This window comes from Rhodococcus sp. NPDC060176, assembly GCF_042728675.1.
GTDB lineage: Bacteria > Actinomycetota > Actinomycetes > Mycobacteriales > Mycobacteriaceae > Rhodococcus_F.
On sequence record NZ_JBHWYS010000013.1, the window covers coordinates 57,505 to 115,029 of the forward strand.

The following is a 57,525-nucleotide window of genomic DNA, read 5'->3' on the forward strand; positions in this document are numbered from 1 at the left end:
TCTGAAGCGAACAGAGCCGTTAGAGTCCGGAAATCGCAGCAACGGATCAAGCCCTCCGCTGCGTGGCACCTTTGTCCAGACGCGCTAGTCCCGACCCGCTCGGAGGACGTACGTGGCTCCACCCGTAGTGAAACGGCATACCCTCGCAACACTCAGCCGACTACTGGCCTTTGCGTTACTCACGTTCTTCGCATTACTCAGCCTGGCCGGAACGGCCGGGGCCCAGGAACCGACCAACTCCCCTGCACCGACCAACTCCCCTGCACCGCCGACCTCGTCAGGACCGACAAAACCGGTTCCCGACAACGCCGTCCCCGTCAGCGGCAATCTCAACAACGGTGGCACCCGGCTCGAGGGCGTTACGGTGCGCGCGCTCGATTCCTCCGGCACCGAGGTCGCCACCGGCGAGTCGGCATCGAACGGTCGTTGGGAGTTGGCCGTGGCCCCGGGCACCTACACATTCGAGATCGTTGCGGACACCCTCCCCGACGGAGTGAGTGTGCAAGCCACTGTCGAACGCGAGGTGGTGGCCGGCCGCGCGAACACCGTGATCTTCTCGTTCGGAGAGGTTCGCACCGCCTCGAATGTCAGCTTCGGCGAGAAGCTCATCCGCACGACTGTCGACGGCCTGCGGTTCGGTCTCGTGATCGCGATCGCCGGTGTCGGTCTGAGTTTGATCTACGGCACGACCGGTCTGACGAACTTCGCGCACGGCGAGATGGTCACCCTCGGTGCCGTCGCAGCCTGGGTGATCAACACCTCGTTCGGCATTCCGCTGATTCCCGCCACCGTTCTCGCGATCTTCGTCGGTATCGGGATCGGACTGTTGACCAACGGAATCGTCTGGAAGCCCCTACGTAAACGCAAGACCGGGTTGATCGCACAACTGGTGGTCTCCATCGGTCTCGCGATTTCCCTGCGTTACCTGATCCTCATCTTCTTCTCCGATCGAGCAGAACCCTTCGACGACTACCAGGGGCAGGTCGAGAAGAACTGGGGCCCCATCGCTTTGACCGACGCCAACGCCGTAGTCATGATCGTCAGTCTGGTAGTCCTGGTCGGCGTCGCACTACTTCTGCAGAGGACTCGCATCGGAAAAGCCATGCGCGCCGTCTCCGACAACCGCGACCTCGCCGCTTCGTCGGGAATCAACGTCGAGCGCGTGATCATGTTCGTCTGGGGTCTCGGCGGCGGATTGGCTGCTCTCGGCGGTGTGCTGTTCGGTATCTCCGAGCTCGGCGGACGCGTCCAGTGGGAGATGGGCTTCAAACTGTTGCTGCTGATGTTCGCCGGAATCACCCTCGGTGGTCTGGGAACGGCGTACGGGGCGCTACTCGGCTGCGTCATCGTCGGACTTCTGGTCCAACTCTCGACGCTCATCATCAACCCCGACCTCAAATACATCGGCGGACTTCTCGTCTTGATCGTGATCCTCGTGGTTCGCCCCCAGGGCATCCTCGGATCCAGACAAAGGATCGGGTGACGAACATGGACATCATGGGAGCTTTCCAGGTTTCCTTCGCCCAGTTGATCGGGCCGTCGGCAATCTTCTACGCACTGTTGGCAATCGGGCTGAACCTGCACTTCGGCTACGCCGGACTGCTCAACTTCGGTCAGATCGGTTTTGCCCTTCTCGGCGGCTACGGCGTCGGAATCATGACCGTGACCTACGACCAGCCGCTCTGGCTCGGCATCCTCGTCGGACTCACCGCGGCCGGTCTTCTCGCGCTCGTGCTCGGTATTCCGACGCTGCGTCTGCGCGCCGACTATCTCGCCATCGTCACCATCGCGGCTTCGGAGATTTTGCGTCTGATCTTCCGCTCGACCGCGTCGGATTCGGTCACCGGTTCCACCAACGGCCTGTTCGGTTTCGCAGATCCGTTCACCGCACTGAGCCCGTTCGACTCGGCCAAGCAGTACTCGTTTCTCGGCGTGAAGTTCTACGGCGACGATCTCTGGTCCATGGTCGTCGGCTGGACCCTGGTCCTGATCTTGTGCGGATTTGTCTACCTGTTGACGCACAGCCCGTGGGGGCGCGTCCTCAAGGCGGTTCGTGAAGACGAGGATGCGGCGCGATCGTTGGGCAAGAACGTCTTCGTGTACAAGATGCAGGCACTGGTTCTCGGCGGCGTGATCGGTGGTCTGGCCGGTGTTTTCAACGCCCTCCAGACCAAGTCCATCAACCCGGACTTCTACTCGACCGCGCAGACGTTCTTTGCATTCGGCGCACTGATTCTGGGCGGGGCGGCAACGGTTTTCGGCCCGGTAGTGGGCGCAATGCTGTTCTGGTTCCTCCTCGCCATTCCCGACGCTTTGTTGCGTCAGGCGATCTCCGGCGAGAATCCGCTGCTCTCGCTGACCGAACAACAGGTCGGAGCCACCAGATACGTGTTGCTCGGATTGATGATCGCTCTTCTGATGGTCTTCAGACCGCAGGGAATACTGGGTAACAAGCGGGAGGTGCAACTCAATGCTTGACGCCGATACCAGAGCACAGATCTTTGCCGACGTTCCTCATCTTCCGGGATCGGCAAAACCCGACCCGGTACTGATCGCGGACAACGTCTCGCGCACGTTCGGCGGCCTCAAAGCCGTCGATGTCGACCACCTCGAAATTCAACGCGGGTGCATCACGGGTCTGATCGGCCCCAACGGCGCCGGGAAAACAACGCTCTTCAACCTCCTCACCGGTTTCGACCGGCCGGACACCGGTACGTGGTCGATGGACGGTCAATCGCTGGGTCGCATGTATCCCCACCAAGTGGCCAGGAAAGGAGTGGTACGCACGTTCCAGTTGACCAAGGCGCTGTCCAAACTCACGGTGCTGGACAACGTCCGCCTGGGTGCCACCGGTCAACGAGGTGAACGCATCTTTGCCTCGCTTGTCCCGTGGATCTGGAAGGGTCAGGAACGCGAGATCACCGCGCGCGCCAACGAACTCCTGGCGCGTTTCAAACTCGACACGAAAGCCGACGATCTCGCCGGTTCCCTCTCAGGGGGACAGCGCAAACTGCTCGAAATGGCCCGCGCACTCATGACCTCGCCCTCGGTGGTGATGCTCGATGAACCCATGGCAGGCGTCAATCCCGCTCTGACGCAAAGCCTGCTCGGACACATCAAGTCATTGCGCGACGACGGAATGACGGTCGTCTTCGTCGAGCACGACATGGACGTGATCCGAGACATCAGCGACTGGGTCGTGGTCATGGCGCAGGGCAGCGTCATCGCCGAGTCCACTCCGGACGAACTCTCCTCCAACACAGCTGTCGTCGACGCATACCTGGGCAGCCACCACGACCAGGCCCTCGAGTTCGACGACGACGGAAATCCGGTGGGCGAGACGGCCGTTCTGGCAGCCGCCCTGGCAGAAGCCGAGGTCGAAACCCTCGAGGCGGGCGGTGACCTCTCGGAACCCGACATCGACAATCTCCCGGCCGATCTCGCCGCGACGTTGGAATCGAGTCCCGAGGAACCGCGCGGAAGGCACGAGAAGCCATGAGCGAGAACCAAGCACGTTCACTCACGCCCGCAGAGTTCGCCGCGACAGCGCAAGAGCATCAGCGACTGTCGGCAGGTGCCCTGCTCCGCGCGGACAGCCTCGTCGCCGGCTACATTCCCGGCGTCAACATCCTGCGTGAGTGCAACTTCTTCCTGAAGGAGGGAGAAATCGTCGGAATCATCGGACCGAACGGCGCAGGCAAGTCGACACTCCTGAAGTCACTGTTCGGTTTGATACCGGTTCGCGAAGGATCGGTCACTCTCCGTGAGGACGACATCACGTCCGCGCCCGCTCACGTCCTCGTGCAGAAGGGAGTCGGGTACGTCCCCCAGACACAGAACGTCTTTCAGACTCTGACTATCGAAGAAAACCTCGAGATGGGAATTTATCTGCGACCCAAGGCATTCGCAGAGCGATTCGCCTTCGTGAGTCAATTGTTCCCACTCCTGAGTGAACGACGAAAGGTGAAGGCCGGCGCACTCTCGGGCGGCGAACGTCAGATGGTCGCGATGGGCCGGGCTTTGATGATGGATCCGTCGGTCCTGCTCCTCGACGAACCGTCCGCGGGCCTGTCCCCGATGTTCCAGGACGAGGTGTTCATCCGTTGCAAGAAGATCAATGCTGCGGGTGTCTCGGTCATCATGGTCGAACAGAACGCGCGCCGCTGCCTTCAGATCTGCGATCGCGGCTACGTACTCGATCAGGGCAAGAACGCGTACACCGATACCGGCGCCAATCTGATGAACGATCCCAAGGTGATCGAGCTGTATCTGGGAACGCTCGCCGGGAGCAAAGAGAAGTAGGCACGACATGAGAATGGGCCAGGGTCTCGCGACCCTGGCCCATTCTCGCCGACTGCTTACTTGCCTACGACTTACTTGCCCACCACCACGAATCCTTCTGTGGTCAGCGTGTTCTCAGGGCCGAACTTGAGCTTTCCGTACGAACCGATGGACGGCTCGCCCGAATCGTTGAAGTCCAACTCACCGGTGATGCCGTCGTAGTCGATGTCGGTACCCGCCTTCACCAACGGCAAGCACTCCACGTAGGACGTGCACTTGGTGCCACCTTCGGTGACGCTGTTGATGTTCGCCGCGATGTCCGTGCCCGCCGTCGACTTCGCCTGCTCGGCAGCAAGTGCCGAGATCACCACCGCGTCGTACGACTCTCCGGCGTAGTTGAAGTCGATCAGTGAGGGGTTGACCGCCTTCAGCCGATCTTGGAAGGCAGCTCCGACATCCGTCAGCGGCGTCGTTCCCTGCATCGTGTCGAGCAACGGCTTCGCCACGGATTCTCCGAGCGCGTTACCCATGTTGCCGTCGACGCCGTACATCGCCATTCCGTCCGACGGGCCGATGCCCACTTCGTGCATGCGCGTGATGATCTTCGCCGACTCTTCGAAGCCCACCAATGCAACTGCATCCGGATTGAAGTTCTTGACTTGATCGACTTCGGAGTTGAACGACTGCGCGTTCGGGTCGTAGATGATCTTCTCGATCTGATCGGAGGGGACGCCCGAATCGATCAGATTCTTTTCGATGTTGTCGGCCAGACCCGTCCCGTACGGGTCGTTGAGAGCCATGATGGCTACGCGCTGACCACCGTCGTCCGAAATGAGCTGTGCGACGGCCTGAGCCTGCAGTACGTCCGTCGGAGCGGTGCGGAAGTACATGCCCTTGTCTGGATAGCAGACGAACTGGTCCGACGTGTTGGCAGGAGAGAACATCACGACGCCCGCGCTGGCGATCTTGTCGATCACCTTGAGCGAGACCGACGACGACGCGGCGCCGACGATCACCTGAGTGCCTGCCGCCAATTCGCGGTCGACGGTTGAATTGGCGGTGTCCGTCGTGGTGTCACCCGAATCGCCAGGGATCAGTTGGACGGGTTGGCCGAGAACGCCTCCAGCGGCATTGACATCGTTGACGCCGAGCTGGGTGCCTGCAACCATCGGCGGCCCGAGGAACGACAAGCTGCCGGTGTCGGGAAGAAGCGTGCCGATGCGCAGCGCTTCCGTGGACGGGGTGGCGCCGGCCTTGGCCTGCTCCGGGGTGCAATCGGTCGTGACGGATGTCGTCGCGGCGGAAGCGCCGGACGTAGAGCCGCTCGAAGACGAGTCATCCGACTTGTCCGAGCTACAGCCTGCAAGTGCCAGTGATGCCGCGCCGAGAACTGCAGCAGTACGCACAAGTGTTCGTCTAGCCATCCCACGCTCCTAAGATCAGCCGGTGCTCGCGCCACCCGAACTGGCGCTCGCTGTGGGATCAGACGCTAGACCTTGGAACCGTTTCGCGATCCTTCAAGAAAGCCCTGTGACCTGACTGTTATCTGATGGCGCACAGTGTTTACACGGCTGTAGCGCTGCGCGACGTTTCGACCGTCGACGCAGCAGCCGAAAACTCGGACACTTTGCTCAAGCGTCCGGTTCGCCGCCCAGAGTTTCGAGCACGACCTGTGCGACGGCCTTCATCGTGGAGCGCCGGTCCATCGCGGCGCGCTGAATCCACTTGAACGCCTCGGGTTCGGTGAGCGCTTGGCGAACCATCAGAACACTCTTGGCGCGCTCGATGAGCTTGCGCGCTTCCAGTCGGTCGGACAGATCGGCGACCTCACGCTCGAGCGCGGTCACCTCTCGGAAGCGACTGACCGCCAATTCGACGGCAGGCACCAAGTCGCTGATGGAGAACGGCTTGACCAAGTAGGCCATGGCGCCGGCATCGCGTGCGCGCTCGACCAACTCGCGCTGACTGAATGCTGTGAGAATGACAACAGGAGCGATGCGCTTGGCGGCAATCTCCGACGCCGCGTCGATGCCGTCCCTCCTGGGCATCTTCACGTCCATGATGACCAGATCAGGCTTGAGTGACTCGGCCAACTCGACCGCCACCTGTCCGTCACCGGCCTCGCCGACGACGTCGTAGCCCTCTTCGCGGAGCATCTCGACCAGATCCATGCGGATCAACGCCTCGTCTTCAGCGACGACAACACGACGGGGTGCGAGCTGATTGCCTTGCGGCTGCGGCGAATTCATGGCCACCATCCTCCTCCATCGAACCGCCCCGACACGAGACGCGAACGATTAGAGGGTACCGGTGTTTGACATTGAAATCGCATCTTCTAATGTAGTCATCGCAACAAGCCCTCGTATCCCAATTGGCAGAGGAAACGGATTCAAAACCCGTCCAGTGTGAGTTCGAGTCTCACCGAGGGCACCACTGCAGCAGCCGGCCGTACCGCAAGGTTTCGGCATTCGGCTGTACCCCGGATCAACCGCCGCTAGGTTCGATCCATGAACGGTCGCCGGTTGATTGCTCTGCTCGGAACCATGTCTTGTCTCTGCCTGCTCACCGGATGTCAGACAGACGACGAATCCGACATTGCTGGCGGATCTTCCACCCAGGTCGTCTCTTCCACCCAGGTCGTCCTCGACGCTGCAACACGGACCGGCACCCTTCAGGTCGGCTCTCGCCCGATCGAGGCCGCGTCCACCGAGATCTCCACGCTTCCCTCATTGCCCAGCGACACAGCGATCGCTTCACCGAATCCACCCGTCGACGTGACCGCGATCGACGTGACCGCGATCGACGTGACCGATCACGATGGTTTCACCCGCATCACCTATCGCTTCGACGGCAACGGACCGGTGTTCTGGAAAACCGAATACGTCAGTGAAGCAATCCGAGCGGGAGACAGCACAGTCGTAGATGTCGGTAGTCGATCGATACTTCAGGTCGATCTGATGGGAGTCCGGTCGCATCCGAGTCTTGTCTCGGCTCCCCTCGACGTCACAAACATCACCCGCATGGAGAGTGCCGGTACGAACGATACGATCCTGCAGTCGTTTATCGGCACTCTCCAGACCCGGCCGGCGTACACGGTGTCGACATCCGATTCCCCGTCCCAGCTGACTATCGACATCCCCGCAGCCGACAACTGACCCTCGATACCCAATTACGCGCTCAGCTCAGCCATTCCAGCGCAGCTGCGGTCAACGCGGCGATTCCGTTGTCGAGGGTCGGCTGGATCACCGGGGCGTACCGCGGTGAGTGGTTCGATGCAATGTCCTCCCCGACGGTTCCCGCTGTTACGGCCTTCAGGTAGGCCTCGGGATCCGCACCGCCGAGGAGCCAGTACACCAGCGGCGCTCCGGCCGCGTCGGCGAGGATTCCGACGTCTTCACTCCCGGTGACCGGTCCAGGATCGATGACGCCGTGTTCCCCGAATACGCCCCTGAATGCAGCGCTCACGCGATCGCAGGCCGCGCCGTCGTTGATCAACACCGGAAACGACTCTTGTGCAATCAGTTCGGGCTCACGGACGGCGCCCGATGCCTGCGCCTCTGCGCAGACGATTCGGTGCACCGCGTCCAATACCCGGGTTCGGACGTCCGGTTCGACGGTCCGAATGCTCAGACCGAACTCGGCATGATCGGCGATGATGTTGTTCTTCGTACCTGCGTGAAACTGGCCCACTGTCAGTACACCTGTGTCGCTGCCGGCAATCTCGCGGGAGACCACCGTCTGCAACCGCATCACTGCCGATGCCGCCATGACGATCGGATCGATCGTGGTCTCAGGCTGCGATCCGTGCCCGCCCCTCCCGAACATCCGCACCAGCATGCTATCAGCCGCAGCGAATGCTGCCCCGGAATGCAATCCGACGATTCCCGCCGGTGCCGGCGCAACGTGTTGGCCGAGAACCACATCGGGTTTGGGAATGAGTTCGTACAACCCGTCGTCGACCATCGCCTGCGCGCCGGCACCGAGTTCCTCTGCGGGCTGGAACACGACCTCGAGCGTGCCCGACCACGAGTCGACGGTTTCACTGAGGATCCGAGCGGCGCCGAGCAACGCAACAACATGCATGTCGTGCCCGCACGCGTGCATGATCGGAACGTCGTTGCCCTCCTTGTCGGTTCCTCGCTCCGTGCTTGCATAATCGAGACCGGTGACTTCCTCGACCGGCAATGCGTCCATGTCGGCCCGAAGCAGAACGGTTGCGCCACTGCTGTTTCGGAGATTGCTGCTCTTTCGGAGGCTACTGCTGTTTCGGAGAACGCCTACTACTCCGGTTCCGCCGACTCCGGAATGAACCTCGAAGCCGAGGTCTCGCAATCGATCCGCGACGATTCCGGCGGTCCGATGCTCCGCAAACGACAACTCGGGGTGCGCGTGCAGATCTTTGTACAGATCTACGAGTGAAGCGCTGACATCACCGATTCGGTCCACCACGTTTGTCATGATTCTCACTGTATGCCCGAACCTCAGTCGCCCGAACTGCCGCGGCGAGAGTTTGTTCCAGCAGTACTGCAACCGTCATGGGGCCGACACCACCCGGCACCGGTGTGATTGCACCGGCGCGAGTGAGCGCGGCGCCGTACTCCACGTCGCCGACGTTGCCCGCGTTGTACCCCGCATCGATCACTACTGCCCCGGGCTTGATCCACGAACCTTTGACGAGTTCCGGCACGCCGACGGCAGCGATGACGACGTCCGCCGTACCGACGTGAGCGGCCAGGTCGACGGTTCGCGAATGGCAGTACGTCACGGTTGCGTCCCGACGCAGGAGGAGCATTCCCATCGGCAATCCGAGGATGGGGCTTCTGCCCACTACAACGGCATGCTTTCCGGCGAGTTCGACGCCTGTGGCGTCGAGGAGGCGCAGGATGCCACTCGGCGTACACGATTCGAATCCACCTCCGGACAACGCCATTGCCGCAAAAGATGCCGAAGTGACGCCGTCGACGTCCTTGTCGGCCGAGATGGCGTCGAACGCAGCCCGTTCGTCGATGTGGCCTGGCACCGGGTGTTGCAGCAGTATGCCGTCGATCGAAGGGTCCGCCGACAACGCTCTCAGCACGTCGACGAGTTCTTCAGTGGTTGTACTCACCGGGAGTTCGACCGTCCGCGACGTCATTCCGACGACGACAGACCGTTTGGCCTTCATCTGTACATACGCCTTCGAGGCCGGGTCCGCTCCCACGATAACCGCTGCCAGGCAAGGAACGTGCTCGGTCTCATCACGAAACTGCCTCGTGCGCAGTGACAAGTCCGCGAGCGCAGCATCGGCAATTGCGCGTCCGTCGATTATTCGAGCCACCACGTTCCGGTTGGGCAGATTTTCGGTAGACATGAATCCCCCTTCACACAAGATGTGTGAAGCACCCAGGCGGTCGATGCCTCGCGATGTGCACTCCCCGGTGGTAATTCCCACCCGCGCCAGTCGTGCGTGGCCAGCGTACCGCGCGGTTGTTTCACCGCCACGAAACGCATCGAGAACTCCGCTCTCAAAACGAGACAAATCGACATAACCTATCAATAGGTAACGATCTGACCTGCAGTTATTCCATCCTGTGCAATTAGATGGCACGATGGGGGCAACCGCACGGGCACCAAGCATTGGAGGCACCGATGGACAACGGCAAGATAAACCTGACCTATGACGGTCGGGTGTCACTGAGCTTCCAACTGGCGATTCCGCACGCACCGGACAAAGTCTGGAAAGTGATAACGGAACGCGAGTACCTCGACGCCTGGTTCCCGGCGGACGTCGATTTCGATCTCACTCCCGGCGCAGATCTGCTGTTCAAGGTGACGCCGGAACAAGTCGAGCGTTTCGGACTACCCGCAGATCACGTGACACGTGGCACGGTCATCAGCGTCCACCCACACCGAATTCTCGAATTCCTCTGGGACGCAGACACTCTGCATTGGGAGCTGGCTCCGGACGGCACCGGCGGCTGTTGGCTGACCCTCACCCACACGATGGAAGACGAAGAGTCCGCGTACGCCCATGCCGCGGGCTGGCACGCGGGCTTGGAAGTTGTTGCGGCCCAACTCGATGGACGCGAAGTCGACTGGTCTCCGTGGGACCGCGCCGACGAACTCTCACCGCAGTATCGCAAGTCGGCCTGAACCTGGGCCCGAGCACAGACCCGGGCCCGCTTCTCACTCCCCCTTGCGCGGGAAGTGCCTGATCATTCCTTCTTGAACCACTGTTGCCAACAGCAGTCCTTCCACCGAGAAATACCGTCCGGTCGCCAAACCACGCGAACCTGCAGCGACGGGCGATTCGGTCGCGTACAGGACCCAATCGCTGAATCGGAACGGACGGTGGAACCAGATCGAGTGGTTGACCGTCGCCGCGACGATACGATCATGGCCCCAGGACAATCCATGAGTGGTCAGAATCGAATCGAGCACAGTGGTGTCCGACGAATATGCAAGCGTCGCAGCGTGTACGAGTGAATCATCCGGAAGATCGCCGTCGGGGCGCATCCACACCCGATTGTGGTTGAGTTTCTCACCGGTGCCTTTGAGTATCCACGCCGGATCGTTGGCGTACCTCATGTCGATCGGCTTGAGCGCCGCACTGAAATGCGGCAGTTTCTCCTCGTACCCGACCAGATGATCGCCGATCGGCGGCAGGGACTCCGGAAGTGGAACATCCGGAATCTCGACGGCATGGTCGAGCCCCTTGCCGGAGTCCTGGAACGCCGCGAGCATCACGAACAATTCGTTCTCACCCTGATAGGCCGTCACCTGACGGTTGGCGAAAGCACGCCCGTCACGATGACGCTCCACCCGATACTCGATGGGCGCCTTGACATCTCCACCCCGAATGAAATGGGCGTTGACGGCATGGATGGGGCGCTCACCGTCGACGGTCCGTCCGGCAGCCATCAGTGCCTGAGACACCAACTGACCGCCGAACGTCCGCGAACCTACTTGCTCGGGGTGGTGTCCACGGAACGCGTCGTCACCGATCTGCTCCAGATCCAACAGACCGAGGAGAGTGCCGAGGTCGGTGGACGCATTCGCGTGGGTCACTCAGTGGTCCTCTTCACCGATGCGGTGGACGTGAATGAGGTTGGTGGAGCCGACGGTTCCCGGAGGGGACCCGGCAACGATGACCACGAGGTCGCCCTTGACGTACCGACCGAGGGAGAGCAAAGCATTGTCTACCTGACGCACCATCTCGTCGGTGGTGGCCACCGCATCGACCAGGAACGTCTCGGTTCCCCATGTCAGCGTCAGCTGACTGCGTACTGCGGGCAACGGTGTGAAGGCGAGCAGCGGCAGCGGAGTGTGCAGGCGAGCCAGTCGTCGCACCGTGTCACCGGACTGTGTGAATGCAACCAATGCCTTGGCGTCCAGACGTTCGCCGATGTCACGTGCTGCGTACGAGATCACACCGCGCTTGGTGCGCGGGACGTGAGTCAGGGGTGGGACTCGGGTCGATTCGTTCTCGACGGCTTCGACGATGCGGGCCATGGTGCGAACGGTTTCCATGACGTACTTGCCCACTGATGTCTCGCCCGAGAGCATGACTGCATCCGCGCCGTCGAGGACGGCGTTGGCAACGTCGGATGCCTCTGCGCGGGTCGGACGCGAGTTCTCGATCATCGACTCGAGCATCTGCGTGGCGACGATGACCGGCTTCGCGTTCTCACGAGCAATCTGGATTGCGCGCTTCTGGACGAGCGGGACCTGCTCGAGCGGCAACTCGACACCGAGGTCACCGCGGGCGACCATGACGGCGTCGAATGCGAGCACGATGGCTTCGAGATTGTCGATGGCCTCGGGCTTCTCGAGCTTCGCGATGACGGGAACGCGGCGCCCGACTCGATCCATGATGGCGTGAACCAATTCGACGTCCGCGGGTGAGCGAACGAAGGACAGTGCAATGAAGTCGACGCCCAGCTTGAGGGCGAACTCGAGGTCGGCGATGTCCTTGCCCGACAGGGCAGGAACGGAGACGTTCATGCCAGGCAGCGAGAGGCCCTTGTTGTTGCTGACGGGACCGCCTTCGGTGACCCGACATACGACGTCGTTACCGTCGATGGAAGTGACGACCAGGCCGACCTTTCCGTCGTCGACCAGCAGTCGGTCGCCGGCCTTGGCGTCGCGCGCCAATTCCTTGTACGTGGTCCCGACGCGATCGTGTGTTCCCTCGACGTCGTCGACGGTGATACGAACCTCTTCACCGTTGGCCCAGGTGGTCCGCTCGTCCTTGAATCGGCCGAGGCGAATCTTGGGCCCCTGGAGGTCGGCGAGAACACCGACGGCCTTTCCGGTGGCGTCCGACGCGGCGCGGACGCGAATGTAGTTTTCTTCGTGATCGGCATGCTCGCCGTGGCTGAAGTTGAGGCGAGCCACGTCCATGCCGCTCTCCACGAGCTCACGGATGCGGTCGCCAGAAGCTGTCGCAGGTCCAAGTGTGCATACAATTTTTGTCCGTCGGTTCACGGCTCGAGCCTAGTCGCTACCCCACCGCACTTCTATCCGGCATTTGTGACGTGCACTTTCTGTTCTTACTCGATTCAGTTGTTCACCTCACGAACAGCGGAAATGCCTTCGGAACTACCGGCGACGGAAGGTCGGACCCGCCGGTGAGATACACGTCGACGGCACGTGCGGCCGACCGCCCCTCGGCAATCGCCCACACGACGAGCGACGCCCCGCGATGCGCGTCGCCGCAGACGAACACGCCGGGTGTTCGGGTCTGCCACCCGACATCACACTCGATTCTGCCGAGCGGATCGGTGCCGACATCGAGGTCGGTAAGCAGTGGCGCGGATTCGACGCCGTCGAATCCGAGAGCGAGCAGCACCATCTCGCACGCGAGGTCCGTCGTGTCCCCGGTCTGCACCATGGTCCGCTGTCCGTTCTCTCCCCGCGACACGGCGACCGGAACCATCCGGATTGCACGAACCGCACCGTCACCGTCGTCGAGAAATTCCTGCGCCGCCCATCGGAACCGTTTGTCACTGCCCTCCTCGTCTGCCGGGGAGCTGCGCAGGACCCGCGGCCACAACGGCCACGGGTCGCGGTCTCGATCGCGATGCCCCGGGGGTGGGACGTGGTAATCCAGTTCCGTCACCGAGCGCGCACCCTGGCGATGCACCGTGCCGAGGCAGTCGGCCGCCGTGTCACCGCCACCGATGATCACGACGTTCTCACCTCGCGCCGAGATACTCGAGGCGCCGTCACCCTCGCATTCACGGTTGGCAGCACGCAGGTACTTCATCGCACAATGGATTCCGCGAAGGCCACGCCCCGGCACGTCGGTGTCTCGGGCACGATCGGCCCCGACCGCCAGGACTGTCGCTTCGAAATTCGTCATGAGGACTTGTGCGCTCACGTCGACTCCGACGGTGCAGCCGGTGACGAATCGAGTCCCCTCGGCGGTCAACTGGGCCAGTCGCCGGTTGATCAAGGCTTTGGGCAACTTGAATTCCGGGATTCCGTAGCGAAGCAGTCCCCCGATTCGATCACTCCGCTCGAACACCGTGACACGATGTCCGGCGCGTGTCAGTTGTTGAGCCGCAGCCAGTCCCGCCGGTCCCGAACCGATTACCGCAACACGGTTGGCGCTGTGAACTACGGGCGCCCGTGGCCCCAACGAACCCGACTCCCAGGCGTTGTCGACGATCGCCTGTTCGATACGTTTGATGGTGACACCTCCCGACGTGCGCTCGTCGTCGAGTGCGAGAACGCACGCCGTTTCGCACGGAGCGGGGCACAGATGTCCGGTGAACTCGGGGAAATTGTTGGTGGAATGCAGATTCTCCGAGGCTTCGGACCACCGACCACGCCGAACCAGGTCGTTCCATTCCGGGATGAGATTGCCGAGCGGACATCCCACCCCGGCTGAATGGCAGTACGGCACAGCACAGTCCATGCATCGCGAGGCCTGTGCGGAAACGTCTCGATTGCGCACCACGGGATCCATCGACTCGTAAACCGATTCCCAGTCCCCGACACGCACATCGGTCGGCCTGGTCGGTGCGCCGGATCGTTTCACGCTGAGGAACCCACGTGGGTCAGGCATGAGCCGGCTCCGCCAGTTGGTTCTCTTCAACGACCTTCTGATAGTCGACGGGCAGAACCTTGGTGAATCTCGGACTGTGGCCGACCCAGTCGTCGAGAAGTTGTGCCGCGACCGACGAGCCGGTCGCGGCCAGATGATCACCGAGAATCTCGACCAGCCGACTACAGTCTTCCGCCGAAGGCCGCGCGAGAACCACCATGTCGCAGTTGACCTTCTCGGCGTTCAAGTCGAGTACGAAGGCGACTCCGCCGGACATTCCCGCAGCAAGGTTCCTACCAGTCGGGCCGAGAATGACGACGCGCCCCCCGGTCATGTACTCACACGCGTGATCTCCGACGCCCTCCACCACAGCGACCGCGCCCGAGTTACGTACGGCGAATCGCTCCCCCACACGCCCCCGTGCATAGAGTGCGCCGCTCGTGGCGCCGTACAGCACGGTATTGCCCGCAATCACCTGCTCCTCGGCCTTGGAGGGCGAGTCTTCGCTTGGGCGAAGTACGATCCGTCCACCCGAGAGACCCTTCCCCACATAATCGTTTGCATCGCCGACTACGACCAACGAGATGCCCGGTGGCAGGAACGCACCGAGCGACTGGCCTGCCGTTCCGCTGAGCACGATGTCGATGGTGCCGTCGGGTAGCCCGACGGCGCCGAAGCGTCTGGTCACCTCAGCGCCCAGCCTCGTTCCCACCGCCCGATCCGTATTGTGTATCGGCAGTTCGATATTCACGGGTCGAGCGTCCTCGAGTGAGGCCGCGGCACACTCGATCAGGGTGCGTTCGAGTTCGCTCGAAACAGGTACACACGGCTGGTAGGGCGCGCCGGCCGGCGCCGGCGGAACGTCGAAAAGTGGCGAGAGTTCCAACGTCCGGCTCTTCCAGTGCGCCGCCTCCGGAGTCATTTCCAATACGTCCGCGTGTCCCAGAGCGTCATCGATACTTCGAAACCCCAGTTCTGCCAACAACCGTCGTACGTCGTCGGCAATGAAGCGGAAGAAGTTCTCGACGTACTCGGGCCGGCCGGTGAATCGCTCGCGCAATTCGGGATTCTGAGTTGCTACTCCGACGGGGCAGGTGTCGAGGTGACATACCCGCATCATGACGCAACCGGCCGCGATGAGTGGCGCCGTGGAAAACCCGTACTCCTGGCCCCCCAGCAACGCGGCAATGACGACGTCCCGCGCCGTACGCAAACCCCCGTCACACTGGACGACGATCCGATCGCGCAACCCGTTGAGTACCAACGTCTGCTGAGTTTCGGCCAGCCCGATCTCCCACGGGGTACCCGCGTGATGGATGGACGAGAGTGCCGCCGCGCCCGTCCCGCCGTCGTGACCGGAGATCAGCACAACGTCGGCGTGCGCTTTGGCCACACCTGCCGCAACTGTCCCGACTCCGACCGCGCTGACCAGTTTCACGTGTATCCGTGCACGATGGTTTGCGCATCTGAGGTCGTAGATCAGTTGGGCGAGATCCTCGATCGAATAGATGTCATGGTGAGGGGGCGGAGATATGAGACCGACCCCTGGCGTCGAGTACCGGGTTTCCGCGATCCACGGGTACACCTTGGACCCCGGAAGCTGCCCTCCTTCACCCGGTTTGGCACCTTGGGCCATCTTGATCTGAATGTCGGTGGCGTTGACGAGGTAATCGCTGGTCACCCCGAAGCGACCACTCGCGACCTGCTTGACGGCGCTTCGACGCTTGTTGTCACGTAACCGCTCCGGCGACTCTCCGCCCTCACCGGTGTTGGAACGTCCGCCGAGAGCGTTCATCGCAACCGCCATCGTCTCGTGCGCCTCGGCGGAGAGGGAGCCGTAGCTCATCGCACCGGTGTTGAATCGAGCGAGAATCATCTCGACGGGTTCGACATGACGGAGCGGAACCGGCGGACGAATCCCGTGTCGGAATCGAAACAATCCCCGCAGGGTTCCGCCCTGCGCACTCAGTCGATCGACTTCGTCGCTGTAGCAACGAAACATGTCACTACGTCCTGACCGTGTCGCATGTTGAAGAAAAAACACGGACTCTGGCGTGAACAGATGCAATTCACCGCCGCGGCGATACCGGAACTCTCCACTGCTGCTCAACTGACGATGCCGCACCGCGGACACCGAGAACGCTGCCGCGTGACGCATCAGGACTTCGTTGGCGACTTCGGTGATACCGATGCCGCCGATCCGGCTTCGTGTGTCGCAGAAGTACTCGTCGACCAACTCTCGGCCCAAGCCCACGGCCTCGAAAACCTGAGCGCCCGTGTAGGAGTGAACCGTAGCGATTCCCATCTTCGACATCACCTTGAGCACGCCGGAATTTGTAGCTCTCAGATAGTTGTCCGTTGCCGTCTTCGGATCTATCCCGGGAAGTTCGTCTCGCTCGCTGAGTGCTTCTACCGATTCGAGAGCAAGATACGGGTGGACAGCCGCCGCACCGTAGCCGATCAGCAAGGCGATGTGATGAACTTCGCGGGCGTCACCCGACTCGACAACGAGTGAGACCTTGGTTCGCAGGCCATGACGAACAAGATCGTGGTGCACGCTCGACACTGCGAGTAACGACGGAATGGGAGCCTGCTCGCAGTCCGATCCACGGTCGGAGATCACAAGGATTTCGATACCAGCTGCCGCGGCTGTTCGGGCGGCCTCACGAAGCCTCTCGACACCCTCGGCGAGACCGCCCCGCGCATCGAAGATTCCTTGCAGAACAGTGCTTGTCGGAGTTCGAGGGCCGCGGAGTTCGGCGATCTTCTGCATTTCCACCGGACCGATTACCGGTTTCTGCAGAACGATCCTCCGGCACGACCGGACAGATGCTTCGAACAAGTTCTGCTCGGCACCGAGCATGGTTGCGAGTGTCGTGACTACTTCCTCGCGAATCGCGTCCAACGGCGGGTTGGTCACCTGGGCAAAGAGCTGAACGAAGTAGTCGTACAAAAGCTTCGGTCGATCCGAGAGAACGGCGAGCGGCGTGTCGACGCCCATCGATCCCAACGGCTCCGATCCTGAGCTTGCCATCGGGACAAGAATGTCCTGCAGGTCCTCGGCCTGGTATCCGTAGAGCACCTGACGTTGCAACAGCGAAGCCGGATCGCCTCGGGCGGGCGCAGACTCGGGGATGTCCTCGAGGTCGACCAACCCCCCGGCGAGCCAGTCCCGGTAGGGAGCTGTGCTCGCAAGTTCCGACTTGATCTCCGCATCGGGAACGATGCGACGGCGAGCAGTGTCGACGAGGAACATGCGCCCCGGCTCGAGGCGCCCCTTTTCCAGCACCTCGGATGTGGGGGCGTCGAACACACCGCTCTCACTGGCCAACACGACACGGCCGTTCTTCATCCGCCACCACCGCCCTGGTCGAAGTCCGTTGCGATCCAACACCGCCCCCACAACAGTGCCGTCGCTGAATGTCACCGACGCCGGACCGTCCCACGGTTCCATCAGGCAACCGTGAAATTGATAGAAGGCCCTTATCGCGTCAGGCATCGAAGAATCATTCTCCCAGGCGCCGGGAACCATCATCGCGATGGCGTGTTGCACACTGCGGCCCCCGAGCGTCAAAAGCTCGAGGACTTCGTCGAACGACGAAGAGTCGGATCCTCCCGGGGTGCAGATCGGAAACAAGCGATCGATGTCCCCGTCGAAAAATGCGCTCCGCATCATCGGCTCGCGAGCACGCATCCAATTCCTGTTTCCCACAATCGTATTGATCTCGCCGTTGTGAGCGATGCAGCGATACGGCTGAGCGAGTGGCCACGACGGAAAAGTGTTCGTGGAGTATCGGCTGTGCACGACTGCCAAGGCGGTTCGCATTCTGCCATCGCGCAGGTCGGTGAAGTAACCGGGCAACTGCGCCGGCGTCAGCATGCCCTTGTACACAATGGTTCGCGCGGACAACGAGGGGAAATACACTGCAGTGCTGTCCGAATGAATCCGCTCGACTTGCCTCCTGAGCGCAAACACTCGTCGGTCCAAGGCAATTCCGCCCACACTGTGATCGCTGGACTGGGAGCACATCACAAAACACTGGCTGATGTACGGAGCACACTGCGCGGCAACGGCTCCGACGCAGTCGCTGTCGACCGGTACCTCTCGCCACCCGATAACCTGCAGTCCTTCTGCCGCTGCGCATTGATCGATCCGAACAACCGCTTGACGACGTGCTTCCTCGTCCACCGGAAGAAAGCAGTTTCCGGCCGCGTAGGTGTTCTCACCCATCGAATTGGGCGGTGGGAGCTCGAACTCGGTCACCGCGTCGAAGAACTCCGTCGGCAGCTGAATCAGAATGCCCGCGCCGTCTCCGCTGTTGGATTCGCGCCCGACTGCGCCGCGATGGGAGAGATTGCCCAAGACCGCGAGCGCCTCGTCGACAATGGAATGCATGTGCCGTCCAGAGGTGTCTGCTACCACGGCTACACCACATGAATCGGTTTCCTGATCGGGGTCGTACAGGCCTCGAGGGTCAGGTATTCGAGAAAACGGCACTCGGCGACCTCCACACGGACATGCAGCCGACGAGCGCTAGTTTATCAGCCCATAACCGCAGGTCGCGAGAGTAAAACTGTAACCCCCTGATACCGAGGCATCAGGGGGTCACAGTTCCGAACGTCGTCTCGATCAGCTACGCAAAGGACGGTTGTACTGATCGCGCACGCTGCCGGTCAACATCATGATTCCGTCGATGAGCGGCCAGATTCCGCCGATGCCACACGTCAACCAAGTGACCGCGATCTGCGCTACAGCCATGCCGGGCTGATTGAGATAGAACCGTCCCGCTCCGAATCCTCCGAGCAGAATACCCAGCAATCCGGCGGTCGTCTTCGATTTGTCCGAGTACGGTTCGCCGGTCATCGGGTCACGTCCGTACGGTGCGGACGGATCAACCAGGCCGTAACCAGCCTGAGGATAACCCTGCGCTTGTGGGTATCCCTGCGGCTGACCGTAACCCGGCTGTGAATATCCGGGCTGAGGGTAGCCCTGCGGCTGACCGTAATTCTGGCTTCCCTGCGGCGGAGCCGCGTAAGGATTCGGAGTCTGATCTGCCGGCGCACCGTAGACCGGACCGTCCGTCGGGGATTGGGTCGGGCTCGAGTAGTCAGGCGCCGGATAGTTTTGAGCGGCGTAGCTTTCCTGCGACGTGTACGGCGCTGTGGGCTGATTCGGTGTGGAATCGGCAGTGGGAAACGCTGTGGTCGATTCGGTTCCGGTCGGCGGCGGGTAGATGGGGTGGTTTCCCCAACCCGGACCGTTTCCGACTCCCGAATACGTGTCCCAGCCTGGACCGGTGCCGGTGGTCTCCGTCGACGGCGTCTTTTCCGTGGGCGCCGATGTCTCCGTCAACGACGCATCCGCCGTCGCGTCGTAGTCGAAGGGCGACCCGAACTGCGGTGGAACTGGCGGCTGCGATCCAGACGAGTCCCCCGACTCGGAAGGTTCCGGATTCTTGTTCAAGTTAGGCAACGTACTTTCCTTCGATTCGACGACGGTACGTAATAGCTTTTGTTATCGGGCCGCGAGGAGGGTTCGACCCTCTCGTGGCCAGTCCCCCACACATCTGTCCTCAGTTCGTGCTCGCGACTCATCCTCGCAATGGCCGGCGAGCACCGTCCCGCGCATTGCCCGAAAGTATCACGATGCCGTCGATGAACGCCCAGATCCAAATTCCGATGGCAAATGGAATTCCGATGAGGAACGCCGACATGAACAGCGCGAAGAACATGCCGAGCAGTTGGCACAGTCCGATGCCGACACTTCCGATGTAGAGGCGCCCGACTCCACAGATTCCGAAGAAGCCCAGCAAAATCTGCAACAGGCCGGCAGTGGCCTTCGACTTGTCGGAATACGGTTCCCCGGTTACCGGGTGCCGACCATACGGCGCGTAGGGATCACCGAACCCGTACATCGACGGAGCCGGCAGTGGCTGCTGATAACCGTACGGATTGGGCGCGCCGTACACCGGCCCCTGATCCTCGGGGAATCCTCCCTGCGAATAGGAACCTGTCACGGCTTGTCATTCTTCGACAGCTTCACCGCGTCCGACGACTCGTCCGTCGCTGCCGTGGAGGCGCTTGCCTCACCGGAATCGGATTGAGGGGAATCAGATTCAGTGGCCTTTGCATCGGCTTTTGTATCCGCCTTTGCATCGGTCTTTGCTGAATCACTCTCGGTAACGGGCGTCGCGGCTCCTGCTTCACCGGCAGATACCGCAGCAACGTAGTTCTTCGACTTCAAATCAGCCGGATCCTCACGCCCCTTCTTCGCCAGGAAGAAGTAGGCAAGCGCGGCGAAGAACACGATCCCCGAAGTGAAGGTGTTGACTCGAATGCCGGCGATCTCGTAGGCAAAATCGTCGCGCATCAGCTCGACGACGAACCGGCCCAGGCAGTAGCCCGCGACGTACAGAGCAAACAGGCGTCCGTGGCCGATCTTGAATCGGCGGTCGACGAGGACAAGCAGGATCACGATCAGGACGTTCCACACAGCCTCGTAGAGGAACGTCGGGTGAACGACCCGGATGACTTCTCCGTTGGAAACACCCGCGAGTTGATCGAGTTGGCCGGAAGAGTTCACTCGCTCGAAGATCTCGAGGCCCCACGGCACGGTGGTCTCGCGACCGTACAACTCCTGGTTGAAGTAGTTGCCGATACGGCCGATGGCCTGCGCGAGCAGGATGCCGGGCGCAATCGCGTCACCGAGGGCAGATACGGGAATGCCGCGTCGCCGGCAGCCGATCCACGCACCGATACCGCCGAGGAAGACAGCTCCCCAGATTCCGAGGCCGCCCTGCCACACCTTGAGTGCGTCGAGAGGCGTACCGTTCTCGCCGAAATAGGCGGGCCAGTCGGTCAATACGTGGTAGAGCCTGCCACCGATCAGACCGAAGGGAACAGCCCAGATCGCGATGTCGAGAACGGTCCCCTTCTCGCCACCGCGGGCGACCCAACGACGATCTCCCCACACGATCGCGACGATGATGCCGAGGATGATGAAGAGCGCGTAGGCGCGCAGCGCCACCGGTCCGACGTACCAGACGCCTTGGGGCGGGCTGGGGATATAGGCCAGCAGGTCCACAGTTGAGGTCACGACGCCACGGTAGCCGAGCGGACGCCCTCGGCGAGTTCTTCGGTGAGCGAGCGAACCGCACCCAACCCGTTCTCGACCGCGGAAACCAGGGCCGAACCAACGATGACGGCATCGGCGTATGCCGCGATTTCGGCAGCTTGTGCGCCGGAGCGAACTCCCAATCCGACGCCGACGGGAATGTCGGAATGCGCGCGGATTCGTGCGGTCAGTTCCGGAGCCATCGAAGACACGGCGTCTCGAGCGCCGGTGACACCCATTGTCGAGGCCGCGTAGATGAATCCACTACTCGCGTCGAGTGTCATCGCGAGCCGTTCTTCTGTCGAGGACGGGGCGACAAGGAAGATTCGGTCGAGGTGGTGCTCCTCGGATGCTTCGATCCAGGCGCCTGCTTCTTCCGGAATGAGGTTGGGGGTGATGAGTCCGAGCCCGCCGGCGGAAGCGAGGTCTCGTGCGAACTTCTCGACGCCGTACTGCAGTACCGGGTTCCAGTAGGTCATCACGACGGCCTTGCCGCCGACCGAACTGATCTGCTCGATCACGGTGAAGATGTCGCGAAGGCGAACGCCGTTGGTGAGTGCGGTTTCGGCTGCACGCTGGATGGTCGGACCGTCCATGACCGGATCGGAATACGCGACACCGACTTCGATGATGTCGCAGCCACCGTCGACCATCGCCTTGAACACGTCGATCGATTCGGGAACGGTCGGATAACCGGCAGGCAGGTAACCGACGAGGGCGGCACGCTTGTCAGCCTTGCACGCTGCAAAGGTGGGTGCGAGGCGTGATGGTCGTTCGCTCACTTGTCCGAGCCTTCCGTGTTGTCGTTCTGGTCTGCTGCATCATCCGGAGCGGTTGCCTGACTCGAGGCGCCGTCGAAGAGACCGAACCAGCTTGCGGCGGTGTCCATGTCCTTGTCACCGCGACCGGAGAGATTGACGACGATGATCGCGCCCTCGCCGAGTTCCTTGCCCAGTCGGAGCGCGCCGGCAACGGCGTGGGCGGATTCGATGGCCGGGATGATGCCTTCGCGGCGCGAGAGCAGCAGTAGAGCATCCATCGCTTCACTGTCGGTGACGGGTTCGTAGGTGGCACGCCCGATATCGCTCAGGTAAGCGTGCTCGGGTCCGACGCCCGGGTAGTCCAAACCGGCAGAAATCGAGTGCGATTCGATGGTCTGACCGTCTTCGTCCTGAAGCAGGTAGGAGTAGGCGCCCTGGAAGGCACCCGGTGTACCACCGGCGAATGTTGCTGCATGCCTACCAGTTTCGACACCGTCACCGGCTGCTTCGTAGCCCACCAGCCGTACCGACAGATCGTCGATGAACGGGTGGAAGATTCCGATCGCATTCGAACCACCTCCGACGCAGGCTGTGACTGCGTCGGGCAGGCGACCGGTCAGTGCCTGAACCTGGACACGAGTTTCGAGGCCGACCACTCGCTGGAAGTCGCGAACGATGGTGGGGAACGGGTGCGGACCTGCCGCGGTACCGAAGCAGTAATAGGTGTTGTCCGCGTGGGAAACCCAGTCGCGCAAGGCTTCGTTGATCGCGTCCTTGAGCGTGCGCGAACCGGTCTCGACCGAGACGACCTCCGCGCCGAGTAGGCGCATGCGGGCGACGTTCAGTGCTTGACGTTCGGTGTCGACAGCACCCATGTAGATGACGCACTCGAGACCGAGCAGTGCACAGGCGGTGGCCGATGCCACACCGTGCTGGCCTGCTCCGGTCTCGGCGATGATGCGGGTCTTACCCATGCGCTTTGCCAGCAGAACCTGACCGAGAACGTTGTTGATCTTGTGAGAACCGGTGTGGTTCAAATCTTCACGCTTGAGAATGATGCGCGCACCACCGGCGAACTCGCTCATTCGCGTTGCCTCGAAAATCGGCGACGGACGTCCGGTGTAATCACGCTGCAAGCGATCGAGTTCGTTCAAGAACGTGTCGTCCGCGCGAGCCTTTTCGTACTCCGCGGTGACCTCTTCGATGACCGCCATGAGAGCTTCCGGCACATGCCGTCCGCCGTAGACGCCGAAATGGCCGCCGGCATCGGGATCATGTGAGCGCTCGGTGAGTCCCGCGCTGGCGGGCGGCAGATTGCCGCCCTTGAATGCTGCACCTGATACTGCACCGGAGCCTGGTTCCTGAGTACGTGAAGTCACCCCACCAGTCTGCCCCAAGGGTGCCGCTGGTCACCGCCCGGGTGCGTCAAAGCACGCCGGGCCGGTGATGCGCTTTATCGAGACGGTTTCGGGCAGGACGGGTGTGCGCCGGCGTTGACCAGATCGGCGACGGCCTTGCGAGGGTCACCGCTGGTCACGAGGCCTTCACCGACGAGCACCGCGTCGGCACCCGCACCGGCGTATGCCAAGAGATCGGCAGTTCCGCGAACACCCGACTCGGCGATCTTGATCGTCTCGGTCGGTAGACCGGGAGCAATGCGACCGAAGGTGTTCTTGTCCACCTCGAGAGTCTTGAGATTGCGGGCGTTCACCCCGATCACCTTGGCGCCGGCTTCGAGCGCGCGGTTGGCTTCTTCTTCCGTGTGCACCTCGACGAGGGCAGTCATTCCGAGGGATTCGGTGCGATCGATCAGCGAGGCGAGCGCCTGCTGTTCGAGCGCGGCGACGATCAGCAAGATGACGTCGGCGCCGTGAGCGCGAGCCTCGTGAATCTGGTACGGCCCCACGATGAAGTCCTTGCGCAGCACCGGAATGGTGACGGCTTTGCGGACCGCGTCGAGATCGGCGAGCGAGCCGTGAAAACGGCGCTCTTCGGTGAGAACACTAATGATGCGTGCGCCACCGGCTTGGTAGGCCGCGGCAAGCTCTGCGGGATCGGCGATGTCGGCCAACGCACCCTTTGACGGGCTCGCGCGCTTGACCTCGGCGATGACGCCGATGCTCGATTCCAGAAGTGCTGCTGCAGCATCGAGTGCAGGCGGTGCAGCGGCCGCGGCAGCCTTGACTGCAGCGAAGTCGAGTACGGCTTCGCGGGCGGCGACATCAGCGCGCACCCCGTCGAGAATCGAGTCGAGTACGGTCATCGTGGCCCGAATCCTTTCTGGGCAAGAGCCCGATGTGAGATACGTCATCAGGGTGGTCTCAGCCTAGTGGGACGAAATTTTGCTACTCCGTCGGGGTACCCACGCAGGTGAGGGTTCAGTCTTACTCAGTGCGACGAACCCGGTTTCGCACCGCTGTCTCCCCCAGCTCCGTCGTCCCCATCGGCGACTGTCGGGTCTTCTCCGGCGTCGAGCGCGTCCCACAACATCCGTTGCGTCACAGGCTCGTCCGATGCGGCGGTGTCAGCCTTGCCCAGTTTTGCGGCCGCCTCCCGACGCGCAGCAGGGTTGTCGTACTTCGACGACAACCCGCCTCGCACTGGAGGTTTGCGCATCAGGAGCACTGCCGCGACGAGCGCCGCCACCGCTCCGACCAAGGCCAGCAGCGCAGGCAGTACCGAAACAGTCGTCGAGAGGTCTTCCGGGTGACCGGACAACTCGGCCAACTCCACCGCTCGATCCGCAGAAGCACCGGAAACCAACAACTGCACCGCCGGAACCGCAACCGCTATTGCGACGAGCGCCACCAACAGTCCGACTACCCGCAGGGCCCAACCTCGCACCGCAAACGAAGCCGCGATCGCCGCCAGCAGCGCAAGCGCGAGTGGAGTCATCGCCGCCGCCCACGTGCTGCCGTCGAGGTCCGTCGTCCGCTCCAGCGTCTTGCCGTCACTCGAGGTCAGATGAACCCACGTCATTCGTGAGCTGCCCCACAAAGCTGCCGCCGACAACGCCAGCAGAAGCGTTCTCGGCACAGCGGTGCCACGAGAAGCGTTTGTAGGCTGCTCCGCTGCAATCGACTCGTTCTCACTCACAGGTCGTCAGCTCCGATGGTGCGCAAGGTGTGCGCCGACGCGATGGCGCTCAGTACTGCCATCGCCTTGTTGCGTGCCTCGGTGTCCTCGTACACGGGATCCGAGTCGGCCACGACGCCGGCGCCCGCTTGGACGTATCCGACCCCGTCCTTGATCAATGCCGTTCGGATAGCGATCGCGGTGTCGGCGTCGCCGGCGAAGTCGAGGTAGCCGACGATGCCGCCGTAGATTCCCCGCCTGGTGGGTTCGAGTTCTTCGATCAACTGCATTGCCCGCACTTTGGGCGCGCCCGAGAGGGTTCCAGCGGGGAAGCATGCGGTCACCGCGTCGAGAGCGTGCTTCCCCTCGGCCAGATGACCGGTGACGGTCGAGACGAGATGCATGACATGGCTGTAACGCTCGATGTGCCGATAGTCGTGCACCTTCACCGTGCCCGGTCGGCAGACACGACCCAGATCGTTTCGCCCGAGATCGACGAGCATGAGGTGCTCGGAGTTCTCCTTCTCGTCGGCGAGGAGATCCTTCTCCAGCAGGATGTCGTCCTCCTCGGTGGCACCGCGCCATCTGGTTCCCGCGATCGGGTGCGTGGTCGCGACGCCCTCGGCAACCGTGACCAGTGCCTCGGGGCTCGAACCGACGATCGAAAACGCGGTCTCACCATCACCGTTCGGCACATTGAGCAGATACATGTACGGGCTGGGGTTCGACGCGCGCAGCATCCGGTACACATCGATCGGCGCTGCAGTGCAATCGATCTCGAATCGCTGCGAGAGCACTACCTGGAATGCCTCGCCCGCTTCGATGTCGCCGATCAGCTTCTTGACGTCGACACCGAAACTTTCGGTGGTGCGCTGACGGCGGTAGTTCGGAGTTGCTTTCGAGAAGGTCGAGACGGTCGATTTCGCCGGCGCCGCGAGAGCGCGAGTCATCGCGTCCAACCTCGCGACCGCGTCGTCGTAGGCCGTGTCGACACGCTCGTCGGTACCGTCCCAGTTGACGGCATTGGCGATGAGGGTGATCGCCCCTTCGTGGTGATCGACGGCGGCGATGTCGGCAGCGAGCAGCATGACCATCTCGGGGATCTGCAGGTCGTCGACCGCCGAGTCACCCAATTTCTCGAGTCGCCGAACCGCGTCGTAGCCGAGGAATCCGACCATGCCACCCGTCAGAGGCGGCAGGTCGGGCAGCCGCTCCGAACGAAGTAGTTCAAGGGTGGCACCGAGCGCATCGATCGGGTCGCCGCCGGCCGGAGCGCCGGCGGGAACATTGCCGTACCACGCGGCTTCTCCGTCCACGACGGTCAGTGCGGCCGGGCTTCCGACGCCGATGAACGACCACCGCGACCACGAACGACCGTTCTCGGCCGACTCGAGCAGGAAGGTGCCGGGACGATTGCCGGCCAACTTCTCGTATGCCGAGAGCGGAGTTTCGGAGTCCGCCAACACTTTCCGAGTGACCGGTACGACCCGGTGCTCGGCTGCGAGAGCACGGAACTGCTCCCGAGTGGTGGTGGAATCGGACGCGTCACCGACGATCGCGGTGTCGGACGACCGTGCGGACATGGAGGTGGGCTCGCCGTGCATGGCTCCATCATCCCAGGCTCCCCCACGCGGTCGTCGTGCGCGGGTAACCTCGGCCGAATGAAACCAGGCCAACTCGCTCCCGAATTCTCGCTGCCCGACCAGGACGGAACTCCGCGCTCGCTGACGAGCCTGCTCGAGAACGGACCCCTGGTCCTCTTCTTCTACCCGGCAGCCTCGACGCCGGTGTGCACCGCCGAGGCGTGCCACTTCCGTGACCTCGGCGGCGAATTCGCGGCGGTGGGTGCTTCGCGGGCCGGCATCAGCACCGACACGGTCGAAGCCCAGTCAACCTTTGCAACCGCACAGTCGTTCGACTACCCCTTGCTTGCCGACACCGACGGCGCGGTAGCCGAACAGTTCGGCGTCAAGCGCGGGCTTCTGGGCAAGCTGGCTCCGGTCAAACGCTCGACCTTCGTGATCGACACCGACCGCACCGTTCTCAAAGTCATCTCGAGCGAGCTGCGCGCCAACACACACGGCGACCAGGCACTCGAGTTCCTTCGCAATCGGAGCTGACTTCCCTGGGCAACCCGATTCTCCGGGCTACCCGAATCTCTAGGCGACCTGAATCGAGCGCTTCGCAAGTCCCATCCAGAATCCGTCGATCACCTGGGTGGGCACCTGTTCCGGATCGGACGACGCACCGAGCGTGACGAACAACGGGGCGAAGTGCTCGATGGTCGGATGCGCGTACGGCATCCCGGGAGCTTGGGCGCGGAAGTCGATCAACGAATCGACGTCACCGGCAGCAAACCTCTCCCCTGCCCACGCATCGAATTCCGCCGACCATCCCGGGGCCTGCGCTTCCGGCGACGGATCGCGCAGGAACGGTAGCCCGTGCGTGGTGAATCCTGATCCCACGATCAGCACACCTTGCTCGCGGAGGGGCCGTAGGCGCTCACCGAGATGGAGCAAACGCTCGGGGTCGAGAGTGGGCAGCGAAATCTGAAGGACCGGGATGTCCGCATCCGGGTACATCACCGTGAGCGGCACGTAGGCACCGTGATCGAGGCCCCGATTCGGCTGCTGAACCACCCGTTCGTTGTCCGGCATCAATGCGGCGACCTGTGCGGCGAGGTCCGGAGCGCCGGGAGAGTTGTACTTCGCGCGGTAGAACCTCTCGGGAAAACCGCCGAAGTCGTAGATGAGCGGGGTCCCCGTTGTCGTCGATCCGATCGTCAGCGGTGCTGATTCCCAGTGCGCCGAGACGACGAGAATTGCCGTCGGTCTCGGAAGATCGCCGGCCCACGCCCCCAACTGCTCGACCCACAACGCACTGTCCACCAGGGGTGGAGCACCGTGGCTGAGATACAGCGCAGGCATTGTCGTGGTGGACATACGGACTCCTCGGGATAGACATTCGTCGTAAGTTGAAGGTTCAACCTAATATAGAACTCAACACTTGCGTCCCGCAACTATTCCCCGCAAGATTCTTCTGGACATGCGTCTGAGACGCTGTACACCAGCACGCTCTGTGCAAGAAGAATGCTCGACCCGAAGGAGAAGTCACCGATGAGTGAACCGACCGCGCAGACCGACGCGCAGTCTCAGACGAAGTGGCTCACAGCCGAGCAGCAGGAAGCCTGGCTGACACTGATCGCTCTCGTGACTCGGTTGCCGGCCGCACTCGACACTCAACTGCAACGAGATTCGGCACTCACACACTTCGAGTACTTCGTGCTGGCCGCACTCTCGGACGCCCCCGACCACAAACTCCAGTTGTCGGTACTGGCGCAGCGCGCGAACGCGTCCCTGTCCCGTCTCTCTCACGTCATCACGAAGATGGAGAAGGCCGGCTGGGTGAAACGGGAAGTCATCCGCGGGAGCCGTGGGTCCAACGCGGTACTCACCGACGAAGGCATGGCAAAGGTTGTCGCGGCCGCGCCACCGCACGTCGCGTCTGTCCAAGGCCTGCTCTTCGAGGGCCTCGACGATCGCCAGGTTGCCCAGCTTTCGTCCCTGGGTACGGCAATGCTCACCCAACTGGACAAGGGAATCGCCGCCGGACTCGGCAAGGCCTGACCAGCCAGACCCGAAACGGGCGACTGCTGCCTACGACGGCGGCTTCGTCAGGTCCAGCGCAGCCAGGTGGCTGAACAGCATGCTCGCACCGATCGGGTTTCCACCGCCCGGATACACCGTCCCGCTGGCCGCTGCCATCGTGTTTCCGGCCGCATACAACCCCGCGATGGCCGTCCCGTCAGTCTTCAGCACGCGCCCGGTCGCGTCGGTACGTAGACCACCTTTCGTTCCGAGATCGGAGATACCGAAAGCAGCGGCGTGGAACGGTCCCTGATCTATCGGGACGAGCGGCGACGCGCCCTCCGAGAAGGCTCGGTCGTACGCGGTACCTCCTCGACCGAAGTCCGTGTCGACGCCGGTTGCCGCCAATGCGTTGAACCGCTTCACGGCTTCCACCAGATTCTCCGCGGGAACATTGATCTGGGAGGCAAGGTCTTCGAGTGTCTCGGCACTCTTCCACAATCCGGCATCCACGTACTGCTCCGACGGAGCCAACGGGACGTTGGGTGCCTTCACCGGCGGCACTGAGCCTTCCCGGCTGTCGTAGATCATCCAATACGGCGTGGTTACTTTCCCAGCCCGCATGTGTTCGATGACGGCGCGGCCCAAGCGGTCGTACGGCGCAGATTCGTTGACGAACCGACAACCGTTGTCGTCCACGAAAATTCCGCCCGTGAACCACAGCGCAAACGCGGAGCGCCCATCTGGATGGGTGAGTCCCGGCGACCACCAGGCCTCGCCCATCAGGTCGGTGTCGGCACCCGCGGCGACCGCCGCCTGGTGCGCCTTCCCGAGGTTGCCGGGGCAGCCCATCGTGTCGAGAGCGGATCCGGGGACACCGAATTCGGCACGCATGGTCTCGTTCTGCTCGAATCCACCGGCGGCGAGGATCACTCCTCTGCGTGCCTGAATGGTTCGACGCCGACCATCTCGGTCGACGACGGCTCCGACCACCACTCCGTCCTCGACGACCAGTTCCTCGAGGGTGGTCTTCAGGTGCATGGTGGCGTTCGGGAGTTCCGCAAGCGCCAACAGGAATCGACCGATCAACGACTGGCCGCCGACGAGGTACTTCGGCAACTCCTCCCCCAGCCGTTCCGTCGCCAACGGCGGACGAAGCGAATCACGAAGCGCACCCAGCTTGTTCGCGTTCATCGGCTTGGGAACAATGTGCCGTCCGCTCGCCCGCGCCTTGGGTTCTTCACCGAAGTAGTCAGGCCACGGCAGTATCTGAAATTCGAAGTTCGAGTCCTCCTCGAGGTAGTCGATCAACTCGGCGCCACCTCGAACGTAGGCTTCCTGAACGTCGGCGGGCGTACGGTCACCCACCACTGATCGGTAGTACTCCAGCGCATCCTCGATGGTGTCGTCGTCGCCACCGCGGCGGAGAACAGCGTTGCACGGGAACCACATTCCGCCGCCGCCCGAGTACGCCGTTGTTCCGCCGTACTTGTCGGTTGCTTCGATCGCAATGACGTCGAGGCCTTCGCGGGCTGCCGTGTACGCGCCGGTAAGTCCACCGCCTGATCCCACAGCGAGTACGTCGCACGTCTCGTCCCACTTCGTCATCGTCAGCCTCTCAGATTCTGGGCACAATTTCCGAACATGTTCTAGAAATCGTTCTAACACACGGACTTAGCGATCGCGGGGGTTCGAAATTCTCTCCCACCGAGCGGGAGCGAGACGTGACACCGAGCGGGAGCGAGACATGACACCGAGCGGGAGCGAGACATGCGGAGATAGCGCACACTTTGCTCGCATGGGTCTGATCCCGTAGTGTCTGGACACATGTCTGGTAAGACCAAGTTCGAGTCCACTCGCCGCCGACTGACCCAGCAGCAAGCCGAAACCGTCGATCGATTGACCGCGGCAGCGATCACGGTCCTGCGCGACAAAGGGTTTGCCGATCTGACCGTGCGGATGGTGGCAGCAGAGGCCGGTGTCGCCGCGGCTACGGCATACACCTATTTCTCGTCCAAGAGTCACCTTGTGGCAGAACTGTTCTGGCGTCGCCTCGACGCGGTACCCCACGAGCCCTCCCCCGAGGCCGAACGGGAAGCGCAGGTCTGTTCGGTCCTACGCAGCGTCGCACTGCTCGTCTCCGACGAACCGGAGTTGGCCGCGGCAGTGACCACGGCGATGATGGGCAACGATCCCGACGTCGAACACCTCCGCGGACGTATCGGCAAGAACATCCGCGAGCGGCTCATCGAGGCACTGGGTCCGTCGTACGATCCCGACGTGCTCGAAGCACTCGAAATCTCCTGGTCCGGAGCGCTAGTCCGAGCAGGCATGGGGTACGAGTCGTATTCGCAGATCGCAGATCGTCTCGAAGTCACCGCCAGGCTGATCATGGCGGGTCGCGACAACCTCCACTAGACCGGAGTCATGGCACTCACCAACCATGTTCCCTCGACTCGATCGAGCGTCACCTCGACTCGGCTCGACGTCGACGCAGGTGCCGGTTGCACGGTACTCGTCGTGATCTGATCGACGAACACGAGCACTTCTGCGCGGTCCGCGGCAACGGAGAGCACACCGACATCGACGACTCGGGCTTTCGTGCTGATTCCCTGCTCCTTCGACTGTGGGGCAACTGTTTTCGATCCGAATTCGGTGAAACTGTCCTGAAACGATCCGCCGGCGCCTTCGGCCGCTCGTGCGAGATCGTCGTCGACGGTATCGCTGTTGTAGCTCAGGAGCTTCTCGACGAGCGTGGGCGCCACACCGATCACCTCGACACGTGCGGTTTCAGCGTCCCCCGAACGGTGGTGACTCCAGATCGCAGTGCCGCCGACTCCCATCAAGACCAACGCTGCAAGCGCCATGACCATGCGCTTCACGGCACGAACTCCACACTCGACATCAGTACCCGCCCGTCGACGTCCTCGACACCGACGCGCAGACGGTAGGTGCGCGCCGAAGACACTCCCGCTGAATTGCCGACCTGAGCAGATGCCGCGATCAGCACCACCCCCGAGTTACCGGATTCCGATGCCAAGGCTGCGGTGTCGACACGCCCGTCGGATTCGACGGCAAAATCACGGATGGACGCGACGAACGCAGATTCGCCGGACTTCAGTTCGTCGGCAAAGGTTCCCGTACTCAGCGACTGCAGCGTCTCGAGATCCTCGTCGACTGTGGCGGAGTGAACGTCGATCAGAGCGAGGGCTCCTGCGACCGCACCGTCGACGTACTCTTGACGCTGGGTCTCTCGCGCCCGGTCGGATCGAACTGCCAGAGCACCGAAGACGACAACTGCGCTCAGAGCCGCGAGTGCGATCCATGCCAGGGCAGTGAGAACACCGCGTTTCCCTCTGACCGGCTCCAGCACCTCGCCCCTCAGCGATTCGTCGGCGTCAGCAGCTGTTGCCACGGCTCACCCTCCCCCGAATCGGAAGCAGCAGGAGCCAATTCCGTGTGTTGATAGTCGACTCCGTCTGGCCCCGTGTACAACTCGCCGGGCGCATTGGTTCCCGACGGGACGTACGGATCTGGGCTCCGACAGATCTCCGGGCTCGGTGCTCGTTTGCCCGGTACCTCCATACAGGGGATGTTCCGGGATCCACGAACTGCGAAGACCGAGTTCTGCGGAACTTTGCAGTACAAGTCGGCCGGGGTGTCCGGGACACTCATCTGGGTCGGGTCTCGTCGCTGATCGGCCGGAAGGTAGCCGGTCGAGCAGGCCGCAGGGTCCTGCGCCTGGAGGTGGAAGTTGACGTTCGCGGCGCCGTCCACCTGCCCGCGTTGGACAACGGTTTCCTGAGCGGCGACCAGTGGCGGCAGGATGACCAGTACCTGCTCCAACCCCGCGTTGTAGGTCAGGGCCACCTGAGCGGTGCCGGTGAAATTGGCAAGCAACACAGGCAAAGTGGGTTTCAGGCCTTGAAAGAGCAAGTCGGCCTCGGTCGCAAGGCCCGGTCCGGTTTCGAGGATGTTGCGCACGGAGCCGTCCGCGACCGCCAACTGCCCACTGAGCTGAGCGACACTGGACGCCCACTGGCGGATCTGGTCGCCCGTCACCACCTGGGTCTGAAGGAGCGGATCCAACTGCTGTACGAGCGTCGTGGCCGGGGTTGTGGCAGCAGACATCTGATCGACGAACGAGGTGGTCGAATCCAGCAGCCGAGCCAGGTCCTCTCCCCTGCCACCGAACGCTGCCGCGGACTCGTCGATCACCGATCGCAACTTGTCCTGCGGTACCGATGCGAGCATCGCCTGCGCCTGATCGAGGACCGGTCCGATCTCGGTCGGGATCGTGACAGCGTCGGGGCCGATCACGTCTCCGTCGGCCAGAAAGGGTCCGTCAGCGGTACTCGGTTGCATGTCGACGTATTGCTCGCCGATGGCCGACACACTTCGCACCGCTACCGCCAGCTCGCGGGCGGGAACGGGAATCGCACTCTCCAAGGATAATTCGGCGCGCACAACTCCCGGAAAGAGACGCACCGACCTGACCTGACCTATGGTGTCGCCGCGGTACGTCACGTTCGCGTTGCGATAGAGTCCGCCGGCGTCGGGCAGTTCGACTGTCACCGTATAGCGCCCAATTCCGAGCATCGTCGGAACTCTCAGATACGAGATCGCGGCCGCGCTCATGCCTATCACGGCGAGGATCGCGAAGATCGTCAATTGCCTTCGCACCAACTTCGTGAGAATCATCGTCCACCGCCCTGGGCGGGCCGCCCTGTGCCAAGTGGGCCGGGCTGCCCTGTACCGAGTGGAGCGGTCAAGGGATCTACCAGGATCCCGTTCTCCACGGGGGTTTGCGGCGCCCCGAACGGAGTGCCGAAGCCGAGCCCCGACTGGAGACGATTACTCGTGAGGTCGATCAGCGCCCACAGATTGGTGTAATCGCCGCGCATTCCGTCGTCGATGGTCGTCTGAGGGAAGGGAAAGGTACTCAGGTTGCCCAAATTGTTGATCAGGTCCGGCCCCGTTTCGACCACCTTCTGCAGCGTCGATTCCAAGGAGCTCAAATTGGCCTTCAGATCGTCGCGGGTCCGATCGACCAGATCGGTCCCGACGTCCCCGAACCTACCGACCGCATCGAGCGCGGTGGTCAGGCTCACGCGCTGGGCGCTCAGTTCCGCCAAGGCGGGATCGAGCGTCTCCAACGCCTGTCCGAGAACATCTCTCTGGGCCGTGATTTCACCGGCGAAGACGTCGAGATTCTCCATGGTCGTGACCATCGCATCACGTTGACGGTCGAGTGTTTCCGTCACGGTATCCATCTGACTCAGCAGGTCGCGAGCCGCAACGGTCCGTCCGCCGAGCGCCGTGTTCAGCTCCGTGGTGATGCTGTGAATCTGAGCGAGCCCACCGCCGTTGAGGACCAACGACAGTGCCGTCAACGCTTCCTCGGTGGTGGGATAGACGCCGGCCGACGCGAGGGGGATCACCGATCCCTCCGACAACCGTCCTTCCGGCTCCACGTGGGTGGGCGGCGCAAGCGCGACGTGTTTGGACCCGAGCAGGCTGGTTTGGCCGATCTTGGCCGTCGCGTTGGCCGGCAGGGACACCGAACCGTCGAGCGCGACCGTCACCCGTGCGTGCCAGTTGTCGGTCTCGATCGCACTGATACTTCCGACTGTCACGTCGTTGACCATGACCGGAGAGTTGGGACTTATCGACGTGACGTCCGGCATCTCGATCACGACTGCGAAACTCCCCTCACCGCGCCCAGCTGCGCCTGGCAGCGAAACCGAATTCAGCCCGCTCCATTGGCAACCCGTCAGAACGAGCACGGTGCTCGCCCCTACACACACCGACGCCCACCGAAGCCTGGTCATCGCGGTTCCGTCGACGGCATGAGCAGTCCGGTCAGGTCAGGCGCCGCAGGCATGGTCGGAAAGTCCAACGCAGCAGTCGGTTTCAGATCAGGCTCGCTGTACATCAACTGATCCGGTAACGCGCCGAGTGCCCTGGTCGGATTGATGCTCAGATCCGGGTAGTTCGCCTTGATCGTGTTGAGCAACGGGCCGAGGTATTCGATGCACAAATCCGCACCCTTCTTCGAGGTGTCGTTGGCCAGACCGGCGATTCCGCCGCAGATCAAGTCGATCGGATTACCCACGTTCTGAAATGCAGGCACACCCACCATTGCTCCTTGCGCCGGCCGGTAGACGTTGTAGTAGTTCGACAACGCCGTCGGAGCCAGGTGCAGCACCTTCTCCAGGCCCGCGCGCTTGTCGACCAGCACCTGCGACACGTCGGCCAACTTCGCAACCTGCTCAGTCAATCCGGCTCGGTTCTGTTCGACAAATCGCCGCACGTCGCCGACGGCCGCATCCAGATCGACGAGAGCAGGCGCCAATTGTGTCCGGCTCTCGGCGAGCACACTCGTGACATTCGCCAGCCGACCTTGGAACTGAACGATCTGTTCGTCGCTTGCCGCGAGTGCGGTGGTGAAAGTCTGCAGACCGCGGATCGTGCCGAACAGGTCGGCGCCGCCTTCGTCGAGCGTGCTCATCGCCTCCGAGAGTTCGGTCACCGAGCGTCCCAGAGCTTCGCCATTGCCCGCGAGTGCAGATCCGGCACCGTCCAGGAAGTTGGCGGCAGGCCCCCGATCGTTTCCGTTCGGGCCCAATGCATCCGCTGCCCGGCCCAACTGTTCCTTGATCTGGTCCCATTCCACCGGGACGGCCGTGCGGTCGAGACCGATCTCCGCACCGTCGGCCAGAGCATCGCCGCCGTCCGTCACCGCCGGCGTCAACTGCACGAAGCGAGCCGAGACCAGAGACTGCGCGACGATCACCGCTTTTGCGTCACTGGCCACCGGAACCTCGCGTGCCAGTGTCAGTTCGACGCGCATCCGGTCTCCTTGCGGGGTGATGCCGGTGACGTGACCGACGTCGACTCCCACGACACGAACGTCGTCGCCGACGTACAGTCCGGTCGTCGAGGTGAAGTATGCCGTCACGTTGTAGTAGCGCACGTGTTGCAGCACAACGTATCCCGATACGACGATGATCGCGGCGCCGATGATCCCTGCGCCGACGGCGGCGATTCGGCGCCACTTAGACGACAGACGAACGTGTGCTGCACCCATCACTTGACCTCCGGAATCGGTAGCGGCGCAGGCGGAAGCCCGAACATTGCGTTGATCAAGGGTTGGGTGTATTGAGCCGGCACCAGGTTCTGGACGTACGCGTAGTAGAAGGGCCCACTGGCCACGGTGTCACCGAGCGTGCCCACGTACGTGCCGAGACCGTCGATTCCTTGGGAGAGGTTGTCCTTGTTGTTCTGCAGAATGCCGACAACCGTGTCGAGTTTGACGAGGACCGGTTGCAATTGCGCCTCGTTGTCGTGAACGAGTCCGCTCAGCTCGGTCGACAACGCCGAGATGTTCGTGATCACTTCCCCCAGCGCCGCCTGTCGCCGATCCAGTTCACCCAACAGGGCGTTGCCGTCGACGAGTAGTGCATTGACCTGTGGTCCACGTTCGGCCAGCGTCCCGGCGACGTCGTTTGCATCGGACAACAAGCCGCGCAACATCTCGTCCCGTCGATTGACGCTGTCGGAGATCCGCGCGACACCGTCGAGTGCCGGCCGCAGATTCGGCGCACTGGCCCCCATCACCTGCCCCACCGCGTCGAGCGATTCGGAGAGCTGGTCGAGATCGATGTCCTCCACGGTCGTGGTGAGATCGCCGAGTACGTCGGGCAGCGAATACGCCGATCTCGTTCGCTCGACCGGGATCTCGCCGCCGACCGCGATCCTTCCCGCACCGTCCACATCGAGTGAGACAGCCCGCTTGCCCAGGAGGGACATCGTGGTGATCGCCGCAGACGTGCTTTTCCCCAGACCGATAGACCCGTCCAGTGTGAAGTCCACGCGCGCGAGTCCGTTCTCGACCTCGATCCGGTCCACCGTCCCGATCTTCACGCCTGCGGCATTGACCTCGTCTCCCTGAGCCAGGCCGCCGGCGTCGGCGAACACTGCGCTGTATCCGACGCCTGATTTCAAGAACTGGAGGTTCTGATACTGCAACGACGCCAGTACGACGGCTGCCGTGACGACCAATCCCACGACGCCCACTCGTACTGCCTGGTTCTGTGCCATCTCTCTCATCGGGGCGCACACCTTCCGGTCGTCTGGTCCACCAAATCGACAGTGAGCGGTGTGCCGTCTGCCCCGTCGACTTTCAGCGCGATACCGCAGAGATAGAAATTGAAGAACGATCCGTACGAACCCACTCGGATCAACTGCCTGTAGTTCGACGGCATCGATGCGAGAATCCGATCGAGCTCACTCTGCTGGTCGATCAGCGGAGTCAGGCTTGCATCCAGTTTCGACAGGTTCCCGGCGATGTCCGGGCGAACTCCGGCAAGGAGATCGGCGAAGGTACCCGATGCGGTGTTCACGCTGTCGACGGCGCTCCCGATCATCTCCCGATCCGCCGCGAGCCCACTGACCAGCTGCTGTAGGTGATCGAGAGTGTCACTGAACTGACCACCCCGGCTACGCAATTCACTGAGCACACCGTCGAGGTTGTCGATGACACGGCCGATCAGTTGGTCACGATCGGCAAGTGTGTTGGTGATCGAGCCGGTGTGCGCCAGCACCGAAGCCACAGTTCCGGACTGTCCTTGGAACACGTCGAGCAAGGACATCGACAACGCGTTGACCTGCTGCGGGTCCAGCGCTTGAAACAGCGGCTTGAAGCCGCCGAGTAGCGCATCGAGGTCCAGTGCCGGCGCGGTGCGATCGACGGGGATGCTCTGGCCCTCGGGTTGCGGTTCCGCGATTCCCGGGCCGTCGAGCAGTTCGAGGTACCGATTGCCCACCAGATCCTGATATCGAACAGCGGCCCTGGTCGACGTGGTCACGGTGTCACCCGAATCCACGCTGAAGTTCACGTGGGCACGATGATTCCCACCGAATTCGACCGAGCCGACGGAGCCGACCGGTACACCGGCGATGCGCACCTTGTCGCCCGCTCTGAGCCCGGAGGCGTTGACGAACTCCGCCGAGTACGACTTGGCGTCGCCGCCCCGCATCTGGCCGAATACGAGGATCAGCCCGGCGTTGACGAGGATCATCACCAGGACGAAGAGCCCGAACTTGAAGGTGTACCCACGAACTTTCATCGGATCTCCGTCCCGAACAGATAGCTCATCAGGTCCGGGACCGTGTTCATCGGCTGCCCACCATTCGGTTGACGCTCGGGCGCAAACGGATTCACCCCGGTGTCGGTCACCAGGTACGGCGCGTTGACGTTCGGATCACGCAAAGGGAGACCCATACACTGCGGACCGCCGGTAGCCGCCACCTTGGGCAGGTCGTCGGGATAGCGGTACGGTTCGGTTCCGGCAATCAGACCGATCGACATCTTGATGCCCGGTTGACCGTTGTAGGCGCCGTCGCCGATCCGCTTGCTCTCCTGCAGACCGTGGAACATACAGGGAATCACCGGGGAGTATTCCTCGAGCAGAGCGGTCGTCGGACGTAGCAGGGAAAGAACGGTGTCGACGCCGTCGGCGTTGGCTCCCAGTACGTCCGCGCCGGTGCGGGCCAGCCCGATCACATTGAGCAGGAGTAGGTCGAGATTCTCCTGCTCGTCGAGAACAGTGGTGCCCGTGGTCGTGAGCGAGTCGAGGGTGTCCAAGAGGTCGAGAACAGCGTCGCGGTAGGTCTGCGTGACGGTCGGCAGGTCGGTCAGCACGTGATCGAGCGCCTCACGTGCAGTGTTGAATTCGACCAATGACGTATCAGCTTGTTCGAGTGCGACACCGAGGCGCTCGCCGCGTCCTTGCAGGGCGGTCGAAAGTGCTCCCAATGTCGAATCGAGCTTGCCCGGATCCACCGTCCTGAGCACGGTGGTCAGTTTCTCGAACACGGTGTTCAACTCGACGGTCACCCGGGAAGCGTCGATCGTCGCCCCGGAGGCAAGGCGCGTGCTCGCGGGCCGCTCCGGCGAGGACAGACTGACGAACTTCGCGCCGAAGGCGGTATTCGACGTGATCGCCACCTCTACGTTGGCCGGAATCGACTCGAGCGCTGCGGGATCGATCCACAACGACAGTCGTGCAGTGGCGTCGTCGCTCGGCGTGATGGACTCCACCGAGCCGACCGTCACCCCGGCCATCTTCACCCGTGCGCCGGGATCCATCACGAGTCCCGCGCGCTCCGCAATCACCGTGATCGGCACGCGGGGGACAAACGTCTGGTTGAAAGACGCGACCGCCAGGGCGATGACCCCGATGATCGCCGCGGCCAGGCCGAGCGCAGCCAACTTGTAGCCGTATCTGTGCACGCAGTCCCCCTAACCGGACAGATTGAAGTTGCCGGAACCGCCGTAGAGTGCGAGTGAGACGAGCAGGGTCACCGCAACGACGCAGATAAGCGAGAGCCGAACCCCGCGGCCCACTGCGGTTCCGACACCCGACGGCCCGCCGGACGCGTTGTATCCGTAGTACGTGTGGATCAACATCACCAGGAGTGCCATCACGAGCACCTGAACGAACGACCACGCGACGTCCACAGGATCGAGGAACGTCGTGAAGTAGTGGTCGTAGAGGCCGGACGACTGACCGAACAGGACGACCGTGGTGAACCTTCCGGCCAGAAAAGATCCTACGAGCGCCAGGGAGTACAACGGCAGAATCGCGAGCATCCCCGCAGTGACGCGTGTGCTGACGACGTACGGCACCGAACTGATCGCCATCGATTCGAGGGCGTCGATCTCCTCGCTGATGCGCATGGCACCGATCTGTGCGGTCGAACCTGCGCCGATCGTGGCGGACAAACCGATTCCCGCGATGACCGGCGCGGCGATACGCACGTTGATGAATGCCGAGAAGAAACCGGTCAGCGCTTCGACTCCGATGTTGCCCAACGAGCTGAAACCCTGAATCGCTATAGTGCCGCCCGAGGCGAGAGTCAAGAATCCCACGACTGCGACGGTGCCGCCGATCACCGCCAAAGCGCCTGTGCCCATGCTGATCTCGGCGACCAGTCGCAGTACTTCTTTCGGGTGCTTGCGAATGGCCCACGGGATGTGAGCGATGGCGCGCGCGAAGAAGACAGCTTGTCGCCCGACGTCGTCGATCGAGCGCGACGTCCGGGCCACCCGCGCGCGCGTGCGTCCGAACTTGCCGATCTGTGCAAGCGAGTCCGACAAGGTCACCGGGGTCACCCCGCCGTCAATCGGATGCCGACCGCGGTGACGATGGTGTTGACGACGAACAACGCCATGAACGCATACACCACCGTTTCGTTCACGGCCTCCCCCACACCTTTCGGCCCACCACGCACCGACAGTCCGCGATAACAGGCCACCAATCCCGCGAGCATCCCGAACAATGCGGCTTTGACCATCGACAACGCCACCTCGGGCAGACCTGTCAGCAACGTGATTCCCTCGACGAACGCGCCGGGATTGACGCCCTGCAGAAACACCGAGAAGGCGTAGCCCCCGGCAATACCGATGACGCAGACAAGTCCATTGAGCAGCAAAGCCACCACGGTCGACGCGACCACCCGCGGAATCACCAGCCGATTGATCGGATCGATCCCGAGCACCTCCATGGCGTCGATCTCTTCGCGAATTGTTCTCGATCCCAGATCGGCGGCGATGGCTGTCGCGCCGGCACCTGCCACGATCAGCACTGTCACCACCGGACCGACCTGGGTCACGGCGCCTAGCGCGGCCCCGGCGCCGCTGAGGTCGGCGGCGCCGATCTCGCGGAGCAGGATGTTGAGCGTGAAACTCACCAGAACCGTGAACGGCACGGCCACCAACACCGTCGGCACGATCGACACCCTGGCGATCATCCAGCTCTGCTCGAGAAACTCCTGCACCTGAAAGCGGGTGCGGAACAAGCCCACTGCAACATCGGCGCCCATCCGGTAGAACTGGCCGAGTTCGCGCATCGGGCCGGCAAGTGAAACTTTTCCGCTGTACATGTCAATGCCCCGAAGGACACGACGTGGAGTTGCCGTAATCGACCTTGAATTCCTTGATTCCGTTGAGCCATCCGGACGACAACCGGCTCGGATCGCCGAGTTTGCTGATGTCGGGCATGTGATCGGCGATCTTGCCGAAGATCAGGTCGACCTCCATTCTGGCCAGGTTTGCGCCCACGCAGTAGTGGGGTCCGGTTCCCCCGAATGCGAGGTGCGGGTTCGGATCTCGGGTGATGTCGAAGACGTCGGGGTTCTCGAACACGGTCTCGTCGAAGTTGGCCGAGCCGTAGAGCAGTACGACGCGCTGCCCCTTCGCAATCGCGGTGCCGGAGATCTGTGTGTCGACCACTGCTGTCCGCTGCATCGACGTGAGCGGCGAAGCCCAGCGGATGATCTCGTCCGCAGCGGTGCGCGGACGTTCACGCTTGTACAGCTCCCACTGATCCGGATGTTCGAGAAACGCCATCATGCCGAGCGTCGTGGCGTTGCGCGTCGTTTCGTTGCCGGCGACAGCCAACATGATGACGAAGAATCCGAACTGTTCCGGGGTGAGTTTCTGTCCGTCGATGTCGGCATGCACCAAACGGGAGATGATGTCGTCGAGCGGTTCCTCCCGTCTCGCCTCGGCCAGTTGATAGGCGTAGCCCAAGATCTGCGCCGACGCCATCCGGGACTCGCCGGCGAGTGACTCGTCGTCGTAGCCCGTCATCTGATTCGACCATTCGTAGAGCTGACGACGCCCGTCCTGCGGTACACCGATCAGCTCCGAGATCGCCTGCATGGGTAGCTCACTGGCGACCTGGCTGACAAAATCGCCGCTACCTTCCGCTACGGCGGCCGACGTGATGGCCTCCGCGCGCGCTTCGAGGCCGGCTCGCATCGCTTCCACCGAACGAGGAGTGAACAAGCGTGCCACCAACTTGCGCAACTGCGTGTGCTCGGGGGCGTCCTTGTTGATCAGGACGTGTTTGGTTGCCTCCAACTCCTCAACGGAGATGTTGTCCTCGTGGCGGGGAATGCAGCCGTTGACGTTGCTGGAGAACACCTCGCTGCGCAACGAGACGTCACGAACGTCTGCGTGACGGGAGACCACCCAACAACCACCGTCATGGAATCCGCCGGTGCCCGGTTCCTGCGCGTTCCACCAGACCGGAGCGCACCGTCGTAGTTCGGCGAATTCGGCAAGCGGGACGCGCTCGCCGTACAGCTGGGGGTCGGTCACGTCGAACCCGTCGGGAAGGTCGATCTCACGCATTGCAGATGCTCCTTTACGGATGGGTAACGGGGTGCCGGGTGCGGTGTGCGAGCGCTAGTCGATCCGGTGGGCAGGGTCTCGGCTCTGCGAGAACTCCTTTGCCCACCGGTAGTCCGGTTTACCGCTCGGCGCTCGAACAACGTCGTCGGCGATCCAGAAGGAACGCGGAATCTTGTAGCCGGCAAGCTGACTGCGGGCGTGTTTCTCGATGGATTCGAAATCCGGTTCCACACCGTCGCGGATGCGGAGCACAGCCGCCACCCGACTGCCCCACCGCTCGTCCGAAACACCGATCACTGTCGCGTCGTAGATGTCGGGATGGGCCTTCACCACTGCTTCGACTTCTTCCACGAAGACCTTCTCGCCGCCGGTGTTGACCACCATGTTTCCCCGTCCGAGGAGGGTGACCGAGCCGTCGTCCTCGATCCGTGCCCGGTCTCCGGTCACCACTGCCCGTGCGCCGTTCACCTCGCGGAATATCTCGGCCGACTTCACCGGATCCTTGTAGTAGCCGAGAGGAACGTTACCGAGTTTCGCCAGCCATCCTTCGGCGCCCGAGCCCGGCTCCAACACTCGATTGTCGTCGTCGACGACGACCGTGAATCTGTTGGCTCCCACCTTGGGGCCACCGCGCTGCTCGAGCCCTTTGGTTGCGAATCCGATTCCGCCGAAGCCTGTTTCGGAGGAGCCGACCGAATCGGAGATCATCAGATTCGGAAATACGTCGAAGAACGCGTCTTTGACCGAACCGGAGAAGAGTGCAGCACCGGACGCGAGTACAGCCAGGCTCGACGCATCAGGTTGCAATTCGCGATGGGCTTCGACCAGTGGACGACCCATGGCATCACCGGTGATGACCATGACCTGCGGCCGATATTCGGCGACGACCCGCCAGACGTGTGCGGCATCGAATTTGGGTTCGAAGATGACGGTGTTGCCCGAGAACAGCGCGTTGAACGTCGGCATCAACGCGGACGTGTGGATAAGCGGTGGAAGCATGCACCACCGCATGGGTTCGGCTGCCGCTGCGCCACCACGCGACTGTTGGTACTCGTCGGCGATCGGCTCTCCCGAATAGAAGTCGTAGCCGCCGGCCAACACCCGCCAGATGTCTTCCTGGCGCCAGACGACGCCTTTCGGTCGTCCGGTGGTTCCGCCCGTGTAGAGAACGTAGACGTCGTCGCCGGAACGCTCTGGAAATGCGTGTTCACCTGTACGAAGCGGGGATTGGTCACCGAGGGCATCGCCGTACGCCACTGCCCTCGGAACCGACGGTTCATTCCCGAGCGCGAGTTCGTCGGGCACCTCGACGACGTGCTTCACCCGCGCTGTGGACAGCAAGGCTTCGGCGACTCGTTCGGCGAAACCACGATGGAAAACCAACGCCTCGAGATCCGCGCTCTCGTACAGATAGACCAATTCGTCGCTCGTGTAGCGGTAGTTCACCGTGATGGGAACCCCGCGGATCTTGAAGGCCGCGAGGACTGCGACCATCGCCTCGATCGAGTTGTGCAGGTGAATGCCGATATGCGAACCGACACCCAACCCGACGGACTGGAAGTAGTGCGCCAATTGGTTCGCCCGCTCGTCGAGCTCACGGTAAGTCACCTCCTCACCGGAAACGATCAGCGCGAGGCGATCGGGCATCGCGTCGACAGAATGCTCGAACAGGTCTGCGAACGTGTAAGCCATTGGATGAGTCCTTCGGGTTCGGTCACTCAGACGACGAAGAGAGGCAAGGGAATTCCGCGATCTTCGAATACGAAGGCCGCGCCGGTACTGACCTTCGTGATGGCTACTTCGACGCATTCCGGAGCCGGCGCTTCGGTGATGTCCACGGTTAGAAGGAGTCCCGCGGCATCTTCGGCCACCACTCTCACGGTGAAGTGCGGATTCACTCCGCGAACCAACGCCTGGAGGGCATCGAGATGCCCGCTGCCGAGCAAGGTCGGCCAACCGCCGTCGCGGTCGACAAGACCTTCTCGCGAGATCCACAGCTCCAGAGCATCGCCGTCGGGTCGAATCTCACTCTCCACGTACTGCTTCGGACTGAGCAAGGGGTGCACGGACAGGACCAACGCCAGCGATTCCAGAGTCGAGGGAAGGCCGAGCGCATCTCGGATGCGCTGTGCAGCCACTCCTGCGATTCCCGTGAGTTGCTTGCGAGTGATCTCGCGCGCCTTGTCCTCACTGGCACGACGGCGAACCGCGGCCAGAAATCCCAACGCCAACAAGTGATGCTGCACGCAGATCTCCTCTGCGATACGAACCAAGGCCGAACGTGAGAAGTCGGAGAACCTCAGGTCCGACAACAACGGCCCCGAATAGTCCGACCTACCTTCCCCGCCGTGATCGATCGGGCTCAGCACGACCGTCACCGCTTCACTGCGTCCGATCTGCTCGGTGTGTGCAGTCATCACGGGAGGAGTGTGTGACGGGTCGATGACAACGGTCCAGGCGCAGTGCGGATGTCGGTCTGCGGGTCTGCGCGGTGGTCGGTGAATCGGGCGGATCTGGGCGTGCGGGTTGGTCGCGATGGCAGTCGCATCAAAGGTCGGGTCCTCGATGTCGTGGCACATAGAAGTGACGAACTCGTCTCCCAACGGCTCGACGTCCATGAGCGCTCCGCAATGATCGAGCCAGAATTCACCGTGCAGCGGATCGTCGACCCGGTATCGAAAGTCCATGAACTGTGGCGGCGCGCCGATGTCGAGTTGTAGCCCTTTGAAAATCGTCACGACGTCGTCGCCCTCGTATCCGAGGGCCTTCTGCATGCGGCGGGTGTACCAGGGACTGGCCGATTCCCATTCCTCGACGGCCACCTGCGCCATTCCTTCGCGGCCGAACTCGACGATCAGATGTGCCATGCCCGAGCGGTCGATGAGTTGCCCGCACAGGAGCAACTCGGGCACCAGCACGGCAAGGTCGCGCTGCGAGAGTGTCTCGAAGGAATCGCGCACCGACATCGGACTCACCACAGCGGAACCGGTGCGGTTCCCACGGGATACCAGCCCGGTAGCGGGTCGCCCGAAATCGATCGCTGGATCCGCCCCTGCATCCCCTTCGAGAGTGCGTTGTTGCCGATCATCTCCATGAACAGTGCCGACACGTTCCCGAAGTCGAAGAAGTCACGCTGCCAGGACCATTGGAAATCTCCGCCGTAGCGGAACCAACTTCCGCCGATACCGTAGACCGAGTAATTGCTCCCGTCCTCACGCTTGGCGTCGGAAATCTGCTTCCACAAACCGATGACGTTGCCGCTTCGATCGTCGATGACGAAGTCTTGATACGGGTACTCCCAGCCTTCGAGTCCCTTCATCTCGAGCCCGAGCGCGACTTCGCGAATTTCCTCGCGCCCGACCGCCATGAAATCCTGCTTGGGACCGTAGTTCCAGCCGTACGTGGCGTCCTCGGTGTACATGTCCGCCAACGGCTTCCAATCGCCGGCGGCTTCGGCCTTCTTGTTCGCCTCGATCCAGCGTTGGACCATCTCGTCGAGCTCTGCGCGGTCGAAACCGGTCATCTGAACTTCCTCCCTCGAGTACGTGAATTCGCTGCAATCAGTCGACAATCCGCTGCAATCAGTCGACAATCCTCAGTGCGCCGGTCGGGCAATACCTGACTGCCATCTCGGCTTCACCGCGGAGCGACTCAGGTGGGTCGGAATCCAGAAGACTGACCTTCCCTCGCTTCGGAACGACGAAGATCTCCGGTGCTTCCAGTTCACATGCCGCATGGCCTTGACACAGGTCCAGGTCGACTTCGACGTGCATGATCAGCCCTCGCTCCCGGGACTCGTTCGGCGCCGGTACCTCACCGCGCACGGCTGCTGCAGCTGGACGACCATCTTGCTGTGATCATTTCGGTAGGACTCCGACGGTTGCGCCATCTCGAACTCGTAGTCCCGCAGCAAGATCGAGAAGATCGCCTTGAGCTGCATCTGAGCGAACGCGGCGCCGACGCAGCGATGCCGGCCGGCTCCGAACGGAATCCACGTCCAGCGGTTGACGATGTCCTCTTGATTCGGGTCGATGTACCTACCGGGATCGAAGGTGTCCGGACGCGGGAAGTCCTCGGCGATTCGATTGGAGATCGCGGGTGTCGCGGCGACAAGGTGGCCTTCCCTGATCTCGAAGCCGCCCACTTCGAAATCTCCACGCGCCACTCGTAACAGGATGATCAACGGCGGATGCAGTCGAAGGGTTTCCTTGACCACTGCCTCGAGAACCGGAATCTGTCGCAAAGCATGGAAACTGATGTCAGCGCCATCGGAGTACAGATTGTCGAGTTCCTCGACCACGTCCGACATGGTGTCCGGATGCCGCAACATCTCGATCAGCGACCACGCTGCCGTGCCGGAAGTCGTGTGGTGGCCTGCAAACATCATCGAGATGAAGATTCCGGTGATCTCGTCGGCACTGAACCGGAGGGCGCCGTTCTCGTCCTTGACCGAAACCAACACGTCCAACATGTCGCGGTCCTCCTTGCCCTGTGGAGGATTCGCGATCCGGCCGTTCATGATCTCCTGCACCAGAGCGACCAACGCCAACCGGGCCTCGTCGCGTCGGCGGAAGCTCTCGATCGGCGCATACGGATCCACGAAAGCCAAAGCATCCGTGCCTTGTTCGAGCTCGTGATACAGCTTGGCGAAGCTATCGTCGAGTTCGTCGCGGAACTTCTTGCCGATCAGGCACGCCGACGAGGTGTAGATGGTCAGCTCGGCGAAGAAGTCCAGCAGATCGATCTCACCTTCGTCTCCCCACTGCGCGACCATCGCCTCGACCTCGCGGCCGATCGTGGCGGCGTGCCCACGCATCTGTTCACCGCGCAGTGCCGAGTTGTGCAGCATCTCCTTACGCCGCTCCGGGCTGGCATCGAAGACCACGCCCTCACCGAAGATCGGCTTCATGAACGGGTACGCAGCTTGCTGGTCGAGATCTTCGTCAGTGGAACGGAAGAAGAACTCGTTTGCCTCCGCTCCCGACAACAAGATCACGGTGCGGTCGGCAAGTTGAAAGGCACCGACGTCACCGCACTCTTCGCGCACCCTGCGCATCAGCGCAATCGGGTCGGTTCTCAGTTCCTCGAGATGCCCGTGCGGGAGGTCCCCACCGGACACCCGCGGTGGCTCGGGCAGTGTTCGCGACGTCTCCTGCACTCCGTGCGTCATGTCGTCTCCTGTGAGTTCGCAGTGGGAAGTTTGTCCAGTGGTGCCTCGGGCTGAACTTCGACGAGCACGATGTGAGCCCCGCGCGGCGCCGACACGACGGCGACGATGGCATTGGCGATGTCCGAGGCACGCAGAAAGTAGCCGTGGCGGGCAAACCCCCACTTGCTCCACGATTCCCCGACCGGCCCGATGATCTCGGGCGTCGTGTCCATGCCCATGCCGGTCAGTGTCGGCCCTGGCCGCACGATCGACGCGCGAATACCTGTTCCCTCCAGTTCCATTCGCATCTGGCGCCCCATGGCTTCGAGCCCGGCTTTGGCTGCGTCGTACGCACCCATGAGCGGCCGCTGGCGTTCAGCGCAGTCGGAGCCGATCAGGACGAAGTCACCACGCTGACGTTGACGCATACCGGGGAGAACGCGGTGCGCCAATCGCTGCGCACCAACGAGGTGGACTTGGATCTGCCGGAGAAACGCCTCCGGATCCATCTCATCCGCGGCGCCGAATTCGAGGTCACCGGCACCGGAGACGACGATCTCGGTGGGACCGTGCACCGCCTCCGCTGCCGCGACGAATCCGTCGACCGAATCACCGTCAGTGACGTCGAGGAAGTGTGCGTAGGCCTCGCCGCCGTTACTGCGGATCTTCTCGGCAATGGCCTCGCACTCTGCAAGTCGACGCGCACCGAGGGCAACAGGGTGGCCGAGTTCGGCCAGGGCATACGCGGTAGCGGTACCGATTCCCGACGACGCACCACTGATCAGTGCGGGCCGGCGAGCCGGGTTGGGTTCGAAACGAGGCATCAGCGCACCTGCACTTTCACGGGTAGGGCCGCAAAGCCCCGGACATTGGTCGAATGAACACGTTCGATTCCGGACTCGTCGACCTCGTAGCTGCTGACCCGACGGCCGAATTCTGCGAGGGCGATCTTGGCTTCGAGCTTTGCGAGGTGGGCGCCGAGGCAAAAGTGAACGCCGCCACCGAAACTGGCAAGCTTGCCGGATGAGCTTCGACCGATCTGGAAGCTGTCCGCGTCTTCGAACACGTCCGCATCACGATTGGCCGAACCGATCAGGAGCAATACCTTCTCTCCCGCGGGAATGGTGCGCCCGTGATATTCGAGGTCGACAACACTCGTTCTCGCCACGATCTGGCTCGACGTGTCGTAGCGGAGGGTCTCTTCCACCCACTCCGAGGCTCGTTCGGGATCGTCGAGCACGGGTGTGATCTGTGCGCGGTGGTGTGAGCCCCAGTACAACGCGTTTCCGAGAAGCTTGGTCGTGGTTTCGTTTCCCGCCACCACCATCAAGAACATGAACCCGAGGATCTCCTGATCCGAGAGCTTGTCTCCGTCGATCTCGGCGTCGAGCAACGCCGAGGTCAGATCGTCCGTCCGCGCGCGCCGACGCTGCGCGATCATGTCCTTGTAGTAGCCCATCAGGCTGATCGAGGCTTCCACCGCTGGTTGCGGGACGTCGAGGACACCCGCCTCCCGATGTACCACCAGGTCCGCCTTACGCCGCAGTTCGGCTCGATCGGGTTCGGGGACTCCCATGAGCTCGGAGATGACGTCCATCGGCAGCTTTCCCGCCACCTCCGTGATCCAGTCGAACTCCCCTGCGCCCAGCGCAGGTATCAGGTGTTGCTTCGTCAGTTCGAGTATCCGTCCGTCGAGTTCCGCAACCCGCCGCGGTGTGAATCCGCGAGAGACCAACTGGCGCAACCGCATATGGCGAGGGTCGTCCATCGCGAGAAACGACATCACATAGTGTGCGTGTGGCCCGTATGCCGCGGGATCGAGAGACACTCCGTTTGCGCTCGACAGGCGCTTGTTGTCCTTGAACCCCTCGACCACGTCCGCATACCGCGACAACGCCCAGAAGCCCACGTCCGGATTGTGATAGAGCGGGGATTCCTCGCGCAGACGCTTGTACGTCGGATACGGGTCGTCGTGGAAGTGGTAGTCGTACGGATTGAAGACCACCGGATCGATCAAAGCTTCTGTCATGATTTCTCCAGGATCAGTAGTGCGGATGCTTCGAGGCGTCCGGCAATTTGCGCGTAGGTTCCGTACCCGATACCTGCGCGCAGAAGCGCTCCCGCATAGAGCATTTCGAGCGCTTCCAGCACTTCGGGCTCACCATTCGGATCCAGTGCCGAGGCGAGTCTGCGGTGGATCTCGAACCCGATCCGGCCGCGGAGATGCTCCACTTCCGGATCGGTGCCGAGCAGGGCGTTGGTCACGGCCGCAGACACCTCCGGTTCGTCCGCGAGAAGCAGTGCGATGTTGCGAAGCACAGACAGCACGTGCGCGGTGCGATCCAGTCCGGCGCCGTCGGGCGCCGACGACCCCTGAAGTCTTCTCCAGAAGACCTCGGCGACCAGATGCTCCTTGGACGCGAAGTACGTGTATGCGGTGGCAGTTCCCACGCCGGCCTCGGCCGCAACCGAACGGATACTCAGACCGGAAAACTCTTGTTCGCGTAAAACTTTCACGGTCGCCTCAGCAAGTCTGGCTACCGTCTCCGCCTGTTTGCCCGTGAGGCGCCGACGGGTGGATTCGTAGACAACCGATCCCCCGCCACTTCGCTCGCCCCGTTTGCTGGACACGTGTCTGGACGTTACTACAGCGTCGTGTCCAGGGCAACGAAACGGCGAAACTCCCAGAATTCACCGCCGACAGGCAGCAGCAAGGCGAAAAGTTTTACTACAGACCGATCTTCATCCCGGCACCGGCGTCGACGCGCAGTTGCTGGCCAGTCACGAAACGCGATTCGTCGGAGGACAGGTACACGACTGCATGCGAGATGTCCGCGGGCTCGACCCACGGAGTCGGCATAGCCTGCATGAACGGGAACGTCACTGCCGCATCCTCGGCGGTCGGATTCTCGAGATCAGGACGGAGCGTCCGGTACATCGGCATGCTCTGCAACATGTCGGTGTTCACGTTGGTCGGGTGAATCGCGTTGACTCGAATGGAGCTCGGCCCGAGGGTCAGCGCCAACGAACTGGTGTAGGCCTGAATCAGCTTCTTGGCCAGGCCGTATCCGTCTCCTCCCGGACCCTGGAGCGCCTGCTGACCGTTGAATCCGGTCTGCGGCACCAGGCCGGCGACAGATCCGATCGCGATGATCGAACCCCCTTCGCCGAGATACTCCATCGATGCGTGCACTGTGTTGACGACACCGAGAAAGTTCACGTCGAACGCGTCGACAAAACCTGCGGTGGACACGTGCTTGCCGAGCGGACAGATACCGGCATTCGCCACGACGACATGCAGTCCGCCCAATTGGCTCACCGCCTCCGCCAGGGCCGTTTCGAGTCCGGCGCGATCGCGGACGTCGACCCGGGCCGCCACCACCTGCTGCCCGGTCTCTTTCACCAGTCGAGCCGTCTCCTCGAGATCGGCAGGACTGGCGAGTGGGTACTCGTTGCTGGCGATGTCGGCACACAGGTCGAAGGCGATGACATGCGCGCCCTCGCGTGCCAGGTGGACGGCATGACTGCGCCCCTGACCTCGCGCAGCGCCGGTCACCAGCACCACTTTTCCGTCAACTCTGTTCATTCGATTACTCCTCTGCGGGTATGGACGGTGTGGTGAACCGTAGCGGCGCCTCACCGGACGTGAGGCGCTTTTCGTCGAGGCCGATCCACGGACTCTCGAACAACTTGGCTCGAAATCTCTTATGCCCCAAAAACCATTGCCTCAATCCGAAGTGTGAACTAGAGTCCAGACACATGTCCAGAAAGAGAGGGCTCGCGCTATGACGCTCCGACCCGCAGACAGTTCTGCACTTCTCGTCGACGGAAAGCTGATTCCCGGATCGGGCGGAACTTTCGAAGTTTTCAATCCGGCAACAGAGGAACTGATCGGCCGCGCTGCCGAAGGCACCGCCGCGGACATGGATGCGGCCATCGCCGCCGCACGCCGTGCATTCGACGGTACCGAGTGGGCGCGCGATCACGAATTTCGCGCTCGCTGCCTGCGCCAACTGTGCGAGGCACTCCAGTCCCACATCGAAGAACTACGTGAGATCACTGTTGCCGAGGTGGGCGCGCCCGTCATGCTGACGAGCGGCCCACAACTCGAGGGCCCGATCGAAGATCTTCGCTACTGGGCCGACCTGATCGAATCCTATGCGTGGGAACAAGATCTCGGCCACGCGTCACCCATGGGCATACCCACCCATCGCCGATTACTCAAGGAAGCAGTTGGCGTCGTAGGTGCGATCACACCGTGGAACTTCCCGCACCAGATCAATTTCGCCAAGCTCGGTCCCGCCCTCGCAGCCGGCAACACCATCGTTCTCAAACCCGCGCCGGACACGCCCTGGTGCGCCGCGCTGGTCGCCAAGGTGATTGCAGAGGAAACCGAGATCCCGGCCGGCGTAGTCAACGTCGTGACGTCGACGGATCACTCCCTAGGCGCGCAGCTGTGCAGCGATCCGCGCGTCGATCTCGTGTCCTTCACCGGTTCCACCGCCACCGGACGCACAGTGATGGCCACGGCCGCGCAAACTCTCAAGAAGGTCTTCCTCGAACTCGGGGGTAAGTCCGCATTCATCGTCCTCGACGATGCGGACATCAAGGGTGCATGCTCGGTTGCCGCGTTCTCCGTCTGCGTTCATGCCGGTCAGGGATGCGCGCTCAGTACCAGACTTCTGGTGCCACGCTCTCGGTACGACGATGCTCTGGCCGCGGCATCTGCCGCGATGGCGGGTATCCGAGCCGGCGACCCCAGCGCGCGCGGAACGGTGTGTGGCCCGGTCATCTCGGCGCGCCAGCGCGCCAGGGTGGAGAGCTACCTCGCGCTGGCCGCCGAAGAGGGCGGTACGGTCGTCACAGGCGGTGGGCGTCCTGCCGATCACGAGCGCGGTTTCTTCGTCGAGCCCACTCTCATTGCCGGGCTGGACAACTCGTCGCGGGTAGCGCAGGAGGAAATATTCGGACCCGTCCTCGTGATCATTCCCTACGACAGCGACGACGACGCCATCCGGATCGCCAACGATTCGCCCTACGGACTGTCCGGGTCGGTGTGGGGCACCGATCCCGATCGCATCGCGCACGTTGTAGCGGGTGTCAGAACCGGAACGCTGAGCGTCAACGGCGGCGTCTGGTACTCGGCCGATGCACCGTTCGGGGGCTACAAACAATCCGGGATCGGCCGCGAAATGGGTCTCGCAGGTTTCGAGGAATACCTCGAAACCAAGCTCGTCGCTTCACCTTCCTGACATTCACACCCCCACCATCACCGCACATCATCACCACGAAAGTAGGTCGACATGGGACGTTTCGACGGTCGCACTGCGATAGTCACCGGCGCGGCGCAGGGCATCGGGGAGGCATACGCTCGCGCGTTGGCCACAGAGGGCGCCAACGTGGTGATCGCCGACCTCAATCGCGAACTCGGCGAAGCTGTAGCAAAACAGATCACCGCGGACGGTGGGCGCGCGGTGTTCAAAGACGTCGATGTTGCCGACGGGGAATCGACTGCGGCACTTGCCGAGTTCACTGTCGAGCAGTTCGGAAGCATCGAGCATCTGGTGAACAACGCTGCCATCTACGGCGGAATGAAGATCGATTCCTTGTTGACCGTCGACTGGGACTACTACCGAAAGTTCATGAGCGTCAACATGGACGGCGCATTGCAGGTGTGCCGCGCCGTAGTACCTCACATGCGGGAGAAGGGTGGCTCGATCGTCAACCAGTCCTCCACGGCAGCCTGGTTGTACTCGAACTACTACGGACTCGCGAAAGCCGGGGTCAACAGCCTGACGCAACAACTCGCGACCGAACTCGGCTGGTCGAACATCCGCATCAACGCCATAGCTCCCGGTCCTATCGACACCGAGGCGACTCGAACCGTCACCCCCGGCAACATCGTCAAGGACATGGTCAAGCGAATCCCGTTGCAGCGCATGGGAACACCGGATGATCTCGTCGGCATGTGCCTGTTCCTCCTCTCGGACGACGCAGGCTGGGTGACCGGGCAGATCTTCAACGTCGACGGCGGGCAGGTGTACCGGTCGTGACGGAATCCGCTTCTGAGCCCCGCTCGCCGAAACCCAGCTCTTCGAAACCCCGTCTGGGGTATGTCGGTCTGGGCAACATGGGTGCGCCCATGGCGACGCGCCTCCTGGACTGGCCGGGAGGGCTCGTGGTGTGTGATGCCCGCCCCGAAGCGCTCGAGCCGTTCACCACGGCGGGTGCAGGCGCAGCATCGACGCCCGCCGAGGTAGCTGCGCGCGCGAGCATCATCTCCGTCACGGTCCTCGACGACGCGCAGGTCCGCGAGGTCGTCGACGGGCCGCACGGGATTCTGACGACTGCACGGCCGGGAACCGTCGTCGCGATTCACTCGACCATCTCGGACACCACGGCGGTGGAACTCGCTCGTATCTGCGAGGTGCGTGGCGTTCTGCTGATCGACGCGCCGATCAGCGGCGGTGCGGGCGGTGCCGCCCAGGGCAGGTTGGCGGTGATGATCGGTGGATCGGAGGAGGCGTTCGAGGCCGTCAGTGAGCCATTCGGATGCTGGGCCGAACTGGTGGTTCGTGCCGGTGATGTCGGCGCAGGAACTCGAATGAAGCTCGCACGTAACCTTCTTCATTTCGTCTCGTTCACCGCCACGACCGAGGCTGCGCGACTCGCCGAGGCTGCAGGACTGAATCTCCGCACGCTCGGAAAGGTCGTCAGGCATACCGATGCCATCACCGGTGGCGCCGGCGCGATCATGCTTCGCGACACCACCGCACCGGTCTCGGAGGATGATCCGTGGTTCTCGATACTGCAGCACGTTCGCAATCTCGGGGAGAAGGACTTGGCCTTGGCCATCGACCTCGGTGACCGGCTGAATCTCGAACTGCCGCTCGCGCACCTTGCACTCTCCGGACTCGGCGTCGGACTCGGCGTCGATCACGGGGATGGAAACGGGGACGGCGAACCTTCACCGGCATCTACGACACGGGAGCACGCATGACCGACACCACCCACATGACCGACACCAGCGGAGCCGACGGAAACCGCATCTCCGAGACCCGCGCTCGCGGCGTCGCGAAGATGAACGAGGTGTACGGCTGGGAACTCCCCGCTGATGTTCCCGGCGATTTCTTCGCGGTGACCGCCGACCATCTCTTCGCCGACATCTGGACACGCCCGGGGCTGTCGGTGCGTGATCGCCGACTGCTTCTGATCGGCGCCATCACCGCCCAGGGGCAGAGCGACGTCGCAAAGATCCAGATCAACGCTGCTCTCCACAACGAAGAGTTGACTGAGCAGCAGTTCGAAGAGGCCGCGATCTTTTTGTGCCACTACGTCGGCTGGCCGCTGGCCACCGGCCTCAACAACGCGCTGATCGCCGTGAAGGCCGACCGACGCAAAGCCGCACGCGCCAAGGAGAAGGCTGCCGCGGATTCCGCGAAAACGGACACCGACTGAACCGTCGATCGAGATACTGCAATCAACTTACCGAAGAACGAAGGACCCGAATCCATGGCCGAGGCCAGCTCAATCCGTCCGCAGTCCGCAGCAAGCATCGAACAGTGGCACTTCGAGGCTGACGTTGTCGTCGCCGGCTACGGCATCGCCGGAGTAAGCGCGTCGATCGAGGCAGCCCGTGCGGGGGCCGAAGTGCTGGTGCTCGAACGCACGAGTGGATGGGGCGGCGCCGCCGCGTTGGCCGGCGGATTCATCTATCTGGGCGGCGGAACCCCGTTGCAGCAGGCGCTCGGGTTCGAGGACTCCCCCGCGAACATGAAGTCGTTCATGATGGCCGCGCTCGGTCCCGGCGCGGACGAGGAGAAGATCACCGACTATTGCGAAGGCAGCGTCGAACACTACAACTGGCTCGTCGACAACGGTGTGCCGTTCAAGGAAAGTTTCTACGGCCAACCGGGTTGGGAAACGCCTTTCGACGACGGGCTCATGTATTCCGGCGGCGAGAACTCGGCACCGTTCAACACGATCGCGACACCAGCCCCTCGCGGTCACGTCCCGCAGATGAGCGGCAAACGCACCGGAGAGAAAGGCGGCGGCTTCATGTTGATGAAGCCGTTGATCGAGACAGCCGAAAGCCTGGGCGTACGAGCTGAATACGACATGCGGGTACAACGCTTGGTCGTCGACGGCGATCGAGTCGTCGGCATCATCGCCAAGCAGTACGGCAAAGAAGTGGCGGTCCGAGCACGCACGGGCGTCGTACTGGCTACGGGAAGCTTCGCCTACAACGAATCGATGATTCAGTCGTACGCACCGAGACTCATCGGTCGACCCGGCGCAGCCATCGAGGAGCACGACGGCAAGGCGATCCAGATGGCGCAAGCCCTGGGCGCCGACCTCGCGCACATGGACGCAACCGAGGTCGCATTCTTCGGCGATCCCCAGTTGATGATCCGCGGCATACTTGTCAACGGACGCGGCCAGCGTTACGTCAACGAGGATACGTACCCGGGCAGGATCGGGCAGGAAACGTTGCTACGCAACGAGAATCAGGCCTACTTGATCATCGACGAAGCTTCCTACGAAGAGGGTTGCGCCGCAGACAGTTCCACACCGTTCTTCAGGTTCCAGCCCAAGTGGGTAGCCGAAACCGTCGAGGAACTCGAATCCGACATGGGGCTGCCGGCGGGCACGCTGCAGTCGACCGTGGAGGTATACAACCGCCACGCTGCCCGTGGTGAAGACCCGGTACTCGGTAAGAAGAAGGAGTGGGTCAAGCCGATCGGCTCGCCCGTCGCGGCGCTCGACCTTCGCAACTTCACCGCCGGATTCACACTCGGGGGTCTTCGCACATCGATCAACTCCGAGGTCCTGCACGTCTCGGGCGAGCCGATACCCGGGCTTTTTGCCGCCGGCCGCTGCACTGCCGGAGTCTGCGCCGGCGGTTATGCCTCAGGCACGTCCCTCGGTGACGGCAGCTTCTACGGTCGACGCGCCGGAATCAGCGCTGCCAAGGGTTGAGCGTCTGTTCTCAAATGTCAGCGACAGCATCCTCGCTGCGACGTTCGAGGAACAACGTGTCACGCCACCGCCCACCCAGTTGAGCGATACGCGAGCGAGTCCCGACGATTCGGAACCCGACGGCCTGGTGCAGCGCGACACTCGCACGGTTTTCCGGGAAGATCGACGACTGCACAGTCCAGATCTCGCTGGCGTCGGCGGCCTGCACCTGCTGGCGAAGCAGCAGCTTGCCGACCCCGCGACCCCGAGCGCCGCTGCCGACGTAGATGGAGTTCTCGGCGACCCCGCGGTAGCAGTCACGCGAGGACACCGGGCTCAGGCTCGCCCAGCCTTCGACGCGTCCGTCGATCTCTGCGACCCACCGATGATCAGGCAACCATTGAGCGTCGAGCTTCTCGGCGGATGGCACCGACGTGGTGAAGGTCGCGGTTCCGGTGTCGATTCCCTCGCGGTAGATCGACCGCACGGCGTCCCAGTCACTCGAGTCCATGCGGCGCAGAACCACGTCGGAGGGAAGCAGCCCCAAGGTGTCTCTGACCGGACCGCGCGCAGCTGCGACGGCGGCCGCTGCCATCAGATCCGAGTACGCGGTTCCGGCGACACTGACAACCGAGTTGCCTTCGTGCATCGTCACCTCGACGAAGCCGACCTCGCTCAACGCCTGGAGGTGAGCACCCAGGGCGGACGGTTCGAGTGATGCAGCGCGTGCGATCTCCTCGACCTCTACCGGGCCGGCAGCTGCAAGTCGAAGCACTCGCAACCGCGTGGGATCACCCAGGCACGCAAACCTGCGCGCGAGTACATCGGTGTCGAGGGGCGCGAGTGTATCTGAACTCATCTGGCGACTATAACGCCGCTGACCTGCAGTTCGGGCGGTCAGGTTCGGAGACTGGGTCCCGAAGTGAGAAACAACTCAGCCGCCAACCCATCGGGTCGCCGGCTAACGCGCACCGATCGACTCGGCAATCACCGGCCACGAGTTGTGAAGATCGTCCTGCCAATATCCCCAGGAGTGCGTGCCCGTTGCCCGGAAATCGTAGGTGGCGGGGATGCCCAGGGAGTCGAGCCGCTCGGCCAGACGATGGGTGCACTGGTTGGTCCCGGCCTCGATGACTCCGCCCACGATCACCTGGTTGGCGAGAACACCCGGATCACCGTTGACCATCGGTCCACCTAGATTCTCGTGTGGACCTGGCAGCCCCGTTCCGTTGCTGATGTAGAGATCGATGCCTCGCAATCTCTCGGCGTTGACCACCGGATCGTTGGCCACCCACCCCGGACCACCGACGGGACCCCACATGTTGTCGACGTTGCCGCCGCGGAATCCGACCACGAATCTCACGTA

General features: G+C 62.6%; 54 protein-coding genes and 1 tRNA gene (1 of these 55 only partly in view). 15 read left to right on the forward strand and 40 right to left on the reverse strand.

Translation table 11 applies throughout. The annotated features are described in order from the left end of the window. Positions 1 to 163: 163 nt before the first annotated feature. Genes ACFWEM_RS32155 through ACFWEM_RS32170 form a run of 4 tightly spaced genes read left to right on the forward strand, consistent with a single transcriptional unit; the run spans position 164 to position 4,302 of the window. The gene (locus ACFWEM_RS32155) at positions 164 to 1,483 is read left to right on the forward strand and encodes a branched-chain amino acid ABC transporter permease (protein ID WP_378539751.1); all 1,320 of its coding nucleotides are present in this window, start codon (positions 164 to 166) and stop codon (positions 1,481 to 1,483) included. Positions 1,484 to 1,488: 5 nt separating this feature from the next. Continuing rightward, positions 1,489 to 2,478, forward strand: a complete 990-nt coding sequence (locus ACFWEM_RS32160; protein ID WP_003944088.1) for a branched-chain amino acid ABC transporter permease — start codon at positions 1,489 to 1,491, stop codon at positions 2,476 to 2,478. Next, positions 2,471 to 3,499: an ABC transporter ATP-binding protein gene (locus ACFWEM_RS32165; protein WP_378539712.1), complete on the forward strand. Its 1,029-nt coding sequence runs from the start codon at positions 2,471 to 2,473 to the stop codon at positions 3,497 to 3,499. The genes ACFWEM_RS32160 and ACFWEM_RS32165 overlap by 8 nt, the downstream gene beginning before the upstream one ends. Then, the gene (locus tag ACFWEM_RS32170; protein ID WP_378539713.1) at positions 3,496 to 4,302 is read left to right on the forward strand and encodes an ABC transporter ATP-binding protein; all 807 of its coding nucleotides are present in this window, start codon (positions 3,496 to 3,498) and stop codon (positions 4,300 to 4,302) included. The genes ACFWEM_RS32165 and ACFWEM_RS32170 overlap by 4 nt, the downstream gene beginning before the upstream one ends. Positions 4,303 to 4,373: 71 nt before the next feature. Here ACFWEM_RS32170 and ACFWEM_RS32175 read toward each other — a convergent pair whose 3' ends face one another. Both ACFWEM_RS32175 and ACFWEM_RS32180 read right to left on the reverse strand, forming a co-directional pair. Then, positions 4,374 to 5,705, reverse strand: a complete 1,332-nt coding sequence (locus ACFWEM_RS32175; protein WP_317828956.1) for an ABC transporter substrate-binding protein — start codon at positions 5,703 to 5,705, stop codon at positions 4,374 to 4,376. Between the two features lie 207 nt (positions 5,706 to 5,912). Beyond that, positions 5,913 to 6,530 carry an ANTAR domain-containing response regulator gene (locus ACFWEM_RS32180; protein WP_003944029.1) on the reverse strand — a complete coding sequence of 206 codons (618 nt, stop codon included), beginning with the start codon at positions 6,528 to 6,530 and terminating at the stop codon, positions 5,913 to 5,915. A gap of 107 nt (positions 6,531 to 6,637) precedes the next feature. Here ACFWEM_RS32180 and ACFWEM_RS32185 point away from each other — a divergent pair. Both ACFWEM_RS32185 and ACFWEM_RS32190 read left to right on the forward strand, forming a co-directional pair. Beyond that, positions 6,638 to 6,714, forward strand: a tRNA-Leu gene (locus tag ACFWEM_RS32185). Between the two features lie 74 nt (positions 6,715 to 6,788). Further along, positions 6,789 to 7,436: a hypothetical protein gene (locus ACFWEM_RS32190; protein WP_378539714.1), complete on the forward strand. Its 648-nt coding sequence runs from the start codon at positions 6,789 to 6,791 to the stop codon at positions 7,434 to 7,436. 22 nt (positions 7,437 to 7,458) lie between these two features. Here the strand turns inward: ACFWEM_RS32190 and ACFWEM_RS32195 are convergent, their stop codons facing one another. Continuing rightward, a complete protein-coding gene (locus tag ACFWEM_RS32195; protein WP_378539715.1) occupies positions 7,459 to 8,739 on the reverse strand; it encodes an amidohydrolase in 1,281 nt (426 codons plus the stop codon). Then, on the reverse strand, positions 8,711 to 9,631 hold the full coding sequence (locus tag ACFWEM_RS32200) for a bifunctional 5,10-methylenetetrahydrofolate dehydrogenase/5,10-methenyltetrahydrofolate cyclohydrolase (RefSeq protein WP_378539716.1): 921 nt from the start codon (positions 9,629 to 9,631) through the stop codon (positions 8,711 to 8,713). The genes ACFWEM_RS32195 and ACFWEM_RS32200 overlap by 29 nt, the downstream gene beginning before the upstream one ends. A 278-nt stretch (positions 9,632 to 9,909) precedes the next feature. Here ACFWEM_RS32200 and ACFWEM_RS32205 point away from each other — a divergent pair, with 278 nt between their 5' ends. Beyond that, on the forward strand, positions 9,910 to 10,413 hold the full coding sequence (locus ACFWEM_RS32205; protein WP_042923025.1) for an SRPBCC domain-containing protein: 504 nt from the start codon (positions 9,910 to 9,912) through the stop codon (positions 10,411 to 10,413). A 33-nt stretch (positions 10,414 to 10,446) separates the two neighbouring features. On the opposite strand, the gene ACFWEM_RS32210 is transcribed toward ACFWEM_RS32205, so the two are convergent. From ACFWEM_RS32210 to ACFWEM_RS32265, 12 genes are all read right to left on the reverse strand, one after another. Further along, a complete protein-coding gene (locus ACFWEM_RS32210; protein WP_230813279.1) occupies positions 10,447 to 11,328 on the reverse strand; it encodes an acyl-CoA thioesterase II in 882 nt (293 codons plus the stop codon). Continuing rightward, positions 11,329 to 12,747, reverse strand: a complete 1,419-nt coding sequence (gene pyk, locus ACFWEM_RS32215; RefSeq protein WP_214890328.1) for a pyruvate kinase — start codon at positions 12,745 to 12,747, stop codon at positions 11,329 to 11,331. 82 nt (positions 12,748 to 12,829) lie between these two features. Next, a complete protein-coding gene (locus tag ACFWEM_RS32220) occupies positions 12,830 to 14,332 on the reverse strand; it encodes a glutamate synthase subunit beta (RefSeq protein WP_378539717.1) in 1,503 nt (500 codons plus the stop codon). Further along, positions 14,325 to 18,809 (reverse strand): glutamate synthase large subunit, encoded by a 4,485-nt coding sequence (gene gltB / locus ACFWEM_RS32225; RefSeq protein ID WP_378539718.1) that lies wholly within the window; start codon positions 18,807 to 18,809, stop codon positions 14,325 to 14,327. The genes ACFWEM_RS32220 and gltB overlap by 8 nt, the downstream gene beginning before the upstream one ends. A 132-nt stretch (positions 18,810 to 18,941) precedes the next feature. Further along, positions 18,942 to 19,775 (reverse strand): NINE protein, encoded by an 834-nt coding sequence (locus ACFWEM_RS32230; RefSeq protein ID WP_378539752.1) that lies wholly within the window; start codon positions 19,773 to 19,775, stop codon positions 18,942 to 18,944. A 127-nt stretch (positions 19,776 to 19,902) separates the two neighbouring features. Then, positions 19,903 to 20,328: a TM2 domain-containing protein gene (locus tag ACFWEM_RS32235; RefSeq protein ID WP_378539719.1), complete on the reverse strand. Its 426-nt coding sequence runs from the start codon at positions 20,326 to 20,328 to the stop codon at positions 19,903 to 19,905. Further along, positions 20,325 to 21,407 (reverse strand): prolipoprotein diacylglyceryl transferase, encoded by a 1,083-nt coding sequence (gene lgt, locus ACFWEM_RS32240; protein WP_378539720.1) that lies wholly within the window; start codon positions 21,405 to 21,407, stop codon positions 20,325 to 20,327. Before lgt ends, ACFWEM_RS32235 begins: the two co-directional genes overlap by 4 nt. Continuing rightward, the gene (gene trpA / locus ACFWEM_RS32245) at positions 21,404 to 22,207 is read right to left on the reverse strand and encodes a tryptophan synthase subunit alpha (RefSeq protein WP_378539721.1); all 804 of its coding nucleotides are present in this window, start codon (positions 22,205 to 22,207) and stop codon (positions 21,404 to 21,406) included. The genes lgt and trpA overlap by 4 nt, the downstream gene beginning before the upstream one ends. After that, entirely contained in the window at positions 22,204 to 23,565 is a 1,362-nt protein-coding gene (trpB, locus tag ACFWEM_RS32250; protein WP_378539722.1) for a tryptophan synthase subunit beta, read from the reverse strand. The genes trpA and trpB overlap by 4 nt, the downstream gene beginning before the upstream one ends. 74 nt (positions 23,566 to 23,639) lie before the next feature. After that, a complete protein-coding gene (trpC, locus tag ACFWEM_RS32255; protein ID WP_003944016.1) occupies positions 23,640 to 24,449 on the reverse strand; it encodes an indole-3-glycerol phosphate synthase TrpC in 810 nt (269 codons plus the stop codon). A 125-nt stretch (positions 24,450 to 24,574) separates the two neighbouring features. Then, the gene (locus ACFWEM_RS32260; RefSeq protein WP_378539723.1) at positions 24,575 to 25,282 is read right to left on the reverse strand and encodes a TIGR02234 family membrane protein; all 708 of its coding nucleotides are present in this window, start codon (positions 25,280 to 25,282) and stop codon (positions 24,575 to 24,577) included. Beyond that, positions 25,279 to 26,865, reverse strand: coding sequence for an anthranilate synthase component I (locus ACFWEM_RS32265; RefSeq protein ID WP_378539724.1), 1,587 nt, complete (start codon positions 26,863 to 26,865; stop codon positions 25,279 to 25,281). Before ACFWEM_RS32265 ends, ACFWEM_RS32260 begins: the two co-directional genes overlap by 4 nt. A gap of 57 nt (positions 26,866 to 26,922) precedes the next feature. Here ACFWEM_RS32265 and ACFWEM_RS32270 point away from each other — a divergent pair, with 57 nt between their 5' ends. Next, positions 26,923 to 27,381, forward strand: a complete 459-nt coding sequence (locus ACFWEM_RS32270) for a peroxiredoxin (RefSeq protein ID WP_378539725.1) — start codon at positions 26,923 to 26,925, stop codon at positions 27,379 to 27,381. A 39-nt stretch (positions 27,382 to 27,420) separates the two neighbouring features. Here the strand turns inward: ACFWEM_RS32270 and ACFWEM_RS32275 are convergent, their stop codons facing one another. Then, entirely contained in the window at positions 27,421 to 28,203 is a 783-nt protein-coding gene (locus ACFWEM_RS32275) for a dioxygenase (RefSeq protein ID WP_283306787.1), read from the reverse strand. A 174-nt stretch (positions 28,204 to 28,377) separates the two neighbouring features. Here ACFWEM_RS32275 and ACFWEM_RS32280 point away from each other — a divergent pair, with 174 nt between their 5' ends. Further along, positions 28,378 to 28,887, forward strand: coding sequence for a MarR family transcriptional regulator (locus ACFWEM_RS32280; protein WP_347872870.1), 510 nt, complete (start codon positions 28,378 to 28,380; stop codon positions 28,885 to 28,887). 30 nt (positions 28,888 to 28,917) lie between these two features. On the opposite strand, the gene ACFWEM_RS32285 is transcribed toward ACFWEM_RS32280, so the two are convergent. Beyond that, positions 28,918 to 30,456 carry an FAD-binding protein gene (locus tag ACFWEM_RS32285; protein ID WP_378539726.1) on the reverse strand — a complete coding sequence of 513 codons (1,539 nt, stop codon included), beginning with the start codon at positions 30,454 to 30,456 and terminating at the stop codon, positions 28,918 to 28,920. A 219-nt stretch (positions 30,457 to 30,675) separates the two neighbouring features. Here ACFWEM_RS32285 and ACFWEM_RS32290 point away from each other — a divergent pair, with 219 nt between their 5' ends. Then, positions 30,676 to 31,266: a TetR/AcrR family transcriptional regulator gene (locus tag ACFWEM_RS32290; protein ID WP_003943994.1), complete on the forward strand. Its 591-nt coding sequence runs from the start codon at positions 30,676 to 30,678 to the stop codon at positions 31,264 to 31,266. Here ACFWEM_RS32290 and ACFWEM_RS32295 read toward each other — a convergent pair. From ACFWEM_RS32295 to ACFWEM_RS32390, 20 genes are all read right to left on the reverse strand, one after another. Further along, complete coding sequence (locus tag ACFWEM_RS32295) at positions 31,263 to 31,721, reverse strand: hypothetical protein (RefSeq protein WP_378539753.1); 459 nt, start codon at positions 31,719 to 31,721, stop codon at positions 31,263 to 31,265. The two genes, ACFWEM_RS32290 and ACFWEM_RS32295, sit on opposite strands and share 4 nt — an antisense overlap. A gap of 5 nt (positions 31,722 to 31,726) precedes the next feature. Continuing rightward, positions 31,727 to 32,263 (reverse strand): hypothetical protein, encoded by a 537-nt coding sequence (locus tag ACFWEM_RS32300; protein ID WP_378539727.1) that lies wholly within the window; start codon positions 32,261 to 32,263, stop codon positions 31,727 to 31,729. Then, entirely contained in the window at positions 32,230 to 33,549 is a 1,320-nt protein-coding gene (locus ACFWEM_RS32305) for an MCE family protein (RefSeq protein ID WP_378539728.1), read from the reverse strand. The genes ACFWEM_RS32300 and ACFWEM_RS32305 overlap by 34 nt, the downstream gene beginning before the upstream one ends. Then, positions 33,546 to 34,679 (reverse strand): MCE family protein, encoded by a 1,134-nt coding sequence (locus ACFWEM_RS32310; protein ID WP_378539729.1) that lies wholly within the window; start codon positions 34,677 to 34,679, stop codon positions 33,546 to 33,548. The genes ACFWEM_RS32305 and ACFWEM_RS32310 overlap by 4 nt, the downstream gene beginning before the upstream one ends. After that, entirely contained in the window at positions 34,676 to 35,938 is a 1,263-nt protein-coding gene (locus ACFWEM_RS32315; RefSeq protein WP_378539730.1) for an MCE family protein, read from the reverse strand. The genes ACFWEM_RS32310 and ACFWEM_RS32315 overlap by 4 nt, the downstream gene beginning before the upstream one ends. After that, a complete protein-coding gene (locus ACFWEM_RS32320; RefSeq protein WP_378539731.1) occupies positions 35,938 to 36,960 on the reverse strand; it encodes an MCE family protein in 1,023 nt (340 codons plus the stop codon). The genes ACFWEM_RS32315 and ACFWEM_RS32320 overlap by 1 nt, the downstream gene beginning before the upstream one ends. Beyond that, positions 36,957 to 37,979, reverse strand: coding sequence for an MCE family protein (locus ACFWEM_RS32325; protein WP_378539732.1), 1,023 nt, complete (start codon positions 37,977 to 37,979; stop codon positions 36,957 to 36,959). The genes ACFWEM_RS32320 and ACFWEM_RS32325 overlap by 4 nt, the downstream gene beginning before the upstream one ends. After that, positions 37,976 to 39,145 carry an MCE family protein gene (locus tag ACFWEM_RS32330; protein ID WP_378539733.1) on the reverse strand — a complete coding sequence of 390 codons (1,170 nt, stop codon included), beginning with the start codon at positions 39,143 to 39,145 and terminating at the stop codon, positions 37,976 to 37,978. Before ACFWEM_RS32330 ends, ACFWEM_RS32325 begins: the two co-directional genes overlap by 4 nt. A gap of 9 nt (positions 39,146 to 39,154) precedes the next feature. Next, positions 39,155 to 40,027, reverse strand: coding sequence for an MlaE family ABC transporter permease (locus ACFWEM_RS32335; RefSeq protein WP_378539734.1), 873 nt, complete (start codon positions 40,025 to 40,027; stop codon positions 39,155 to 39,157). Next, the gene (locus ACFWEM_RS32340) at positions 40,024 to 40,797 is read right to left on the reverse strand and encodes an ABC transporter permease (protein WP_283306798.1); all 774 of its coding nucleotides are present in this window, start codon (positions 40,795 to 40,797) and stop codon (positions 40,024 to 40,026) included. Before ACFWEM_RS32340 ends, ACFWEM_RS32335 begins: the two co-directional genes overlap by 4 nt. Position 40,798: 1 nt before the next feature. Next, entirely contained in the window at positions 40,799 to 42,052 is a 1,254-nt protein-coding gene (locus ACFWEM_RS32345) for a cytochrome P450 (protein WP_378539735.1), read from the reverse strand. Between the two features lie 54 nt (positions 42,053 to 42,106). Continuing rightward, complete coding sequence (locus ACFWEM_RS32350; RefSeq protein ID WP_378539736.1) at positions 42,107 to 43,744, reverse strand: acyl-CoA synthetase; 1,638 nt, start codon at positions 43,742 to 43,744, stop codon at positions 42,107 to 42,109. Between the two features lie 26 nt (positions 43,745 to 43,770). Beyond that, positions 43,771 to 45,018, reverse strand: a complete 1,248-nt coding sequence (locus ACFWEM_RS32355) for a hypothetical protein (protein ID WP_378539737.1) — start codon at positions 45,016 to 45,018, stop codon at positions 43,771 to 43,773. 5 nt (positions 45,019 to 45,023) lie between these two features. Then, the gene (locus tag ACFWEM_RS32360) at positions 45,024 to 45,575 is read right to left on the reverse strand and encodes a hypothetical protein (protein WP_042450454.1); all 552 of its coding nucleotides are present in this window, start codon (positions 45,573 to 45,575) and stop codon (positions 45,024 to 45,026) included. A gap of 58 nt (positions 45,576 to 45,633) precedes the next feature. Continuing rightward, the gene (locus ACFWEM_RS32365; protein WP_020907945.1) at positions 45,634 to 45,825 is read right to left on the reverse strand and encodes a ferredoxin; all 192 of its coding nucleotides are present in this window, start codon (positions 45,823 to 45,825) and stop codon (positions 45,634 to 45,636) included. A gap of 2 nt (positions 45,826 to 45,827) precedes the next feature. Beyond that, positions 45,828 to 47,222, reverse strand: coding sequence for a cytochrome P450 (locus tag ACFWEM_RS32370; RefSeq protein WP_378539738.1), 1,395 nt, complete (start codon positions 47,220 to 47,222; stop codon positions 45,828 to 45,830). Further along, the gene (locus ACFWEM_RS32375) at positions 47,219 to 48,025 is read right to left on the reverse strand and encodes an SDR family oxidoreductase (RefSeq protein ID WP_378539739.1); all 807 of its coding nucleotides are present in this window, start codon (positions 48,023 to 48,025) and stop codon (positions 47,219 to 47,221) included. Before ACFWEM_RS32375 ends, ACFWEM_RS32370 begins: the two co-directional genes overlap by 4 nt. Then, positions 48,025 to 49,230, reverse strand: coding sequence for a cytochrome P450 (locus ACFWEM_RS32380; protein ID WP_378539740.1), 1,206 nt, complete (start codon positions 49,228 to 49,230; stop codon positions 48,025 to 48,027). Before ACFWEM_RS32380 ends, ACFWEM_RS32375 begins: the two co-directional genes overlap by 1 nt. Then, the gene (locus ACFWEM_RS32385; RefSeq protein WP_283306808.1) at positions 49,227 to 49,832 is read right to left on the reverse strand and encodes a TetR/AcrR family transcriptional regulator; all 606 of its coding nucleotides are present in this window, start codon (positions 49,830 to 49,832) and stop codon (positions 49,227 to 49,229) included. Before ACFWEM_RS32385 ends, ACFWEM_RS32380 begins: the two co-directional genes overlap by 4 nt. Before the next feature lie 97 nt (positions 49,833 to 49,929). After that, positions 49,930 to 50,787, reverse strand: a complete 858-nt coding sequence (locus tag ACFWEM_RS32390; protein WP_378539741.1) for a mycofactocin-coupled SDR family oxidoreductase — start codon at positions 50,785 to 50,787, stop codon at positions 49,930 to 49,932. Positions 50,788 to 50,986: 199 nt separating this feature from the next. Between ACFWEM_RS32390 and ACFWEM_RS32395 the strand changes: the two genes are divergently transcribed. From ACFWEM_RS32395 to ACFWEM_RS32415, 5 genes are read left to right on the forward strand one after another with little or no spacing between them, the layout of a single operon-like run. Beyond that, positions 50,987 to 52,453, forward strand: a complete 1,467-nt coding sequence (locus tag ACFWEM_RS32395) for an aldehyde dehydrogenase (protein ID WP_378539742.1) — start codon at positions 50,987 to 50,989, stop codon at positions 52,451 to 52,453. A gap of 51 nt (positions 52,454 to 52,504) precedes the next feature. Continuing rightward, a complete protein-coding gene (locus tag ACFWEM_RS32400; RefSeq protein WP_378539743.1) occupies positions 52,505 to 53,254 on the forward strand; it encodes an SDR family oxidoreductase in 750 nt (249 codons plus the stop codon). Further along, a complete protein-coding gene (locus tag ACFWEM_RS32405; protein WP_378539744.1) occupies positions 53,251 to 54,201 on the forward strand; it encodes an NAD(P)-dependent oxidoreductase in 951 nt (316 codons plus the stop codon). Before ACFWEM_RS32400 ends, ACFWEM_RS32405 begins: the two co-directional genes overlap by 4 nt. Further along, entirely contained in the window at positions 54,198 to 54,659 is a 462-nt protein-coding gene (locus ACFWEM_RS32410) for a carboxymuconolactone decarboxylase family protein (protein WP_378449799.1), read from the forward strand. Before ACFWEM_RS32405 ends, ACFWEM_RS32410 begins: the two co-directional genes overlap by 4 nt. A gap of 54 nt (positions 54,660 to 54,713) precedes the next feature. Beyond that, on the forward strand, positions 54,714 to 56,180 hold the full coding sequence (locus ACFWEM_RS32415) for an FAD-dependent oxidoreductase (protein ID WP_378539745.1): 1,467 nt from the start codon (positions 54,714 to 54,716) through the stop codon (positions 56,178 to 56,180). Positions 56,181 to 56,190: 10 nt separating this feature from the next. Here the strand turns inward: ACFWEM_RS32415 and ACFWEM_RS32420 are convergent, their stop codons facing one another. After that, complete coding sequence (locus ACFWEM_RS32420; RefSeq protein WP_378539746.1) at positions 56,191 to 57,018, reverse strand: helix-turn-helix domain-containing GNAT family N-acetyltransferase; 828 nt, start codon at positions 57,016 to 57,018, stop codon at positions 56,191 to 56,193. A 102-nt stretch (positions 57,019 to 57,120) separates the two neighbouring features. Next, positions 57,121 to 57,525 carry the final stretch of an alpha/beta hydrolase gene (locus ACFWEM_RS32425; protein ID WP_378539747.1) on the reverse strand. 618 nt of this gene lie beyond the right edge of the window, so the window shows 405 of its 1,023 coding nt (coding positions 619-1,023); its start codon lies beyond the right edge, outside the window — the gene reads right to left on this strand; the stop codon is at positions 57,121 to 57,123.

Bases quoted from the DNA above. Each gene is read 5' to 3' on its own strand.
- ACFWEM_RS32160 (WP_003944088.1), top strand. From the start codon at position 1,489: ATGGACATCATGGGAGCTTTCCAGGTTTCCTTCGCCCAGTTGATCGGG.
- ACFWEM_RS32165 (WP_378539712.1), top strand. From the start codon at position 2,471: ATGCTTGACGCCGATACCAGAGCACAGATCTTTGCCGACGTTCCTCAT.
- ACFWEM_RS32170 (WP_378539713.1), top strand. From the start codon at position 3,496: ATGAGCGAGAACCAAGCACGTTCACTCACGCCCGCAGAGTTCGCCGCG.
- ACFWEM_RS32175 (WP_317828956.1), bottom strand. From the start codon at position 5,705: ATGGCTAGACGAACACTTGTGCGTACTGCTGCAGTTCTCGGCGCGGCA.
- ACFWEM_RS32180 (WP_003944029.1), bottom strand. From the start codon at position 6,530: ATGAATTCGCCGCAGCCGCAAGGCAATCAGCTCGCACCCCGTCGTGTT.
- ACFWEM_RS32190 (WP_378539714.1), top strand. From the start codon at position 6,789: ATGAACGGTCGCCGGTTGATTGCTCTGCTCGGAACCATGTCTTGTCTC.
- ACFWEM_RS32195 (WP_378539715.1), bottom strand. From the start codon at position 8,739: ATGACAAACGTGGTGGACCGAATCGGTGATGTCAGCGCTTCACTCGTA.
- ACFWEM_RS32200 (WP_378539716.1), bottom strand. From the start codon at position 9,631: ATGTCTACCGAAAATCTGCCCAACCGGAACGTGGTGGCTCGAATAATC.
- ACFWEM_RS32205 (WP_042923025.1), top strand. From the start codon at position 9,910: ATGGACAACGGCAAGATAAACCTGACCTATGACGGTCGGGTGTCACTG.
- ACFWEM_RS32220 (WP_378539717.1), bottom strand. From the start codon at position 14,332: ATGCCTGACCCACGTGGGTTCCTCAGCGTGAAACGATCCGGCGCACCG.
- trpC (WP_003944016.1), bottom strand. From the start codon at position 24,449: ATGACCGTACTCGACTCGATTCTCGACGGGGTGCGCGCTGATGTCGCC.
- ACFWEM_RS32265 (WP_378539724.1), bottom strand. From the start codon at position 26,865: ATGCACGGCGAGCCCACCTCCATGTCCGCACGGTCGTCCGACACCGCG.
- ACFWEM_RS32270 (WP_378539725.1), top strand. From the start codon at position 26,923: ATGAAACCAGGCCAACTCGCTCCCGAATTCTCGCTGCCCGACCAGGAC.
- ACFWEM_RS32275 (WP_283306787.1), bottom strand. From the start codon at position 28,203: ATGTCCACCACGACAATGCCTGCGCTGTATCTCAGCCACGGTGCTCCA.
- ACFWEM_RS32280 (WP_347872870.1), top strand. From the start codon at position 28,378: ATGAGTGAACCGACCGCGCAGACCGACGCGCAGTCTCAGACGAAGTGG.
- ACFWEM_RS32285 (WP_378539726.1), bottom strand. From the start codon at position 30,456: ATGACGAAGTGGGACGAGACGTGCGACGTACTCGCTGTGGGATCAGGC.
- ACFWEM_RS32290 (WP_003943994.1), top strand. From the start codon at position 30,676: ATGTCTGGTAAGACCAAGTTCGAGTCCACTCGCCGCCGACTGACCCAG.
- ACFWEM_RS32295 (WP_378539753.1), bottom strand. From the start codon at position 31,721: ATGGTCATGGCGCTTGCAGCGTTGGTCTTGATGGGAGTCGGCGGCACT.
- ACFWEM_RS32305 (WP_378539728.1), bottom strand. From the start codon at position 33,549: ATGATTCTCACGAAGTTGGTGCGAAGGCAATTGACGATCTTCGCGATC.
- ACFWEM_RS32310 (WP_378539729.1), bottom strand. From the start codon at position 34,679: ATGACCAGGCTTCGGTGGGCGTCGGTGTGTGTAGGGGCGAGCACCGTG.
- ACFWEM_RS32315 (WP_378539730.1), bottom strand. From the start codon at position 35,938: ATGGGTGCAGCACACGTTCGTCTGTCGTCTAAGTGGCGCCGAATCGCC.
- ACFWEM_RS32320 (WP_378539731.1), bottom strand. From the start codon at position 36,960: ATGAGAGAGATGGCACAGAACCAGGCAGTACGAGTGGGCGTCGTGGGA.
- ACFWEM_RS32325 (WP_378539732.1), bottom strand. From the start codon at position 37,979: ATGAAAGTTCGTGGGTACACCTTCAAGTTCGGGCTCTTCGTCCTGGTG.
- ACFWEM_RS32340 (WP_283306798.1), bottom strand. From the start codon at position 40,797: ATGTACAGCGGAAAAGTTTCACTTGCCGGCCCGATGCGCGAACTCGGC.
- ACFWEM_RS32345 (WP_378539735.1), bottom strand. From the start codon at position 42,052: ATGCGTGAGATCGACCTTCCCGACGGGTTCGACGTGACCGACCCCCAG.
- ACFWEM_RS32350 (WP_378539736.1), bottom strand. From the start codon at position 43,744: ATGGCTTACACGTTCGCAGACCTGTTCGAGCATTCTGTCGACGCGATG.
- ACFWEM_RS32355 (WP_378539737.1), bottom strand. From the start codon at position 45,018: ATGTCGGTGCGCGATTCCTTCGAGACACTCTCGCAGCGCGACCTTGCC.
- ACFWEM_RS32360 (WP_042450454.1), bottom strand. From the start codon at position 45,575: ATGACCGGTTTCGACCGCGCAGAGCTCGACGAGATGGTCCAACGCTGG.
- ACFWEM_RS32365 (WP_020907945.1), bottom strand. From the start codon at position 45,825: ATGCACGTCGAAGTCGACCTGGACCTGTGTCAAGGCCATGCGGCATGT.
- ACFWEM_RS32370 (WP_378539738.1), bottom strand. From the start codon at position 47,222: ATGACGCACGGAGTGCAGGAGACGTCGCGAACACTGCCCGAGCCACCG.
- ACFWEM_RS32375 (WP_378539739.1), bottom strand. From the start codon at position 48,025: ATGCCTCGTTTCGAACCCAACCCGGCTCGCCGGCCCGCACTGATCAGT.
- ACFWEM_RS32380 (WP_378539740.1), bottom strand. From the start codon at position 49,230: ATGACAGAAGCTTTGATCGATCCGGTGGTCTTCAATCCGTACGACTAC.
- ACFWEM_RS32390 (WP_378539741.1), bottom strand. From the start codon at position 50,787: ATGAACAGAGTTGACGGAAAAGTGGTGCTGGTGACCGGCGCTGCGCGA.
- ACFWEM_RS32395 (WP_378539742.1), top strand. From the start codon at position 50,987: ATGACGCTCCGACCCGCAGACAGTTCTGCACTTCTCGTCGACGGAAAG.
- ACFWEM_RS32400 (WP_378539743.1), top strand. From the start codon at position 52,505: ATGGGACGTTTCGACGGTCGCACTGCGATAGTCACCGGCGCGGCGCAG.
- ACFWEM_RS32410 (WP_378449799.1), top strand. From the start codon at position 54,198: ATGACCGACACCACCCACATGACCGACACCAGCGGAGCCGACGGAAAC.
- ACFWEM_RS32415 (WP_378539745.1), top strand. From the start codon at position 54,714: ATGGCCGAGGCCAGCTCAATCCGTCCGCAGTCCGCAGCAAGCATCGAA.
- ACFWEM_RS32420 (WP_378539746.1), bottom strand. From the start codon at position 57,018: ATGAGTTCAGATACACTCGCGCCCCTCGACACCGATGTACTCGCGCGC.